Annotated in this window: 30 protein-coding genes and 5 pseudogenes (2 of these 35 cut by a window edge); 12 read left to right on the forward strand and 23 right to left on the reverse strand. The window is 71.7% G+C overall.

Going from position 1 to position 57671, the window contains the following annotated elements:
* From ACFY0K_RS41665 to ACFY0K_RS41685, 5 genes are all read left to right on the forward strand, one after another.
* Positions 1-352, forward strand: the 3' portion of a protein-coding gene (locus ACFY0K_RS41665) for an FAD:protein FMN transferase (RefSeq protein ID WP_390644278.1). The gene continues 593 nt to the left of window position 1, outside the view; the window shows 352 of its 945 coding nt (coding positions 594-945); its start codon lies off the left edge, out of view; the stop codon is at positions 350-352.
* A complete protein-coding gene (locus ACFY0K_RS41670) occupies positions 349-1086 on the forward strand; it encodes a ferric reductase-like transmembrane domain-containing protein (RefSeq protein ID WP_390644279.1) in 738 nt (245 codons plus the stop codon). The genes ACFY0K_RS41665 and ACFY0K_RS41670 overlap by 4 nt, the downstream gene beginning before the upstream one ends.
* Positions 1083-2438, forward strand: coding sequence for an NADH-ubiquinone oxidoreductase-F iron-sulfur binding region domain-containing protein (locus ACFY0K_RS41675; RefSeq protein WP_390644280.1), 1356 nt, complete (start codon positions 1083-1085; stop codon positions 2436-2438). Before ACFY0K_RS41670 ends, ACFY0K_RS41675 begins: the two co-directional genes overlap by 4 nt.
* A gap of 5 nt (positions 2439-2443) precedes the next feature.
* Positions 2444-2689, forward strand: coding sequence for a ferredoxin (locus ACFY0K_RS41680; RefSeq protein WP_228620829.1), 246 nt, complete (start codon positions 2444-2446; stop codon positions 2687-2689).
* A 116-nt stretch (positions 2690-2805) separates the two neighbouring features.
* A complete protein-coding gene (locus tag ACFY0K_RS41685; protein WP_390644282.1) occupies positions 2806-3444 on the forward strand; it encodes a hypothetical protein in 639 nt (212 codons plus the stop codon).
* Between the two features lie 330 nt (positions 3445-3774).
* On the opposite strand, the pseudogene ACFY0K_RS41690 reads toward ACFY0K_RS41685, so the two are convergent.
* The 6 genes and pseudogenes from ACFY0K_RS41690 to ACFY0K_RS41715 form a co-directional block, all read right to left on the reverse strand.
* Positions 3775-4351, reverse strand: a pseudogene (locus ACFY0K_RS41690) (TetR/AcrR family transcriptional regulator).
* A gap of 57 nt (positions 4352-4408) precedes the next feature.
* On the reverse strand, positions 4409-6043 hold the full coding sequence (locus ACFY0K_RS41695; RefSeq protein WP_390644283.1) for an amidohydrolase: 1635 nt from the start codon (positions 6041-6043) through the stop codon (positions 4409-4411).
* A gap of 44 nt (positions 6044-6087) precedes the next feature.
* Positions 6088-7443, reverse strand: coding sequence for an amidohydrolase family protein (locus ACFY0K_RS41700; protein ID WP_390644285.1), 1356 nt, complete (start codon positions 7441-7443; stop codon positions 6088-6090).
* 35 nt (positions 7444-7478) lie between these two features.
* Positions 7479-8450: an MBL fold metallo-hydrolase gene (locus ACFY0K_RS41705; RefSeq protein ID WP_390644286.1), complete on the reverse strand. Its 972-nt coding sequence runs from the start codon at positions 8448-8450 to the stop codon at positions 7479-7481.
* A gap of 32 nt (positions 8451-8482) precedes the next feature.
* Positions 8483-9457, reverse strand: coding sequence for a zinc-binding alcohol dehydrogenase family protein (locus tag ACFY0K_RS41710; protein WP_390644287.1), 975 nt, complete (start codon positions 9455-9457; stop codon positions 8483-8485).
* Positions 9458-9512: 55 nt separating this feature from the next.
* The gene (locus tag ACFY0K_RS41715) at positions 9513-10388 is read right to left on the reverse strand and encodes a dioxygenase (protein WP_390644288.1); all 876 of its coding nucleotides are present in this window, start codon (positions 10386-10388) and stop codon (positions 9513-9515) included.
* A gap of 111 nt (positions 10389-10499) precedes the next feature.
* On the opposite strand from ACFY0K_RS41715, the gene ACFY0K_RS41720 reads away from it, so the two are divergent.
* The 5 genes and pseudogenes from ACFY0K_RS41720 to ACFY0K_RS41740 form a co-directional block, all read left to right on the forward strand.
* A complete protein-coding gene (locus tag ACFY0K_RS41720) occupies positions 10500-11384 on the forward strand; it encodes a LysR family transcriptional regulator (RefSeq protein ID WP_351962056.1) in 885 nt (294 codons plus the stop codon).
* 701 nt (positions 11385-12085) lie between these two features.
* Positions 12086-12943: an aldo/keto reductase gene (locus tag ACFY0K_RS41725; protein ID WP_390644289.1), complete on the forward strand. Its 858-nt coding sequence runs from the start codon at positions 12086-12088 to the stop codon at positions 12941-12943.
* A gap of 295 nt (positions 12944-13238) precedes the next feature.
* Positions 13239-14342, forward strand: a complete 1104-nt coding sequence (locus tag ACFY0K_RS41730; RefSeq protein ID WP_388713534.1) for a Gfo/Idh/MocA family oxidoreductase — start codon at positions 13239-13241, stop codon at positions 14340-14342.
* 356 nt (positions 14343-14698) lie between these two features.
* Positions 14699-15004: pseudogene (locus ACFY0K_RS41735) on the forward strand (MFS transporter); the annotation flags it as partial.
* A 333-nt stretch (positions 15005-15337) separates the two neighbouring features.
* A pseudogene (locus tag ACFY0K_RS41740) lies at positions 15338-15559 on the forward strand (TetR-like C-terminal domain-containing protein); the annotation flags it as partial.
* Positions 15560-15730: 171 nt separating this feature from the next.
* On the opposite strand, the gene ACFY0K_RS41745 reads toward ACFY0K_RS41740, so the two are convergent.
* The 5 genes from ACFY0K_RS41745 to ACFY0K_RS41765 form a co-directional block, all read right to left on the reverse strand.
* Positions 15731-16492, reverse strand: coding sequence for an SDR family NAD(P)-dependent oxidoreductase (locus ACFY0K_RS41745; RefSeq protein WP_390644290.1), 762 nt, complete (start codon positions 16490-16492; stop codon positions 15731-15733).
* A complete protein-coding gene (locus tag ACFY0K_RS41750) occupies positions 16489-16911 on the reverse strand; it encodes a VOC family protein (RefSeq protein WP_390644291.1) in 423 nt (140 codons plus the stop codon). The genes ACFY0K_RS41745 and ACFY0K_RS41750 overlap by 4 nt, the downstream gene beginning before the upstream one ends.
* Before the next feature lie 172 nt (positions 16912-17083).
* Positions 17084-17995, reverse strand: a complete 912-nt coding sequence (locus tag ACFY0K_RS41755) for an SDR family NAD(P)-dependent oxidoreductase (protein ID WP_390644292.1) — start codon at positions 17993-17995, stop codon at positions 17084-17086.
* Positions 17996-18056: 61 nt separating this feature from the next.
* The gene (locus ACFY0K_RS41760; RefSeq protein ID WP_390644293.1) at positions 18057-19061 is read right to left on the reverse strand and encodes an aldo/keto reductase family protein; all 1005 of its coding nucleotides are present in this window, start codon (positions 19059-19061) and stop codon (positions 18057-18059) included.
* A gap of 400 nt (positions 19062-19461) precedes the next feature.
* Entirely contained in the window at positions 19462-19788 is a 327-nt protein-coding gene (locus tag ACFY0K_RS41765; RefSeq protein ID WP_390644294.1) for a putative quinol monooxygenase, read from the reverse strand.
* A gap of 316 nt (positions 19789-20104) precedes the next feature.
* On the opposite strand from ACFY0K_RS41765, the gene ACFY0K_RS41770 reads away from it, so the two are divergent.
* The gene (locus tag ACFY0K_RS41770; protein ID WP_390644295.1) at positions 20105-20350 is read left to right on the forward strand and encodes a recombinase family protein; all 246 of its coding nucleotides are present in this window, start codon (positions 20105-20107) and stop codon (positions 20348-20350) included.
* Here ACFY0K_RS41770 and ACFY0K_RS41775 read toward each other — a convergent pair.
* The 9 genes and pseudogenes from ACFY0K_RS41775 to ACFY0K_RS41815 form a co-directional block, all read right to left on the reverse strand.
* Positions 20265-20861, reverse strand: a pseudogene (locus ACFY0K_RS41775) (catalase); the annotation flags it as partial. The gene ACFY0K_RS41770 and the pseudogene ACFY0K_RS41775 overlap by 86 nt on opposite strands.
* A gap of 155 nt (positions 20862-21016) precedes the next feature.
* Positions 21017-22117: a PP2C family protein-serine/threonine phosphatase gene (locus ACFY0K_RS41780; protein WP_390644296.1), complete on the reverse strand. Its 1101-nt coding sequence runs from the start codon at positions 22115-22117 to the stop codon at positions 21017-21019.
* Positions 22118-22222: 105 nt separating this feature from the next.
* Complete coding sequence (locus ACFY0K_RS41785) at positions 22223-24064, reverse strand: SpoIIE family protein phosphatase (protein ID WP_390644297.1); 1842 nt, start codon at positions 24062-24064, stop codon at positions 22223-22225.
* 427 nt (positions 24065-24491) lie between these two features.
* Positions 24492-24914, reverse strand: coding sequence for a Fur family transcriptional regulator (locus ACFY0K_RS41790; protein ID WP_390644298.1), 423 nt, complete (start codon positions 24912-24914; stop codon positions 24492-24494).
* A 299-nt stretch (positions 24915-25213) separates the two neighbouring features.
* Positions 25214-25312 (reverse strand): annotated as a pseudogene (locus tag ACFY0K_RS41795) (diguanylate cyclase); the annotation flags it as partial.
* A 518-nt stretch (positions 25313-25830) separates the two neighbouring features.
* Entirely contained in the window at positions 25831-26265 is a 435-nt protein-coding gene (locus ACFY0K_RS41800; RefSeq protein ID WP_390644299.1) for a hypothetical protein, read from the reverse strand.
* 308 nt (positions 26266-26573) lie between these two features.
* Positions 26574-27752: an acyl-CoA dehydrogenase family protein gene (locus ACFY0K_RS41805; protein WP_390644300.1), complete on the reverse strand. Its 1179-nt coding sequence runs from the start codon at positions 27750-27752 to the stop codon at positions 26574-26576.
* Positions 27753-27856: 104 nt separating this feature from the next.
* The gene (locus ACFY0K_RS41810; RefSeq protein ID WP_390644301.1) at positions 27857-28381 is read right to left on the reverse strand and encodes a cupin domain-containing protein; all 525 of its coding nucleotides are present in this window, start codon (positions 28379-28381) and stop codon (positions 27857-27859) included.
* 974 nt (positions 28382-29355) lie between these two features.
* Positions 29356-32208, reverse strand: a complete 2853-nt coding sequence (locus tag ACFY0K_RS41815) for an ATP-binding protein (RefSeq protein WP_390644302.1) — start codon at positions 32206-32208, stop codon at positions 29356-29358.
* Between the two features lie 206 nt (positions 32209-32414).
* Between ACFY0K_RS41815 and ACFY0K_RS41820 the strand changes: the two genes are divergently transcribed.
* On the forward strand, positions 32415-33083 hold the full coding sequence (locus tag ACFY0K_RS41820; protein WP_351962038.1) for a sigma-70 family RNA polymerase sigma factor: 669 nt from the start codon (positions 32415-32417) through the stop codon (positions 33081-33083).
* A 1165-nt stretch (positions 33084-34248) separates the two neighbouring features.
* Here ACFY0K_RS41820 and eccCa read toward each other — a convergent pair.
* The 3 genes from eccCa to ACFY0K_RS41835 form a co-directional block, all read right to left on the reverse strand.
* Positions 34249-38262 carry a type VII secretion protein EccCa gene (gene eccCa / locus ACFY0K_RS41825; RefSeq protein ID WP_390644303.1) on the reverse strand — a complete coding sequence of 1338 codons (4014 nt, stop codon included), beginning with the start codon at positions 38260-38262 and terminating at the stop codon, positions 34249-34251.
* Positions 38263-38290: 28 nt separating this feature from the next.
* Entirely contained in the window at positions 38291-38695 is a 405-nt protein-coding gene (locus ACFY0K_RS41830) for a YbaB/EbfC family nucleoid-associated protein (protein WP_351962036.1), read from the reverse strand.
* A 124-nt stretch (positions 38696-38819) separates the two neighbouring features.
* On the reverse strand, positions 38820-57671 hold the 3' portion of the coding sequence (locus tag ACFY0K_RS41835; protein ID WP_390644304.1) for a lonely Cys domain-containing protein. 3828 nt of this gene lie beyond the right edge of the window; only the last 18852 of its 22680 coding nucleotides appear in the window; the start codon falls outside the window, past its right edge — the gene reads right to left on this strand; the stop codon is at positions 38820-38822.

A 57671-nucleotide genomic window follows, 5' to 3' on the forward strand; every position in this document is an offset into this window, starting at 1 on the left:
CGACGATCACGCGGCGCCCGGCACCGGAGGCCGGCCCACGGTGAGCGTCACCGGGGGCGGACTCGCCACCTCCGGCACCACGGTGCGAACCTGGCGCCGAGGGGGTCGCCGGCTGCATCACATCGTCGATCCCACCACTGGCGACGTACCCGCCCCGGTCTGGCGGACCGTCAGCGTTGCCGCCGTCAGTTGCGTGGCCGCCAACATCGCCAGCACCGAGGCGGTCGTCCTCGGTGAACGCGCCTTGGGCCGGCTGCGCCGGGTGGGGCTGCCCGCGCGGCTGGTACGCGTGGACGGGACCGTCGAGCGAGTCTGCGGCTGGCCCGAGGACACTGCGGGAGGCGCCCGATGACCGGAATCGTCCCACTCGCCGCCGGCCCCAGCCCGCTGTGGTCCGCGACCCGGGCAGGCGGCACCGTCGCCCTGGTGCTGCTCACCGCGACCGTCGCGCTCGGTATCGCCGTGGGCGGCCGGTACACACCGCGGCGGCTCGCCCGCTTCGAGGTGAGCGCGCTGCACCGCAACCTGGCGGTGCTGACCCTGGCCTTCCTGGCCGTGCACATCGTCACCGCGATCCTCGACACCTTCGTCCACCTGGGCTGGCTGGTGACGGTGGTGCCGTTCACCGCCTCCTACCGGCCGCTCTGGCTGGGACTGGGCACGGTCGCGTTCGACCTGCTGCTCGCGGTCGCGGCCACCAGTGCGATACGGCTGCGCATGGGGCAGCGGCGGTGGAAGACCGTGCACTGGCTGGCCTACGCGGCCTGGCCGGTCGCGCTCTTCCACGCCGCGGGGACCGGCACCGACACCCAGCTGACGCTGCAACTCGCCTTGTACGCCGCATGCGTCGCCCTCGTGGTCGCCGCCGTCTGGTGGCGGCTGTACCGGGCGGGCCCGGGCCGGGTCGCGATGCGGCTCTGGACGGGGGTCACCGCAGCGGCGGTTCCCGTGGTGCTGACCGCGTTCCTGAGTTCCGGGCCGCTGCAGCCGGGTTGGGCGCACCGCGCGAGCGGCCCCGCGCCGGCAGCCACGGGCGCGGTACACCCGGCGCCCGCGCCGACCGATGACGCCGGAGGGTCCGAATGACAGACGCAATGACGGACGGACAGCCACCCCTGCTGACCGGCGACGGGCGTGACGGCATGATGGGCCCGTACGGCTCCAGGCTGCTGCACGGCTGGTACGCCACCGGTGGCGCGGCCGACCTGAACGAGCACCTCGGCCGGTACGGTCCACCACCGTCTCCCCGCTCCGCCGACGCGGTCGACCGACTGGTGCGCGCAGTGGAGGACGCGGGACTGACCGGCAGGGGCGGCGCGGCCTTCCCCACCGGCCGCAAACTGCGCACGGTCGCCGGCGGCAGGGGCACCGCCGTGGTGGTCGCCAACGGCATGGAGAGCGAACCGGCCAGCCGGAAGGACGAGATGCTGCTGGACCTCGCCCCGCACCTGGTGCTGGACGGCGCCGCACTGGCCGCCGCCGCGGTGGGCGCCGACGTGGCGCACCTGTGCCTACCGCGCACCAGACAGGACCAGGCACGGGCTCTGCGCGAAGCAGTCGAGGAACGCCAGAGGCGGGGCCTCGACACGGTGCCGGTGATGGTGCACGAACTGCCCCACCACTACGTCTCCAGCGAGGAGACGTCACTGGTGCGCTGGCTGAACGGCGGCGACGCCCGCCCGCTGGCGACCCCGCCGCGCCCCTTCGAGAAGGGCGTCGGCCGGCGCCCCACACTGATCGACAACGTCGAGACCCTCGCCCACCTCGCACTGATCGCACGCTACGGTCACGGCTGGTTCCGGAGTGCCGGGCGCCCCGACGCCGCGGGCACCACGCTCGTGACCCTCTCCGGCGCCCTGCGCACGCCGGGCGTCTACGAAGTGCCGATGGGCCGACCGATCGGTGAGGTACTGGACGTCGCGGGGGGAGCCTCGGAGCCGCTCGGATCCATCCTGCTGGGCGGCTTCTTCGGTAGTTGGTTGCCGGTGGACCAGGCCCTGCGAGTCCCGTTCGCCAAGCAGGACCTGGCGTCACTCGGTGCGGGACCCGGTGCCGGAGTGTTCGTGGCGCTTCCCGCCCGTGCCTGCGGTCTGGCCGAAGCGGCCAGGGTGCTCGGATATCTCGCGGCGCAGAGTGCACGGCAGTGCGGACCGTGCCGACTCGGACTGCCGGCCGTGGCCGCGGACTTCGCGGATCTCGCCTGGGGCAGTCCCGGCCCTCGGCTGAGGGAGCGGCTGGAGGCCCGGGTGGGACTGCTCGCCGGGCGCGGCGCCTGCCGGCACCCCGACGGCGTGTCACGCTTCGCGGCGACCGCCCTGCGCGTCTTCGCCCACGACGCACGGCACCATCTGAGCCTCGGCCCGTGCGCCGCGGCAGGCCACGAGCCCGTTCTGCCGGTCCCGGACACAGTGGTACCCGACGAGCGGGAATGGAGGTAAACGGCATGTCAGGCACACACTCCCTCGGGATCGACCGCATCGCATGCGACGGCTACGGCCTGTGCGCCGAACTCCTGCCGGAACTCGTCGAGTTGGACGAGTGGGGCTACCCGATCGTGGGATCGGCCCCCCTTACGGGTCAAGCCCTCGGGCACGCTCGGCGCGCGGTGGCCGCATGCCCGGCGCTGGCACTCCGCCTGGACCGGGCGCAGCATCGCGCACCGGACCGGCAGTCGCCCCAGCGGACGTGAACGAGTTCTTGACCCCACGTCAGACATGCTTCTGCCCGCTCCAGCGCACCGCGAGGGAGTTGCGTCAGCACTGCCATCCGGGCTGCGCGGGGCCTGATCACCAGGAGGACGGACGAGTGACCGTGAGCGACGGCAGGGCTCTGGTGGACGGCAAGCCCGAGTGGCCCGGCACGATGTCCGGGGGGCCGGCGGGAAACGAGCGGCTGACCGCAGTGACCGGGGCGGTGCTGCTGGTTCTGTTCGCCGTCGAGGGCGTCACCATCCTCTTCCTCGGGCAACTCCTCACCCTGCACTTCTTCATCGGGCTGCTGCTGACCGGCCCGGTCTGCCTGAAGATCGGCTCGACCGGCTACCGGTTCTACCGCTACTACACGGGAGCGCCCGCGTACCGCCGCCACGGGCCGCCGGCACCGCTGTTGCGCGTGCTCGGCCCCCTGGTCGTCGCCACGAGCGTCGCCGTCCTCGGCTCGGGAGTGGCACTTGCCCTGCTCGGCCCCGACACCGGTCCGCTTCCGGTGCTCCTGCTGCACAAAGCCAGCTTCATCTGCTGGATCGCCGTGCTGGGCGTGCACGTCCTCGCTTACGTCTGGCGCCTGCCGCGCCTCATCGGAGCCGACCTGCGCCGCCATCCGGCACGCCACGGGATCGCCGCCCCGCAGCGCGCCGGACGGTGGGCTCTGCTGGCGGTCGCGGTCGGCGCGGGACTGATCGTCGCACTCGCCGGAGTCCACCTGGTCTCCGCCTGGAGCAGATAGCGCCGCCGCTCCAGTGAACCAACCGCCCGGCGGCGAACAACTCGGCCGCCATCAGCCGGATGCGCTCACGAAACGCCTGCCGCTCAGGCGACAGACCCCCACCCTGCGGATACCTCACACTTGGGCATACCGCGACGATCAAGACCTGTCGGCCCGCTACGACACCGCGTCTACAACCTCAGTAATCGGGCGAAACACCCGTCACGCGTCACTCCTGGACGGTCCATTCATCTCGCCGACCCAGCGGTCAGGTGCTCGATCTGCGGCGGAGTTCACTGGCCCGGGCCACGGCTTCGTCGTGCCGTGGGAAGCCCCGCCGAACTGCGGCGCTCAGGACCGCTGGTCCGTCGCGCAGCCGTTGAGAATGAGGTCGAGGAGGCGTTCGGCCTGTTGGCGTTGTTCGGGCTTTCCCGAGGCCAGGGCGACGCCCGTGAGGGCGACGAACATGTCGGCCGCGCCGATGTCCGCCCGGATGGTGCCGGCGGCGGACCCGGCGTTCAAGAGTGAGGTAAGAGCGGTCATCATCAACTTGCGGCTGTGGCCGCAGGCGTTGAAGCCGCAGTCGACGAAGGTACGCAAGGTGTCGGCCATCCCCAGTCTGGCGGTGGCGTAGTCGATGAAGCGGCCCATCCAGACACGGAGTGCCTCGTGCGGAGGCAGGGTCGCCAGGAGTTCGGGGAAAGTCGCACAGCCGGCTCAGTTCGCTGCGGTAGGCGGCCTCGATGAGGACTTCCCGGGTCGGGAAGTTCCGGTAGAGGGTGCCGGTTCCCACGCCCGCTTCCTCGGCGATGCGATGAAGGCGCGCGTCCAGTCCCTGTTCTGCGAAGACGCGTATCGCGGTGGAGAGGATCTTCTCTCGATTGCGCCGTGCGTCGGCCCGAAGGGGACGCCTGGTGTCTGAGGTCATGGGACGGCTCTTTCGTCGTGCACGTGTGCCGAATGCCTAACGCCCTGATGACGGCCGTCAGGCGAGGGTTCCTGTGGTATGGACGATCTCGCCTCCCACCACGGTGAGCTCGGAGTAGAGCCCGGGGATACGGTCCTCCGGCACGGCGAAGCAGTCCTCGCTGAGAACCGCGAAGTCGGCATGCGTGCCGGGTCTCAGACGCCCGCGAGTGTTTTCCTCGTAGCTGAGCCAGGCGCTGCCCGTGGTGTAACACTCCAGGGCACGCTCCCGGGACATCCGGTGGCGAGCGGCGCGTCGCGGTATGCCGTCCGCGGAGTTTCCCGTGATCAGCCACCACAACGACAACCAGGGGTTGTGGGAGGAGGCGCGGGTGGCGTCGGTACCGGCTGCCAGGGGAATCCCGGCGGCGATCATGTCCGCGATGGGCGGTGTTGCGGTCATCGAACCCTCGCCCCAGGCCGCCTCCGAAAAGCCGGCCTTGAACACCTGGTGGTCGTCCAGCACCACACCCGCACCCAGCGCGGTGAGCCGGCGCAGGTTGCCCGCGCTGATGCGGTCGGCGTGGGACAGCGAGAACCGCAGCCCCCGCAGCGGGATCCGCTCGTTCACCGCTTCCCAGCAGGTCAGGATCCTGTCGATGGACTCGTCGAGCACCGCATGGATGTTCATCGGCCAGCCCTGTTCGGCGGCGCGGTAGGAGATCCGCTGGAGCTCCTCGGCGGCGTCGTCCGAGATCGAGAACTCCTCGAGCCCTTCGAAGTCGTGGCAGCCGTAGTGCACCACCTCACCGATGCCCGCGAAGCGCAGCATCGGGTCGCCGAACCGGGGCGGGGTGTGCCGCATCCACTCCTCGAGTTGCTTGTATTCCTGCCCGGGGTCCGCCGCGGACAGGAACAGCCGCATCCGCATCGACAGACCGCCGTCGCGCCAGAGCGCGAACAGCGGCTCGTACCGCTGCGGCGGCATGCCGAACCCGCCGGCGTCGACGATTCCGGTCAACCCGAGGGCGTGCAGGTCGGCCAGCATCGCCGCGGTGGAGCGTCGTTCCCTCTCCGGTGTGACAGGTGCAATGGCGCCCAGGACGCGGTTGAACGCGCCCATGCCGAACACCCTGCCGGTGAGCTCGCCGGTCACCGGGTCGCGCTCGAGGTGACCGCCGTCGGGGTCGGGGGTGGCGGCGTCGATGCCGGCCGCGTGGAGCGCCGCCGAGTTGAGCACCGCCACCTCGTACAACGCCTGCACATACACCGGGTGGTCCGGAGCGAGTGCGTCCAACTCGGCACGCGTGGGCTCGCGCAATTCGGCGAACTGGCAGGGGTGCCACCCGCCGACGACCCGGATCCATTCCCCGGGGCGCGCCGTCTCGACTGCGGCGCGAAGCCTGGCGAGCGCCGTGGGCAGGTCGGGTACGTCCGTCCAGCGCAGTTCGCTCGCCCAGGTCGCGCCGCCGCGCACCGCGTGCATGTGGCCGTCGACCAGGCCGGGAATCACGCGGCGGCCACGCAGGTCGACCGTGGCCGACCGGCTGCCGGACAAGGCGCGGATCTCCGCGTCACTGCCGTACGCCACCACCCTGCCGTCGCGCACGGCCAGTGCGGTCGGTTCGGGTCCCACCTGTCGGGCACCGCCCGGCCAGACCAGCCCGTTGAGGAAGATCTGATCGGCGGGAGCGGTGTCGGGTGATGTGTCCATGAAACAACCTCGTCGTTGTCGATCGCGCGTCGCCGGGGTAGGGGTCAGGCGCGGGGCTGGGCCGCCGATGCGGCCGTGGAGCGGGGGCCGGACCAGGACTCCAGAAGGCGGTCCCGGGAACTGTGTGCGCGTCCTCGTACAGCCCGCAGGTCGTGCCCGCATATCCGTCCGCCCTGCTTGACCACCCGGCCTGCGATCAGCACGGTGTCGACGTTCTCGTTGTCGGCGAGGGTGATGGCCGCGGACACGCTGTTCACGGGCGACAGGTTCGGCCGGTCGGTGTCGAGCAGGATGATGTCGGCCTGCTTGCCGGGGGTCAGCGACCCGATCCTGCTTTCCAGCCCGAGGGTGCGCGCGCCTTCGATCGTGGCCATGCGGACCACGTCCCGGGTGCTGATCGTCAGCTCCGACAGCGTCTCGTCGCGGGAGAGCGCGGCATGGTGCTGCCAGCCGCGCTCGGCTTCGAGCGTGCCGCGCATTTCGGCGAAGAGGCTGCCCCCCACTCCGGAGACCACGTCGATGCTCAGGCTCGGCACCACCCCCGCCGCGCACAGCCGCCCGGTCGCCGGATAACCGTGACCCATCTGCATCTCCACGCGTGGCGAGATCGAGGCGTGTCCCCCGGTGTCGGCGATCAGCCGCAGTTCGGCGTCGGTGCAGGTGTTGCAGTGGACGTAAATCAGATCGGGGCCCAGCAGACCGCGTCGGTGCAGTTCCGTGATCGACCGCTGCTTGCCCAGTGCGCCGACGCCCACGTGCATCGAGGCGCGGATGCCCAGTTCGCGGGCCAGTGTGAGATCGGACAGCGTGTCCTCGACCGGCCCGAACTCCGGACCCATGCTGGCCAGCGCGAACGTGACCAGTCCGGCCTCGGAGGAGAAGTAGCGCTCCGCCACCCTTGTCACGTCACGGGCGTACCAGTCGGCGGGCGGCCCTCCGGGGTTGCCGTAACCGAACACCGCCCGGATGCCGGAGTCGACGAGTCCGCGTACGGCCTCGTCGGCGTGATCCGGGCTGCGCATGATGTGGGCCCAGTCCATGACGGTGGTGACACCGGCATCGATGGCCTCCATCGCGCCGAGCAGTTCGGCCACGTACACGTCGTCCGGGGAGAACCTCGGCCCCAGTTCCAGCAGCATGTGGTCGATGTACTGGCCGAGGGTCCAGTCCGCCGCGAGCTGCCGCAGCGCGGCCTGCCACAGATGCCGGTGGGTGTCGATCAGCCCCGGCAGGACGATCCGGTCGGTGGCGTCGATGATGTGCGCATCCGTCGCCGGGATGTGCTCGGCCACGGCCGTGATCGTGTCGTCTTCCACCAGCACGTCACCGCGGGGCAGTTCCCCGATGTCGGGATCGACGCTGTAGATCGTGCCACCCTTGATGAGCGTTCTATGAGTCATCGTTGACCTTTTTCGTTACTCGGACGGCCGTGTCGTCAGCGCCAGATACGGGTGTCGGGCGGCACGTCACCGATGGTGAGCACCGTGCCGGCGGTGACGATTTCGAAGGCGTCTGGGACGAGGTCGGCGACGGCCTTCTTGAGCGGGAATCCGCTGCAGTGCATGGGAGCGACCAGCCGCGGCTCGTAGGCGGCTAGGGCCTTGGCGGTGTTGTCGATCCGGTTGGCGCTGATGCCGGGGTGTCCGGTGTGGAATCCGCCGAGGACGCCGTAGAGCGTGTCGGTGCCGGTGAGGGCTCGCATGTGTTCGATCGAGCTGACGACCCCGCGGTGTCCGCACGGGTCGATGACGATCAGCCCGTGACCCTCGACGTCGATGCCGAGGACCTGGTGGTCGTTGATGTTGTCCGCCTCGACGCGGCCGTCGGCGTGGACGCACAGCCGTCCGGCGGGGGCTTCGAACTCGAAGTCTGCGGTGGTCTGCATCTCGCCCGAGGTGAGCAGGCCAGGGCCGAGCGGGATGGAGTTCCGTGCCTCCATCAGGTGGCCGCCCGATGTCCGGATTCCCTCCCGTGTCAGCCCGATGTTGATCATCGGCAGGGTGGTGTGCGGTTTGACGATCATCCGCGGGTCGAACGCGTCGGGATGTGCGATCACCGGGGTCGGATGGCCGATCGCCTCGAGTACTCCGTTGATGCCGCCGAAGTGGTCGGGATGGCCGTGACTTAGCACCACCGCCTCCACCTCGTGCAGGTCCACGCCGAGGCGGTGCGCGTTGTGCAGCACGACGTCGGCGGTCAGCCCGGCGTCGAAGAGGATCGTCGTGGAGCTGCCCTCGGTGAACGTCTCCACGAGGAAGCACAACCCGTTCTCGGCGAGCAGTTCGCCGTACCGGGAATTGAAGTGCTGATCCATGTTGTAGCGGCGTACGCGGAGGGTCGACGGCAGAAGGATGTCGATGAAGTTCTCGTCGAGAACGGTGATACGGGCGCCGGCGCAGCGCGTCATGGCGTCGCCTTTCTCAGTGGTCGTGGGCGGCCTCAGGGAACGATGACGACGCGGCCGGAAACCTGTTCCGCCACCGCCGTGTAAGCCTCGTGTCCCTCATCGAGGCCGAACTGGTGCGCGACCGGCAGTGGCCGGAACTCGCCGCGCTCGAAGTAGGGGGTGAGAACGGCCAGACGCTCGGCCGACTCCGTGACGTCGAGCTTGCGGCTGTCCGCACCCAGCATCCGGGCCTCGCGGTGGTAGAAGTCCGGCAGGTTGATCTCCACCGTGGGTGTTCCGACCGCGCTGATGACCACCAGTCTGCCCCGCTGGGCCAGCGAGGCGAGGGCCGCGGCGGTGGTGACGCCGCCGACTGCGTCGTAGACGACCTCGGCTCCCCGGCCGCCAGTGTGCGTGAGCAGGGTGTCGGCCACGGCGTCCGCGTCGGGAGCGAAGGGAACGAACGCGTCGATGATCTCCGCTGCCGGAGTGCCGTCGGCGGGGGGAACCCGGTCGACGCCGAGCACCCGGGCCCCGCGCGTCCGCGCGATCTGGGCGACGGCGCCGCCCACCCCGCCGGAAATGCCGAAGACGACGACGGTCTCACCCCGGCTCAGGTGCGCGATCTCGACGGCACCGAGCCAGCCGATCACGAAGTTGACGCCGACCGCCGAGGCCTCCTCGAAGCTCAGTGCTGCCGGCTTGCGGGCGAGTGCGGTGACCGGCACACGGATGTACTCCGCGTGCGAGCCGTCCAGGGTGAAGCCAACGTCGCCGCCGGTGCCCCACACCTCCACGCCGCGCCACTGCGGTGGACCGTCGACGACGATGCCGGCGAAGTCGCGGCCGGGCACGCGGGGCAGCACCGTGCCCTCCATGATGCCGGCGACATTCTTCAGGTCGGAGGGGTTGACCGAGGCTGCCCGGACGGCGACCACGGCCGTGCCGTCGGTGGCCAGGGGATCAGGCAGTTCGGCGACCCGCAGGACGTCGGGGCCTCCGAACTGGTCGAAGCGTAGCGCGCGCACGCAGGTGTCCTTTCTGGGCTGATGATCAGCGGGTGGTACGTCCGGTGCGGTGTGGTCACCCTCGAGCCGGGGCGAGGGTGAAGGTCCACTCGACGGTCTGGAAGGGCTCGGACATCACGGTGCCGTGCGGCGCGGTCTCGCCGGCCTCGTGCTGGACGAAGTCGGCGACCAGCGAGCGCTTGGCGCCGAAGACAGCGTCCCGCTCCAGATACGGGTCGTCGCCGCGGAACAGCATGGTGACCAGCGGTTCGTAGCCTTCGGCGTGGAGCCAGAAATGGATGTGCTCCGGCCGCATCGGCGAGCGCCCGGCGGCGCGGAGGATCTCGCCGCAGGGTCCGTCGGTCGGGACCGGGTAGTACCGCGGCACGATCGAGCGGTACCGGAAACGTCCGTCGTCGTCCGTGTCCAGTAGCGCCCGCATGGCGGGCTCGCCGTGCAGCTTGTCCGCCTGCTGCACGTCGTAGAAACCTTCACTGTCGCTGTGCCAGGTGTCCACGTCCGCGCCGACCACCGGCCGCCCGTCCGGGTCCACCACCGTGCCGCTGAAGAACAACGGCATGCCTGCGACACCGCCGGAGATGTCGGCGCCGTTCTCCGCGCGTGGCCGGCCTTCCACATAGAAGGGGCCGAGCAGGGTGGAGTCGGTGGCAGAGCCGTTGCCGTGGTTGATCTGGTCGACCAGGACGCTGAGCCCCAGGATGTCCGAGAGCAGCACGAACTCCTGCCGCGTCGGACTGGAGATGCGACCGACCCGCTCCAGGAAGTCGACCGCGGTGAACCATTCCTCACTGGTGAGTCGGACCTCGCGGGCGAAGTCGTGCAGATGCTGGACGAGCGTCACGAAGACCTCGCGCATGCGCTCGTTCGTGCACCCCGCAAAGGTCTGCTGAACGGCGTCTGTGATCGTTTCCTCGGTCAGATCGATGGACATCGCTCGACTCCTTTCTGTCCGCGTCCTTGCCGAAAAGCATCAGACGGGAGGCTTCATCTCGTCTAGCGAAACCTTTAGATGGTCAACATCTCGATGTGAGATATTGAGAGAATGGAGCTACGTCAGCTGGAGTACTTTGTCGCCGTCGCCGAGGAACGCAGCTTCTCTCGGGGTGCCGAGCGGGCCCATGTCGTGCAGTCGGCAGTGTCGACGGCCATCGCCAAGCTTGAACGCGAGCTCGATATGCAGCTTCTCGACCGGGCCGGGCACCGGATCACGCTGACCCCCGCCGGTGCCGCGTTCCTCGCCGAGGCCCGCAGCACCCTGGCCGCAGCCCGGCGCGCGAGGAATTCGGTCGCCCCGTACCGGGAGCAGCTCGGCGGCAGCGTCGACCTCGGGATCCTGATGTCCTCCGGGCCCCTCGACCTGCCCGCTGCGCTGGGCCGCTTCCACACCCGCTACCCTCTGGTGGCGATTCGGCTGCACCAGGGCGTCACCGGCACAGCCGCGCACCTCGCCGCCGTCGTGGACGGTTCACTCGACCTCGCCCTGGTCGCGGCCACCACGGCATCGAGGCAGGTCACCCTTCGACCGGTCGCCCGCGACCCCATGGTCCTGCTCTGCCGACCCGACCACCGGCTCGGCGCCCGCAGCCAGATCCACGTGGCGGACCTCGCCGAGGAAACGGTCGTGCGCTTCGCCGCAGGCTGGGGTATCCGCCTAGAGACCGACGATGCCTTCGCCGCCGCAGGCATCGCCCCGGACGCCCCCTACGAGGTGGCCGACTACGACACCGCCGCCGGTCTCGTCCGCAATGGGCTCGGCATCAGCCTGATGCCCGCCACGCCGGCCGGCCACTACACGGACCTCCGCGCCGTTCCGATCAGTCCCACCATCACGTGGACGCTGTCACTGGCCACCACGGCGCAACTCCCCATATCTCCCGCGGCGGTGGCGATGGCCGACACCCTGCTCGAGGCCTGCCCGCCTTCCTGATGGCCGAGGGGCCGTTCCGTGAGGGTGTTGCCGTCACCGGCATACGGGGGTGAGGCCTCGCAGCGCTGCATGTCCGGCGGCCGGCCAGGTCGGGCGGGAATTCTTCGGCGACCGGTGACCGGTGCCGTCGCTCGTCGCCCGGCGCGGCCTGGATCTCACCGAGCGCGGTCCCACCGCGTTCGGCGGCGCCGCCGGCACCAAAAGCGTCCGCCTGGCCCCGTCGACTCATCGCCGCGCGCCGTGGCCGACTGCCCCTCCTGGCCGGCACTTTCCTCGGCAGGTCCGGTGCGCTGGTGGGCGCCTCGCGGAACAGCAGCCGAACCGGGATCGCCAGCAGCCAGCAGCACTTGGCGAGGTCGGCGAGAAGAACGCCATCGGGAGCGAGCCGACGAAAACCAGGGCCATCAGGAGGCTGCGGCGGATCGCCTCCCTCAGCCGCGCGGGCGCAGCATGCGACGCCGCCCGCGCGGGCCTGGCCAGGAGGCGCAGATACATCTCACAGAGGAGGGCGCGCTGCAATCGGTGAGCGTTGTGAAGGTCACCCCATTCAGAGAATTTGCTGCTGAATGCGTTCGCCTTCTTCTATTGGACCCCTGGCTGCTGCTCATCGACGCTGGGTTGTGCCGACATCGCCGCAGTCCCGTGGCTCAGGCATTGGCCGGCATCAGTTCCGCCTGAAAGTCGAAAGAGGTCTCGAGCACGTGCACACTCGCCGAATCGGTGACATCGAGGTCAGCGCGATCGGCCTGGGCGGCATGCCCATGTCGATCGAGGGCCGCCCGGAGGAGGCACGCTCCCTCGCCACTGTTCACGCCGCGCTCGACGCCGGTGTGACGCTGATCGACACCGCCGACGCCTATCACCGGGACGCCGATGAAGTCGGTCACAACGAAACCCTGATCGCCAAGGCTCTCGCCCGCCACGCGCTGGGTGCGCAGATCCTCGTCGCCACGAAGGGCGGCCACCTGCGCCCCGGAGACGGCAGCTGGACGCTGGACGGCTCCCCCAAGCACATCAAGGAGGCCTGTGAAGCCTCCCTGCGCCGCCTTGGCGTGGAGGCCATCGGGCTCTACCAGTTCCACCGTCCGGACCCCAGGATTCCCTACGCGGAGTCGGTCGGTGCGGTGCGGGAGCTCCTCGACGAGGGCAAGATCCGCATGGCCGGTGTCTCCAACGCCAACCCGGAGCAGATCCGGCAGGCCAACGAGATCCTCGGCGGCCGCCTGGTCTCCGTCCAGAACCAGTTCTCGCCTGCCTTCCGCTCCAGCGAGCCGGAGCTTCGGCTGTGTGAGGAGCTCGGCATCGCGTTCTTGCCGTGGAGTCCTCTGGGCGGCATCTCCCGCGCGCGCGAACTCGGTTCGGCTTACGCACCGTTCGCGCGGGTTGCCGAGGCTCACCGGGTCAGCCCACAGCAGGTCTGTCTGGCCTGGATGCTCGCCAAGTCGCCGGCCGTCGTTCCGATCCCCGGCGCGAGCCGACCGGAGACCATCCGCGACTCGGCAGCGTCTGCGGACCTGAAGCTGACGGACGAGGAAATCGCCGAGCTGGACAGCGTGTGACACGGTGCAGCTTGCGCTTGACGCCGGCTCGGCCACCGAGTCCGCGTCGCACGAGGGCTCCAAGGAATGCGCACGTACCCGTCGGGTCACGACGCGGAGTGGGCCATGGCGGCCCGCGGGACCACTGCCTCGGCCGCATGGTCGTTGCCGCGCGCGATCTCGTCGACGCCACGGCGCCCCTGGCGCAAGCGGAACTGATCGCCGAGTTCCACGGGGCGGCGGAGCCGACAGCAGCGATCACCTCACGTCGGCACGCAGTTGGACTCCCCGGCCCCATGCATGAAGGAGCGGACACGTGAGCGCGGCACCCGTACGTTTCGGCATCGTGGGCAGTGGCTGGCGCGCTGCGTTCCTCGCACGGCTGGCGCGGGCGCTGCCGGAACGGCTGACAGTGGCCGGCGTGGTGACGCGCTCGGCCGCACGGGCCGCGCAGGTTGAGGCCGCGTGGGGGGTGCCCGCCTTCGGCACGGTCGGCGAACTGTGCGGCATCGGGCCGGAGTTCGTGGTCGCGTCGGTGCCCTGGGACGTCACGCCCGAGGTCGTGAGAGAACTCGTCGAGCGCGAGGTACCGGTGCTCGCCGAAACGCCGCCGGCACCCGACGTTGCCGGGCTGCGGGAGTTGTGGGGCGCCGTCGGGGGCGCGACACGCGTCGGCGGCGGTGCACTCGTCCAAGTTGCTGAGCAGTACCCGCTCATGCCGGGCCACGCCGCTCGTATCGCGCTCGTGAGGCAGGGCCTGATCGGCGAGGTCACGTCGGTCCAGGTGTCCTCGACACACATGTACCACGCGATCTCGCTGATCCGGCACACGCTGGACGTCGGTTCCAGGCCCGCGACGGTGACGGCCCGGGCCTTCACCGCCCCGCTCGCCGACCCGCTGTCCCCCCGCGGCTGGTCGGACGACCTGATGCCCAAGGACGCCGTCACCACCCTCGCTTTCCTCGACTTCGGCGCGGCCCGCACGGGCCTGTACGACTTCACGGACAACCAGTGGTGGAATCCGCTGCGAGCCCGCCGCGTCGTGGTGCGCGGCTCACTCGGCGAGATCGTGGACGACACCGTGGTGCGGATGGCCGGTCCACGTAGCCCCGTGGAGTCCCCTCTGATGCGGCGCCGCACCGGCACGGATCTCAACCTGGAAGGCGCCGAGGTGCACCACATCTCCTTCGACGGACGGGTGGTGTGGCGCAACGACTATCTGGGCGCGAGCCTGTCCGAGGACGATCTCGCGGTAGTGGACCTGCTGTGCCGCACGGGCGCATGGGTGCGGGACGCCGGCCCGGAACCGTATCCGCTGGCCGAGGGCTGCCAGGACCATCTGCTGGCGATGGCGGTCGAGGAGTCGGCTCGGACGGGGGCGCCGGTGACGACAGCCGTGGAAGCATGGGCGGCCCGCTGACACCGCCGGCCCGCTGGGCGCTGCAGGGCCCGCCCCGGCCCTCGCCGCGACGCTCCCTCGACGGCCTCGGCACACACCGTCGGACTCACCGGCCTCCGCCCGCCGTACGCATGCGCGCCACCACCGGCTCAGCCTGCTCCCCAACGAGCCGCCGTCCCCCGATGTCACACGTCCCGTCGCTGCCGCCACTGCGCGGGTGCGCGTTCAGACATACCTCCTCGTGCCCCGTCACCCGCAAAGACGGCGTGACAGAGGTCAACGACATGTGCTGATCAATCCTGGAATGCGAGGCCTTGTCCCGCTGCTGCCCTCAGGGGGCTTGCCTCGTTCTGGGGTTGCGCAGGGCTGGTCACGGGGCTCCGACGATGGCGGCGGCGTCCAACCACTCCGCCTTCAATCTTGCCAACGCGGGCGGCGCCTGGCTCGGCGGCCTGGTCATCTCGGCGGGCTGGGGCTGGGCCTCGCCCAACCTGATCGGCGCGGCTCTCGCCATGGCCGGTCTCGGCCTCGCCTTCACGGGCGGCCTCATGGACCGGGGCAGTCGTCGCTCCGAGGTGGTCGCTTCGTCCGACGCGGAGGCCGGACAAGTCATGGCAGCCCAACGCATGGGCGCACCTACTCCCTCCCCCCAGCCTCCGGCAGCCCCCGGGGATCGGGGGTAGCGCCCCGGGTCCCGGTGGCCTGCTGGGGCCGGCCCTACCTGAAGTGCTCGTGGATGTCTTGGCCGAACAGCCGCACCGGCAGAGCCCGGTGCGCGAGCGGCCGGCCGCGCCGGAGGTCGTTTCGACGCCTGCACGGATCCACCTTCTGACCGACGTCACCCAACAAGGGCATCGATCCGGCCCGGAGAAACTCCCCCACGCTGGAGCCTGAGGTGCCCAGACGGCCTCCAGGATGGTGAAGCCGTCCCGGCCGACCTGCTCGGCGGCCCACTCCTGGCGGACGTTGTCGCCCTTGGGGAAGGGGTAGGAGTCGATCCAGGTGCCGTAGCGTGGCTGGCCACCGCGGGGCAGCGCCTGCTCGACGCGTTCACGGCGGTCCTGCGCGGCTACGAGACCGCAGAGTCCGACTGGAGCCACGCCCTGCGCATGCTCCGCAGCCTCTGCCACGACTTCGCCACGTTGCAGGCGGCAGGCGGCTTCCAGTGGAGCGCCGACATCGACGAGAGCTTCGAGTGGCTGATCACCTTCGCTGACCGTGGCCTGCGCGCGCTTTGAGAATGCTGTGGCCGTCGACCGCTTCGACATCAGCGGCGCCCTGGTCGGCCTCGTCGGCATGGCCGTGATCATGTGCGCTACAGGGCACTGACCAGCGGACGCGGGAGCATTCCGCAACGTGCGCGATGGTCAGGATGACGCGCGAACCAGTGCCGATGTGTCCGCGAGTCCTCAAGTCCGAAGGTAGGAGGCGCCATTGAGATCGAGTACCGTTCCGGACGACCAGGCGGCTTCCGGTGAGGCCAGGTAGAGCACCGCGGCCGCGACCTCCTCGGACGTCCCAACCCGTCCGAACGGGCTCTGGCCGCGCAAGGTCTCGCCGCCTCGGCCCGCCATCTTCGGGGCCTGCCGTTCGGTCGCGATGAAGCCTGGCGCCACAGACGTCACCGCGATGCCGTGGGGTGCCAGCGCGATGGCCATCGACTGCCCGAAGGCGTGCAGTGCAGCCTTGCTCGCACCATACGCGGGAAAGTCGGGTTCGCCCCGGAAAGCACCGCGCGAACCGATATTGACGATGCTGCCTGTACCGGCGCGGCCGATGAGGTGCCGGGCGGCGCAGTAGGTCACATTCGCCGCGGCGAGCAGATTGACGTCGACCATGCGGTGCCAGACAAGCTGCCAGTCCTCATAGGACACGTCGGCCACGGAGTGCCGGGTGCTGTCGGACGGTGCGGCGGCGGCGTTGTTGACCAGCACGTCGACCCCGCCCAGCCTCTCCACGGCACCGTCGACGATCTCCCGCGCCGCTTGCGGATCGCCAAGATCGCCCGCGAGTAGGGCGTGACCGGAACCGGGCAGTCGCCGCAGCGTTTCCTCGGCGTCCGCGCGGTTGGTCGCGTAGTGCATTCCCACGCGGTCCCCGCGCTCAGCGAACGCAAGGGCCACCGCCCGGCCGATCCCGCGCGACGCCCCTGTGACCAGCACCCGCCTCATCGCGTGAAGACCTGGGACTCGTCGCGGAACGCCTTGAACTCCCACGCGTTGCCGGCCGGATCGTGGAGGAACATCGTCCACTGCTCCGCCGGCTCGCCGGAAAATCGGAGGTAAGGCTCGATGACGAACGCGGTACCCGCCGCACGGAGTCGCTCGGCGAGCGCATGGAAGTCCTCGGTCGACAGCAACAGCCCGAAGTGTGGGACGGGCACCGCATGCCCATCGACCTCACTGTTCCCAGCGGGCACAGGGCCACCGGGGACCACATGAGTCACCACCTGGTGGCCATGCAGGTTCCAGTCGATCCAGTGGCCAGTGGACCGTCCTACGCTCAGCCCGAGGACATCTCCGTAGAACTGACGTGCAGCGTCAAGGTCATCGACCGGTATGGCCAGATGGAAGGCGGGGCGCATAGGCATGTGAACACTCCTTCGGCTCGGTGCGCTCCGACCTCGCAACAGCCGAATGTCGAATCACCGGCAACAACAAGGGGCCCGGGGGGCTTCGCGGTGGTCGGACTGAGATCCCGAAGATTCAGGGGTGGGTCAGCACCAGGGCAAGGGCGACAGGAGGATGCCTGGCCCCTCGGCTTCACGAAGCGGGCCAGGTCTCCGGGAGATGGTGACCGCCGTCCGCCACCAGGACCGTGCCGGTGACGAAGGAAGCCGATTCATGCGCCAAGAACAGCACGCACGCCGCGATCTCCTCCGCCGTGCCGCTGCGTCCAAACGGCCCCGCCGCGGCGGCCGCGGCCTCGAACTCCAGCTGTGAACCGGTCGCCACATATCCGGGAGCCACGATGTTCACCGTCACGCCATCCCTGACGACCTCAAGGGCGAGCGCCTGGGACAGCCCCACCAGGCCGGCCTTCGCCGCTGTGTAGGTGGCCTGACCTGGCATCGCCGTGACCGTTCCCGTGGTGGAGCCGACCGAGACGATCCGGCCGTATCCAGCCGCCCTCATGGCGGGCACCACGGCACGGCACATCAAGAAGGCCGTCGTGAGATTGCGGGCCAGGGCCGCGTTCCAGTCCGCCAGTGACAGGGCGGCGACGTCCCCGTCAGCGTCCCAGCCCGAGGTCACCGAGGTCATGCCCGCATTGTTCACCAGCACATCGACCCGACCCCATCGCTCGAATGCGGCGTGCAGCACGGCATCCGCGCTTCCTTCGAGTGTCAGGTCGGCGACCACACCCACAGCAGCCTCGCCCAATTCCGCGGCACGCTCGTGGATCCGCTCGGAGGTCGCGCACAACACGACCCGGCCGCCCTCCGCGACAAGTCCCCGCGCCACCGCGGCACCGATCCCGTCCGGAGCTCCTGCGCCCGTGACGATTGCCACCCGGTCCTGAAAACGAGTCATGCGATCCAGCCACTGTGTGTGATTCGGATGTACGGAGGGAGCGGACCGTCCGTCGAAAGGGGCGCCGTTGTGGAGTGCTGCTCCCCCGGCCACCTCATTCGGCTGTGAGGAGGCAGGGGGCGTGCTGTTGTGACGCTTCACGGAGACCGGCTTGGAGGCCCGATAGGTCGCGGCTGTCGATCACCGCAATGGCGTCGACGGCTCAGGGGCGGCGCTGTGGCACATTGTCGTGGACCCGCTTGGGGTCGGTGACCGCAACCGGCTCCAAGACCTCCTCGATGCGGGCCGTGAGGTCAGCCTCCAGCACGACACCGGACGCCTTGGCGTTCTCCTCGACCTGCTCCGGACGCGAGGCCCCGATGATGGCGGCCGAGACGTTGGCGTTCTGCAGCACCCAGGCCACGGCCAGTTGCGCGAGCGACAGCCCGGCCTCGGCGGCCAGCGGCTTGAGCCGCTGAACGGCCTCCAGCACCTCGTCGCGCATCCACCGCGCGATCATGTCGGCCCCGCCCTTGTCATCGGTGGCCCGCGAGCCCTGCGGGGGCCGGCGACCGGGCTCGTACTTGCCCGTCAGCACGCCCTGCGCGATCGGAGAAAACACCACCTGACCCATGCCCAGTTCCTCGCATGTGGGCACGACCTCTCCCTCGATCACTCGCCACAGGGCGTTGTACTGGGGCTGGTTGGACACCAGAGTGATGTGCAGTTCCCGCGCCAGCGCGTGAGCTCGCCGGATCTGCTCCGCGGGCCACTCGGAAACACCGATGTAGAGGGCCTTGCCGGAGTGGACGATGTCGGCGAACGCCTCCATCGTCTCCTCCAGAGGCGTGGCCACGTCGTACCGGTGCGCCTGGTACAGGTCCACGTAGTCGGTCCGCAGGCGTCGCAGCGATCCTTCGATCGACTCCATGATGTGCTTGCGGGAGAGCCCCCGATCGTTGCGACCCGGTCCGGTCGGCCAGTACACCTTGGTGAAGATCTCCAGCCCCTCGCGGCGCTCGCCCTTCAGCGCATCGCCCAGCACCGACTCGGCACGCGTTGCCGCATAGACATCGGCCGTGTCAAACGTGGTGATGCCGAGGTCCAGCGCCGCGCGCACGCACGCGGTCGCCGCGTCCGCCTCCACCTGCGAGCCATGGGTCAGCCAGTTCCCGTAGGCGATCTCGCTGATGACCAGACCACTGCGGCCAAGATGACGGTATTCCATAGGGGCAGTCCTTTGTTGTCATGCGCGAGGCAGTCGACACGGCCCGGTGCAGGCGCACCATGGTCTGCCGCAGGCTCGGCACCCGGGCGGTTACCGGAGCGACGCTTGGCAGGGACTTTCATCAGATCATTTCGTGGGCCCCCGGCAACAGCAACTTGCCTACTGCTGCTGAACGTACCCCGGACAGGGTTACCCAGCCGCCGGCCGGCCTCGTGCCCCGGCGACCCGGGTGTCTTGGCCAGAGGTGGGCCGAGACACCCCGGATGGCGACCTGGATCCACTGCCTTCCGGCGAGGCGGTGGGCGAGGCCCTGGCACCGCACGCACATGGTGGCGGTGAGTGACATGTCCCGGCGCGGGAGAACGCGGCAGTCGTGTTTCCCTGCCCCTCCGCGACTCCGTCAGCCCTTGACTGCCATTTCCCCGAGCAGGGACCAGTCATCCTGCTCCAGGGCCGCGTTGACGATTCTCGGCGTCTCGACCAGGTGGGGTGGCAGGGTCTGCTGTGCCGACTTGAAGTGGTCGGACTGGACATGCGCGGCACCGGCGTCACCGTCCCGGAACGCCTCGACGAGCACATACTCGGTCGGATCGTCGAGGCTGCGCGACCAGTCGAACCACAGACAGCCGGGCTCACTGCGAGTGGCCTCCGTGAACTCACGGGAGATCTCGGGCCACCTCTCCGCGTACTCCGGCTTGATCCGGAACTTGGCCGTGATGAAGATCATTTCCGGCTCCCTTCGCATGTGATCTTCACCCATCGTAGGACGACGGGCGACCACCGCGCGGTAGCGTGAGGAGCCTGGCCCCATCGAGATCCTCCTCTCCGTCAACCAGATCGCCATGGCGTGAGCCGGGCCATGAGCTCCCAGGCCCAGCTCCAAGGCCGCTATCTCGGCGGGCGGCCACCCTACGGCTACCGGATCGCCCACGCAGGCCCCCAACCCGTCCAAGGCCGCCTCCGGCCAGCGCATCCACTAGCTCGAGCCCGACCCAGCCGCCGGGCCCGTCGTGCTGCGGTTCTTCCGTCTGTACGTGGAGGGCATGAGATACAGCGCCATCGCCGCCCAGCTCACCCGGGAAGGCATCCCCTGCCCCTCCGCCCACGACGCCACCCGCAATCCCCACCGCAAGAAGACCGCATGGCAGCAAGGCGCCGTACGCGCCATCCTCCTCAACCCCCGCTACACCGGCCACGAGGTCTGGAGTTCCACTGGTAGGTGTGCGAGCTGTAGCCGTTCATGTGGCGGTACGAGGCGGGGATGCCGCGGTCACCGAAGAGCCAGGTGACCTGATGGGTGGACTCCGGGCTCAGGCCCCAGAAGTCCCATACGTTGTCCGGCTCTTGTGAGCCGGTGTGGGGGTCGCGCTTCTGGGTGTGGATGAAGTCCGGGAACTTGCTCGGGTCCTTGATGAAGAAGATCGGGGTGTTGTTGCCGATGAGGTCGTAATTGCCCTCCTCGGTGTAGAACTTGATCGCGAAGCCGCGCGGGTCCCGGACCGCGTCCGCCGAGCCGAGGCTGCCCGCCACCGTCGAGAAGCGGACGAACACCTCGGTCTGCTTGCCGATCTCCGAGAGGAACGCAGCCCGGGTGTACGTCGTCACGTCGGCGGTGACGGTGAATGTGCCGTACGCACCGGCGCCGCGCGCGTGCACGATCCGCTCCGGGATGCGCTCACGGTTGAAGCGCGCCAGCTTCTCGAACAGTTGCTGATCCTGGACGAGCAGCGGCCCGCCGCGGCCGGCCGTCTCGGAGTTCTGATTGTCCGCAACAGGTGCACCCGTCTCGGTGGTGAGCAGGGGACGCCCTCCGTCTTGTGTTGTCACCTTGTGCCTCCGCTGGCATGGATCGTTGAGGAAACCGGCATCGGACATGACTGCCCTCTGCCTGCGGCTTCGTCTGCGTTGTCGGTGTATCTGCCTGGTTTCGCGGCCGCCGGGCCCGTGCGGACGGGTCAGACGTGGCGAAGATGTCGCCGTTCGCCCGGTGTGACGCGGTGAGCGACGAGCGCGGCGACGTCGTCGTCGCGGGTGCCGGGAACGTAGGCGTTGATGTCGTGGTGGAGGTGGTGCAGGAGTTGGCGGGGTGGGGCCGAGGCCCATCGGCGGATGCGTTGGGCGAGGGGGTAGAAGGTGCCGGTCAGGTCGCGGCTTTCGCTGATGCCGTCCGTGTAGAGCAGCAGGCGGTCGCCCAGGCCGAAGGGGATGGTGTCGAGCTGGTAGTGGTCGCCCAGAAGGGCAGCCATGTTGATGGGCGGCGAGGGTGCACTGGGCTCCACCTCGCGCGCCTGTCCGTTGTGGAGCAGCAGCGGCGGAGGATGTCCGCAGTTGACGAGGCGGGCGATGGGCTCGTCTGCGGGGATCTCGGCGAGCAGGATGGTGACGAAGCGCTCGAGCGCGTCCTCGGGCAGGGCTTCTTCGACGTGTTCGTGCATGCTTGTTTCCAACATGTGTGCCAGAGAGGGAAGATCGGGCGCGTCCCGCACGTGAGCCCGGAAGGAGTTGAGCATCGTGGATGCGGCTTCGACGGCGGGAAGTCCCTTGCCGCGCACATCGCCGATGATCAGCCGTACGCCGTGCGGGGTCCGGCGCGCCTCGTAGAAGTCGCCGCCGATGCGGGCATGCGCGGCAGCGGCCTGGTAGATGGTCTCGATGTCGACGTGCCCGAGGTGGCGTGCGATCGGGGGCCGCAGTGCGTGCTGTGCGGTTTCCGCCACGCTGCGGACCGCAGCGAGGGTGCGCTCCCGGTGCTGCCGTACCCGACTGGCGTATGCAGCGGCCAGCGTGACGGCCGTGATGGCCACGACGGTGAACACACTGGGTGTCTGACCGAGATCGTGGTGGGCGGCGGCGAGGGCGATGCCGGCTATCAGGGCCAGCAGTCCGATGACCAGCGTGCCGGCCACGGGCCACATGGCGGCGGCCAGCGCCGGCGCCACGCCGAGCAACCGGTTGAACTGCAGGTTGGGTGTGAGCAGATCCGCGGTCGTGGCCAGCGCGATCACCAGCAGAGGGGCGACGAGCATGGACTCGCAGGCGCCGCTCCTCTCCCGCATTCGTTCAGGCAGTCGTTTCGGGATGATCACCCGTGCGAGCGATGGGAGTTTGTTCCAGCGGGACGGGATGGGCCTTTCGGTCTGTACACCCATGTCTTCAGCTCCTCACGTCGAGTGGGACTGTTGGGTCCACACGGTCTTGCCGCGAGCGGTGAGGCGCGTCCCTTGGTGCTGTGTGAGCTCGGAGACGATGGACAGGCCGCGGCCGCCCTCGTCGCTCGGGCGGGCCTTGTGCAGATGGGGAACGGCACCGTTGGTGTCGGAGACTTCGCAGATGAGTGTGTGACCGTCATTGATCAGGCGCAGTTCTGTCGGCCCGGTCGCGTAGCGGAGGGCATTGGTCACGAGTTCACTGACGATCAAGGCGGTGGTGGAAGCGAGTTCGTCGAGCATCCATGTCGCCAACTGCCGACGGGTCCAGGCACGGGCAGCGGCGACGGCCGCGGGGTCGGACGGTACGGCCAGACTTGCGACGTTCTTCGCGTCCAAGGCCTGTGCACGGGCCACGAGCAGGGCCGGTTCATGGCCCGGGTCCACATCGCGACGGGCGCTCTCGATGATCTTCCGCACGTCGAGGCCGGACCGGTTCACCACCTCATGGAGGTGTTCCGCGGCTGCGTCGCCGTCGGGGTGGGCATCGTCGATGCCACCGCTCTTGAGGAGCAGGACGGTACCTGGGGGTACGTCGACCTCGGCGCTCTCGTAAGGATGCCCATGGGTACCCAGAGCCGGATGGGAGGGCAAGCCCGGCGCGCCGACAACACCGTCGGGGTGGATGATCACCAACTGCGAACCGCCGGCCCGGGACGAGGTGCAGCGCCCGGTGACAGGGTCGTACACCACCAAGAGGCAGCTGGCGCCCGCATACTTCACGTCGGACAGGAGGCCCGACATCAGGCGCTCCCCCCGGCGGGTCGCCATGTCGTCCAGGCGCGCGAGTATCTCGTCCGGCGCCCGGTCCTCCATGGCCAGCGTGATGATCATCGCTCTCAACTGGCTCATGCCGACCGCGGCATCGACGCCCCAACCTCGTGCGGCTCCCACCACCAGGGCCGCGCGTGCACCAGACAGCGGGATGATGTCGAACCACTCGCCTCCTGAGCCCTCCACCGGAAGCTCCCCTTCGGCAGCCTCGATCGCTCCGAGGGACGGAAGCGCCTCAGGAAGCAGCTTTCGCTGCAGGAGCCGGGCATGGACACCTCCCTGGATCCGGTCACGGACCGCGTCCAGACACTGCGCGGCCCGGTCCGCGAACCTGACGGCCGCCTGCAGGTCGTCCACGTCGAAGGGAGCGGACTCCGCCCGCCGATACAGGCCCACCAAGCCGAGAACGGCGTCCCCGACGACCAGGGGGATCACCATGGCGGAGTGGGCCTGCGCCTCCCGGATGCAGTGTGCGCGTGCAGGATCATGCACCGGCCACCGCCCGTCGCGGACCAGGTGGGCGATGAGGCGAGGGCGCAGATCGACGAGGGCCTGCCGGTAGGGGGTCGCACGCGGGATCCGGGACACGTCACCCACCGCGTACGCGGGCCTGACGTCGGTTCCCCGCTTGGACTGGAAGGCAGCACGTCGAAACGGTGTGCCGCTGCACAGAGGGCGGGGTATGGACACGTCGCCGTGCAGTATCGGCTCCGACACCTCGATGGCGACGAAGTCGGCCAGTTCGGCCACCGCGGCATGAGCGAGCCTGTCTGCGGTCTGGAAGACGTCTGTGCTGGTGCCGAGGGCGGGACTCTCCGGCCCTCGGCAAATGCAGGTAACCACGATGATCGTCCTGTGTTGGATGGACACCGGTTCGCGAGGCGCCGAGCGCGAATCCACATCATGGACGCCGTCGATGCGCCGCTGGTGGATGTGCGACCGCGCAGTGGTGCTGCTGGGGTCCGTTCCTCCTCTACCGCTGAACTCTGCGGTGCTGGGGTCCCGGATCTTCTTGAGCTCCACTCTACTTTGTGGAGTGACTCCAGACAATGGAAAGAGGCCAGAACTTGACAAGGTGCTGGAACAGCCCTCGGGGCGCAGCATGAAGACGACGTGCCGCGATGCAACGCCGCGCACGAAACCAGCTGACCGGTGCCAAAAGCGCGCGGCTCCAGACCTACGCTCTGGCGGAGCGACGTTTGGACGTCACTCCGCCATGGGGAGTCGGGCATGGGGCGTAGGTATCGATGCAAGTCCGCGCCGGGAAGCGACGAGGTCCGGCAGTCGCGCGGGGCGGCGTGGGACAGCGGGAGCCGCAGCCGACGAGGCGGGATCCGGTCGACCGTCGACGTTCAGGATTCGCCGCCCGCAAGCGCGGCTTGGAGAGGAGGCCCAGGCGTCGCCGCATCTCGTGGGCATGCGACGCCTGGGTCATGTGTCGGCGAGGCGATCAGCTCCGCTGGGCGGCGCAGCGCTCGCAGGTACCCCAGAAGGTGACTGCAGCTTCGTCGACCCGGTAGGAAGCGGGCAGGTTGCCCTCAAGGCAGGGTGCCGCACCGACCACGCATTCCACATCGATGATGTCGCCGCAGAGGCGGCACACGAAGTGGTGGTGATTGTCGTTGCGTTCGGGTTCGTACCGTGCCGGCAGGCCCGCGATCTGGGTGCAGCGGATCATGCCCGCCTCCGTCAGCACACGAAGGACGTTGTACGTGGCTTGCAGCGACAGTTGACCCGTCACCTGCTGCGCCCGGGCCCGAATGGCTTCGACCTCGGGATGCCCGGGCAGCTCCTCGACAGCGGCGAGTACGGCCATGCGCTGCGCAGTCACCCGAAGCTGCGCGTCGCGCAGACGCGTGGCAGCTCGGGCCATCGGCTCCTGTTCTGCTCGATCCCCGTCTGCTGTCGGGGCATGACGGGCGCCTCGCCTCGTGCCAGTCGGCATCGATCGATTCCTGGCCATCGCTGCCTCCAGAGTGCGCAGACTCGCCGTCGGTGTCGTTTGCGCGCTTCATCCAGAATCTTTTATGTACCTAATCCTAGTTCTGGAGCGACTCAAGTCAATAGAGTCCTATGCAATACTGGCACGTGGCAGACGGCGGTCGTCGGCGACTGGCGCTGGTGACCGGTCGTGCCAACCGACCGATTGCATCCCCGAAATCGGTATGGCCGGAAGCCGGGAATGTAGTGAGCCAGAACGTCCGCCTTGATATTCCCGCAGGTGGCCTCCGGACGGTCCTCGATGCCCTCGGTGAACGCGGCAAGGATCCGAACCCCGGCGACCAGGGCCGATGGGACCGTCGTCGAGCCTGTCGCGCTGGCAACTCGGACCGCCGCAGGGCTGGCCCAGAACAACATCCAGGTCCGCAGCCAGTAAGCGGCGAAGGCCCGGGCCGACCGCGGCCGACCCGCACGACCGCAAGCGGCATCCACCACGATGATCCCCCCCTGCCAAGCGTCCCGCGCACGACATCCCGATCGGGTCATCAACGCCGCACCTCCCAGACGCTGGCCAACTTCCCCATCCGTCACCCGCTGCGGCTACATCACCGAGCACCGTGCCCAGCGATGAGGACGCTGCTCACTGGCGGCACCGCGGTCAGCACGGGTCCGGCTGACAGCGATCTAGACCGAGGCGACGTAACGGGTCCGAAGCGCATCGTCTGCCGCGTTGCCATGCCCCATTGGGTCAAATCCCTCGCCCTGTTGGCGCTTCCAGCGCGACATGGCTATAGGCCAGCCGGGCCCCGGCGAACGTGGAGGATTCGGCAGCTCGGGCACCGTATGCGTCACATCTCCGGCTCCGACCAGAAATCGGGCGGGACGATACCGACGGAGCGGCCGTGGGGGTCCAGGAGGCGCCCCATCAGCTTGTCCTGGCGGAGGGCGATGACGCGGTCGACGATGTCGAGGCTCGGGTGGGCGGTGGCGAGCTGGGTCTCCAGGCGCAGGACGTCGCTGACGGAGTGCAGGCTGGCCGGAAGGACTAGGTTGTGGGGGCCGCTGACGGCGGCGCAGTTGCGGGTCGCGGGCAGACGGACGAGGGCGTGCCCGATCTCGGGGAGATCGGCGGGTGGGACTCTGGCCCAGAGGGTGGCCGCGACAGGCCGGCCGCCGAGGGGGCGGGCGAAGTCGCAGCGGAACCGCAGCAGACCGCGCCGGGTGAGCTGTTCGGTGCGGCGTTTTCGCCGTCGGCGAGGCCGTGACCCACTTCCTTCTCGCATCCGCGGGCCTGCACGAGAACGACGAGGATCTCGGATCAGTCGTCCACCGCCCTCGAACTCGCGAACGACATCTCCAAGATCCCCGCCAGAACGCCCGCTGCCGCTGGTGTACGTCCACGGGGAACCTCGGACGCGGCGCCGACGGAGAACTTGCGGCCCGGCAGGCGGCAACCACTCGAGCGTGAATTAGGGCCACCCTTGCCGTGCCAACTGCCGTGTCACGGCTCGGCCGCCCGGTCTCGATCCCAGCCAATTCCGGTGCCGACTATCCCTCTTTTGTGCCAACTAAAAATCCTCGTCACAAGAGGCTAGCGCCGTACCCGTGGCATCCCCAGTCCGATCCAGGAGATGATCTCCCGCTGGATCTCGTTGTTGCCGCCGCCGAAGGTGAAGATGACCGCCGAGCGGTAGCCGCGTTCCAGGTCGCCGTGGAGGACCGCGCCCGCCGAGCCCTCCTTGAGCGGCCCGGCCGCGCCGGCCACCTCCATCAGCCAGGCGTAGGCGTCGCGCCGGGCCTCGGAGCCGTAGACCTTGACGGCGGAGGCGTCCTGCGGGGTGAGGGTGCCGTCCTGGACGGCGCTCACCATCTGCCAGTTGAGGAGCTTCATGGCGTCCAGGCGGGTGTGGGTGCGGGCGAGGTTGCGCCGTACCCAGGGCAGGTCGACGACCCGGCGGCCGTCGGCGAGCTTGGTCTCCATGGCCCAGCGCTGGACGTCGTGCAGGGCGCGGATGGCCATGGTGCCGTGGGCGGCGAGGGTGACGCGCTCGTGGTTGAGCTGGTTGGTGATCAGCCGCCAGCCGCGGTTCTCCTCACCGACCCGGCGGGAGACGGGGACGCGGATGTTCTCGTAGTAGCTGGCCGTGGTGTCGTGCGAGGCGAGCGTGTTGATGACGGTGCAGGAGTAGCCGGGGTCGGTGGTCGGTACCAGCAGCATGGTGATGCCCTTGTGCGGCGGGGCCCCCGGGTCGGTGCGGGTGGCCAGCCAGACCCAGTCGGCGGTGTCGCCGTTGGTCGTCCAGATCTTCTGCCCGTTGACGACGTACTCGTCGCCGTCGCGGACGGCCCGGGTCTTCAGGGCGGCCAGGTCGGTGCCGGCGTCGGGTTCGCTGTAGCCGATGGCGAAGTCGATCTCGCCGGAGAGGATGCGGGGCAGGAAGTACGACTTCTGCTCGTCGGTGCCGTACTGCATGATCGTCGGGCCGACGGTGTTCAGCGCCATCAGCGGGAGCGGTACGCCGGCCTGGGCGGCCTCGTCGAAGAAGATGAACTGTTCCATCGCGGTCAGGCCGCGGCCGCCGTACTCCTTCGGCCAGCCCACGCCGAGCCAGCCGTCGGTGCCCAGGCGGCGGACGGTCTCCCGGTAGAAGCGTTTCTGCGCGGCCGGGTCGGCGTAGCGGGCGTACGCGTTCTCCGGCACCAGGCCGGCGAAGTAGGCGCGCAGTTCGGTGCGCAGCCGCTGCTGCTCGGGCGTGTGGTCGAGGTGCACGGCGCCTCCAGGCTCCCCAAGGGCGGTCCTGACGGCGCACACCGTAGAACGTGTTACAGAAATTGGGAATGGCGGCGGCCCACGGCGACCTGTCGGGACCGGGGTCAGGACTGGCCGGGCGCCAGCGGGCTGCCGTGCAGGGAGCCGAGCACCCCGGGGCCCAGGACCTTCAGCAGCGGCTCGGTGAAGACGCCGTCCACGAGGACGAACGCCACCCGGGCCGCGGTGTCCGTGCGGTTCTCCCAGCGGTGGTCGGTGCCGCGCTGGATCACCACGTCCCCGGCGCGCAGCACCCGCTCGGAGTCGTCGAGGACGAGGACGACCTCGCCGGCCAGGACGATGCCGTAGTCCACGGTCTGCGTCCGGTGGACAGGGGAGACGCAGCCCGGCGGGAACTCGTTGACGCGGATCTTGGTGCCGCCTGGGGCCGGCGGCACGGTCAGGTCGCGCTCGGTGGGCTCGGGCTCGTCGGCCGCCACGGGTGCCGGTACGGAGTCGGTGTTCCACATCTCGTAGAAGGCGGCGCCGTCGGGCGCGGTGCGGATGACGGGCGGCTCGCCGTCGGAGAGGAACACGGAGGTGCCCGTCTCGTCGTGACCGGTGACGATCCGGCGGGGCGGCTGGCTCATGACGGTGCTCCTCTTGTGGCACACGGGAGGCTGGGGACCAGGGCGCTGCTCAGGTCACGCTAGGCAGCCGGGCGGTGCGGCGGAAACGCGTATCGGCGATGCCTGCCATCGGGTCGGCGGGTCCGTGGTCATGGCAGTGTCGGCGGCCCGGGAACGCCGCGCGCTCGGCGTGCTCGCCCCGCTCAGGTTCGAGGGGGAGGTCGTGCGCCCTCCGTCCGGCGGGGTGACCTCGTGGCGGCAGGGGCCCGTCGAGACGATCGTGCGGTGGCCGGTGCGGGTGACGACGGTCACCAGGTGCTGGAGGAGCCGGGTGTCGAGCGAGCCGAGGGAGCCGAGGGAGGCGGCGGGTCGCCCGCGATGTGGGCCAACTCCGCGCCGTACAGGGCTGGTTCGCTGGCGGGCACGGTCACCGTGCCGCGGTCGAAGCCGTGCTGTGCGAGCGCATCGGCCGACTCTCGGTCCGGGATCCGCGCCCGGAAGCGTGCCGCGGCCCCGGCTGATGCCGCTCGACACCGTACGGCCGCACCGCGAGGACGGGCACAGATCCCCGAACGGGGACCTGTCGGCCGGCCGGGCCCTGTTCCTACCGTGTGCGGAGTGCGCACACCCTGTCCTGAGACCGGCCGACGCGACACGCACCGCGGCGCCGAACCGAGGCCACCGAGGTGCTGAACAGGCGGGAGGCACCCTGCGCCGGCGGTCCCGCCCCTGCGCCTCGCCGTCCCGCGCGACGCGCCGGCCTTCCGCCACGACAAGATGATCTACGGCGTCCACGAACTCCAGCCGGTTCGCCCGGCACCGCGCCCTGCCCCACGGGGTCGGCCCCGGCCGGGCGCCTGGCTCCGGTGCCGCGGGCGCTCTACGAAGCGCCGGCCGGCGGCGGAGCGGGCGGCCCCGCGTCCCTCTTCGCCGTCTGCCCCCTGCCGTTCCGTGACGCGACCGTGAGCCCGGCCGCCGTGAGGACGCCCGGCCCCTCAGCCGCGCCCGTCCGGTCCGCCGCGGCCGGAGTCCGCGGCGGCGCCCACCTCGCGCCGGGAACGCACCTGCAACTTGGTGAGGATGTGCGAGACATGGGTCTCCACGGTGCGCCGGGAGAGCAGCAGCCGGGCCGCGATGTCGGGGTTGGACAGGCCCTCGGCGACCAGGTCGGCGACGCGCCGTTCGGTCGCGGTCAGCGCCTCCCGGCCGAACGACGGCCGCACGTGCGGCGCGCGGCTGCCGGCGCGCACGCCCCACGGGCGCAGCCGCGCGGCGGCGCGGCGGGCGTCCCAGTCTGCGCCGAGCTCGGCGCAGACCGCGAGGGCCTCGCCGAACGAGGCGCGGGCCGCGTCGAGGTCTCCGGAAGCGGCCTGGACCACGGCGAGGTCCTCCAGGGCGTTGCCCAGATCGGGCTGCCGCCCGGCGCCCCGGTGGTAGCCGACGGCGACCAGCAGCCGGGCCGGGTCCAGGTCGAGCAGCCCGGAACACCAGTCGGCGGCGGCGAGAGTCCGCGGCCGCGGCCGGCGGTCGGCGGCCTGCCGGGCGGCGATCCCGGCGGCGCTCGCGGCCTGCCGGTCCTCGGCGGCGAGCGCCAGCCGGACCAGGGCGGGCAGCCACTCCGGGTGGTTCCCGAGGTCGTGCGCGTACGTCTCGGCCATCAGGCCCGTGAACACCTCGACGGCCTCGGGGAGCCGGCCCGCCCGTTCGGCGACGAGGCCGCGGGCCAGCAGCAGGTGTCCCGCGGCGACGGGGCCCTGTCCGGGAGCCCGACCGCCGGCCGGCGCGTCCAGGAGGCCGGCCGCCTCCTCCCACTGCCCGCGGCGGGCACTGATCAGCGCCTTCAGGCCCCGGCGGGCCAGCCGCCACAGCGGCGGGAGGTCGGTGACCTCGTCCAGCACCGCCAGCGCGTCGTCCCAGCGGCCGTGCTCGTAGTACCGCTCGGCCCCCTGGACGAGGGTCATCGACAGCCGTGTCGCGCCGACGCGTTCGGCGAGGGTCCGGGCCTGGGTGAGCGCCTCCTCCGCCTCCTGGAGGCGGTCGACGCCGTCCAGGTCGGTGGCCCGTTTGCCGAGCAGGATGAGCCGCAGGTCGACGAGGTCCGGGTCGTTGCCGACCTCCGCCAGCGCCTCGTCGTTCAGGGCCAGCGCGCCGGCCTGGTCGCCGTGCCAGCTGCGGATGACGGAGGCGGCGTGCAGGGCGTATCCGACGGTCGTCGGGTCGCCCAGTCTCCGGCCCTCGTCCAGCGCCTCGGCCATGGCCAGCCGGGCCCGGCCGATCTGCCCGAGGAGGTGCCGGGCCAGCGCAACCAGGGCCAGCAGCCGGGCCCGCCAGACGGGTCCGATCCGGGGGTCGTTGGTGGCGGCGCGCCAGTTCTCGACGACGGCCTCGTAGCGGCCGGTGCGCATCCCGACGGTGCTGAGCAGCCATCTGACCCGGCCGAGCAGTTCGGGGTCGGCGGTCTGCCGCAGGACGGCGCGGGCCAGTTCCTCGGCACGGTCCAGCGGGCCCATGCGGAAGTAGAGCGCGGCCAGCCGGCCGGTGAGCACGGGCAACCGGGGATCGTCCGGGGCCGCCTGCCGCACGGCGTGTTCGAGGAGTTCCGCGGCGGCGATCGGGGCCCGTACGACCAGTCGCCCGGCGTTGTCCGCGAGCCACTCCCACTCACGGTCCTCGGCCGTGTCCAGGACCGGGAGGACCAGCTCGGCCACCCGCTCCGCGGGGGCCCCGGAGGTCATCAGCTCCTGTGCCGCGCGCCGCAGGAACGCCGTGCGCAGGGCGGGCGGCATGGCCTCGTACAGGACCTCCCGCAGCAGGCCGTGACGGAAGCGGAGGCGGGACCCCGCGGACTCCAGCACGGCGGCGCCGAGCGCCTCCTCCACCACCGTCAGCAGGGAGCCGGTGCCGCGGCCCACCGCCGCGGCCAGGTCCCGCACCGAGAACTCAGGACCGAGCAGCGACGCGGCGCGCAGCGCCTCCTGGGTGTCGGCGGAGAGGCCGGCCAGCCGGTCCGCGATCACGTCCCGCAGTTCGGTGAGCTTCTCCACGTCCCGGCCGGCCGAGGTCAGCTCCACCCGGCCGTCCGTGGTCCGCAGGGCGCCGACCCGGGCCAGGGCGTCCAGCAACTCCCGTACGTAGAGCGGGTTCCCGGCGGCCGAGCGGAGCCGTTCGGCGAGCACCGGGCCGGGTTCGCCGTGCGCCAGCAGCCCGGTCAGCCGGGCGACCTCGGCCTCGGGCAGCCGGTCGAGCGAGATCAAGTGTCCGCCCGTGGACCGCAGGTCGCGGCGCAGCGGCTCCAACTCGGCGTTCCCCGGCACCGGTCGGCAGGTACCGATGACCAGTAACGGCAGCTGGACGGAGGCCCGGCACAGCCGGCGCCACATCAGCAGGCTCGCCTCGTCGGCCCAGTGCAGGTCCTCCACCGCCAGCACCAGCGGGCCGGTCGTACACAACCGGTCGACCAGTACGAGGAGTTGTTCGGTCGCCGCCACCACCGGGTCCCCGGCGAGCAGCCGCATCGTCCAGCCCCCCGCCTGCTGCGGCTGTTCCAGGGCGAGCGCCGCCTCCGCGCGGCGGGGGTCGGACGAGCCGGTGTCGATCTCCAGGAGCCGGGTCATGACGGACAGCGGCAGCCGCCGGCCCAGCTCGTCGCACTGCCCGGCCGAGACCTCGCAGCCTGCCGCACGAGCCTTGGCCAGGGCGTGCGCAAGCAAAGTCGACTTACCGATGCCCGGCTCGCCCTCGATCAGCAGGCTCCCGCCCCGACCTGCGGCGACATCCGAGACCAGCCGGTCCAAAGTGGCTCGCTCCGCTTCCCGGCCGATCACCGGATGCAGCTGTTGCCCGAGCATGCTCATGACTCTAAAGCCTCTCTGTTAGGTCCCACTCCGTTTCAGATGACACCCGGGGAAACTGCGGCCGCGGTCACACGGCCGCCCCCGGCTCACTGAGTCGGCCGGTCCCTGGAGCCTCCGGGATCTCAGTGAGGCTCACGGATGTCTCCGTATCGGCGCTGCCGCAGGCTCGTTCCATCGGTCGGCAACAGATGGGGCAGCTCATGACGACGGCACTCGCACCCGAGGCACGGACTTCCGCACCGCAGGCGTTCCACGCCCCCGGGTCCGCGGAGCAGAAGATGCGGATGATCTACGACGTCAACAAGAACTCCCTGATGCGCAGCCTGCTCGGCTGGACCCAGGGCGACCGGCAGACGGCGGAGGACCTCGTCCAGGAGGCCATGCTGCGCGCCTGGCGCAATCTGGACATCCTGCCCGACGACCCGCGGGCGGTACGGCCCTGGCTGCTGACGGTGTCGCGACGGCTGGCCATCGACATGCTGCGGGCCCGCTCGGCGCGCCCCACCGAGGTGGAGGACGATCCGCTGGAGTCGATTCCGGTGACGGGGGAGCCGCTGGAGCAGGTCCTCGACCGCCAGGTGCTGCGCACCGCGCTCGCCGGGCTGTCCGCCACGCATCGCGCGGTGCTGGCCCAGGTCTACTTCCTGCACCAGCCGGTCCGGCACGCGGCCGAGGTGCTCAACGTCCCCGAGGGCACCGTCAAGTCCCGCACCCACAACGCCCTGCGGGCTTTGCGCGAGGCACTGGGCGACCGCAACGGGGGGACCCTGCGCGCCCGGCACGGCCTGCCGGCCCAGGCGCAGGGGCATCCTGGGCGACGCTCCGCCGCCGTACGCTCTGCCGCCACCGGGTCCGTCACCGCGCACTGAGCCACGGCACCGGGACCGCGTCCACAGCGCCCGCGCCCGGCACCGCACTCCCCCGCCACGCCCGTCGCCCCGGCTCGCCCGCGGCGGGAGCCGGCCTCCGAGGCGCCGAGCGTGCGCACGGAACTTGTCCCCACCGTGCGCCCGGGCCAGGGCAGTCGACCGGCGATGCGGGGATCGGCCCGGGCCCGTCCGCACCGCCCGGCTTGGCACCCACCCGATCTGCCGTGTTTGCCGGCCACCGGCCACGCCCACCAGAGCGGCCGGACTCGGGGTCGCGGTACGGCCCCACCGGCGCACTGCAACGTTGTCAGCCGCCCCGGCCGACCCCGTGGGCGCCTCCGTGCCACCCCGACTTGTCTGCGGCATGTGCGGCGCGTCGTACGGAGTACGCCCTGGCGGCCGCTGCCGGAGACACTGCCTTGTGCCGTCGTTGCCGACGCCCCCGTCCTCCACGCCGACGGGGGCGTCCGGGCGCCTCGGCGCCGCCGTGCCGTCCGTGACCTGGAGATCCGCCCCCGGCAGAGCCGACGCACGGGCCGGGGCCGAGCCTGTCTCCCGCCGCCCGGCGACCGTCTGCGCCACCGGTTCCCCGGTGTCCGGCGCGGTGCCGGACACCGGCGGCGCGGCCCGCCGGGCCGCCGCGCGGGGCGGCCGCACCGCCCCGCGCGGGTCCTCGACGATGAGCACGCCCAGCCCTTCGGCATCCGGCCTTCCCGTCACATCGCCGGGTCGAGCGATCCGCACATCGCCGGGGCGAGCGATCCGCGCGGTTCGCGGGAACGGGCTCCCCGGAATCCGCGCCAGGAGTGACAGCCGCCGGACCGCCTCGTCCGGGCCGGCGTGCGGCCCCCGGAATCCGGGTGGCCGCACGCACCGTGCCGCGCTCCGGTCGGCCGGCCAGGCACGGTGAGCGAGGCCGGTCCGATCCGGACGACGGACCCTGCCCGAGTTCGGCTCCGCGGCCTCGACGAGCGACTGCGTCCGCCCGCGCCTTGCGGCCGGTTCTGCCGGCCGGCCGGCAGGCAGGGCGGGTTCGGTCTGTCGGCCGACGGCCGGAGCCGTCACGTGCGCTGCCATGCGGCGGAGCGTAGCGATCACCCGGGAGGCGGAGGTTTTGCGGAGATGAACGTTTGCCGCTTCCCCTCCGTCCCGCCGGGGCCGCTCCTCACTCGTCCAGGGCGACCTGGATCAGGGTCGGCGGCGTCTGCCGGCCGACGAGGACGCCACGGCCGGGCGGGCGCTGAGCCGCGCGCTCGCTGCCGAGCACCGCGCCCTCGCGCGGATCGCCGGACAGGACGAGACCTGCCGTACCCAGCTCCTTGATGCGCGTGAGCAGTTGCTCGGACATCGAGCCGCGGGCGCTGCCGGCGACCCGCCGGGCCACCATCAGGTGCAGCCCGATCTCACGGGCCTGCGGCAGGAAGTCCAGCAGCGGATTGAGCGGGGACGTACGGCCGCCCGCGACCAGGTCGTAGTCGTCGACCACCACGTAGAACTCCGGGCCCGTCCACCAGTCGCGCCTGCGCAGTCGCTCCATCGTCACGTCGCGTGGGGGCAGCCGCTCGGTGAGCTTGGCGACGACCTGTTCGACGTAGACCTGGGCGGCGTTGGCGTCGCCGATGTAGGCGCCGATGTACTCCTGGTCGACCGCGCCCATCAGGGCCCGCCGGTAGTCGACGACGATGAACCGCGCCTCGACGGCGGAGCGCCGGGCCGCCAGGCCCTTCATCCAGCCGCGCAGGAACGTGGACTTGCCGCAGCCCGCGTCACCGAAGACCAGGAAGTGCGGGTCCGCGTCGGTGAGGTCCACCCGCACCGGGGCGAGGTCGGCCTCCGCGATGCCGACCGGCACGCCCGGTGTGACGTCGTCCTCGCGGATCCGGCCGGCCAGGTCCGCGCCGGTGAGCCGCTCGGGCAGCATCCGGATCGGCGGGGCCACCGCACCCGACCAGGAGGCCGCGAGCTTGCCGATCGCCTCCTCCTGCGCGTCCGCGAGTCCGTCGGTGGTGTCCCTGCCGTCGAGCCGGGGCAGGGCGACCTGGAACTGGATTCCGGGCGGGGCCATGCCGCGGCCGGGTGCAAAGAGCCCGAAGGCGCGGGCCGCGCGGCGGTTGATCTCCGAGTCGCCCGGGTCGTTGAGGCGCAGTTCGAGGCGGGCCGAGATGGCGTCGCGCAGCGCGGTACGGATGTCCGCCCAGCGGCCGGCGGTCAGCACCAGGTGGACGGCGACGCCGAGGCCGCGCCCCGCGATGTCCAACAAAGTCGCGTCGATGCCCTCCATCTCGCCGCGTACCGCGCCCCAGTTGTCGATCACCAGGAAGACGTCGGCCGTGCGGATGCCCTTGGGCAGCCGGTCGGCGTTGCGCAGCCGCCGGAACTCGTCGGCCGAGTCGACGCCGAGGTGCCGGAAGAGCCGCTCCCGCTCGGCGATCAGCTGCAGGACCTCGGCCAGCGCGCGCCGGGCCCGGTCCGGGTCGTGCCGGCCCGCCACCCCGCTGACGTGCGGGGCCCGTTCGAAGGGCTGGAGGGATCCGCCGCCGTAGTCCAGGCAGAGGAACTGCGCCTCGGCGGGGGTGTGGGTGAGCATCGTGGAGAGCAGCAGGGTGCGCAGGAAGGTGCTCTTGCCGGACTGCGGGGCGCCCACCACCGCGAGGTGACCGGCCTTCGCGAAGTCGGGCACCAGCGGCTGCTGGAGCTGCTGGAGCGGTACGTCGAGGACGCCGACCGGGGTGCGCAGGGCGCCCTTGTGCGACCACCAGTCGGCGGTCATTCCGCGCTCCGGGCGGACCACGACCGGCCCGGTGAGGTCGTCCAGGGCCAGCGCGCCCGGCAGCGGCGGCAGCCACACCTGGTGGGCCGACTGACCAGCGGTACCGAGCCGTTCGACGATGACCTGCATCTCGCTCGGGCCCTCCAGCATGGGCCGGACCCGCTCGCGCTCCTCCTCCGGCTGCGCGTCGGGGTCGGGCGGCAGCCGCAGCGCGTAGTGGACGGGGTCGGTGGGCGGCGGGCCGGCGGCGAGGGCGCGCTGTTCGTCCGACAGGTGGGTGCCGGAGACGTGCGCGACGCGGAAGCGTTCCAGGACCGTCTCGGCGACCTTGAGGTAGGCGGAGCCGGGGATCGGCGGCAGCCGGTAGGCGTCCGGGGTGCCGATGACGACCCGGGACTCGGCCGCGGAGAAGGTGCGCAGGCAGATCCGGTAGGAGAGGTTGGCCTCCAGGCCGCGCAGCCGCCCCTCCTCCAGCCGCTGGGTGGCGAGCAGCAGATGGATGCCCAGGGAGCGGCCGACCCGGCCGATCTGGACGAACAGCTCGATGAAATCCGGGCGGTTGGCGAGCAGTTCGCCGAACTCGTCGACGATGACCAGCAGGTACGGCAGCGGTTCCAGCGGGCGCCCGTCGGGGCCGGTGGCGCCCGCCGCCCGGCGCAGCTGGTACTCGCGGACGTTGTCGATGTTGCCGGCGTCGCGGAGCATCTTCTGCCGCCGCTGCTGTTCGCCGACCAGGGCGTCCTTGACCCGGTCGACGAGGGCGACCTCGTCCACCAGGTTGGTGATCAGGCCTGCCACGTGCGGGAGGTCGGTGACGCCCGCGAAGGTCGCGCCGCCCTTGAAGTCGACCAGGACCAGGCTGAGCAGTTCCGGCGAATGGGTCATGGTCAGGCCGGTGACCAGGGTGCGCAGCAGTTCGCTCTTGCCGGAGCCGGTGGCGCCGACGACCAGGCCGTGCGGGCCCATGCCGCCCTGTGCGGACTCCTTGAGGTCCAGGACGAGTTGCCGGCCGCCGCTGTCGAACCCGATCGGCATGCGCAGCACCTCCTCGTCCTGCGCGTCGACCCAGAGCGACTCGGGGCTGAAGTTCTCCAGGTCGGAGATGCCCAGCATGCTGGGCAGCGACATGGTCCGGGCGAGGATCTCCTCGCCCTCCGCGGAGAGCCTGAGCGGGGCGAGCGCGCGGGCGACGGCCTCGCACAAGGGCAGTTCCGCGCGGGCTGCGACGGCCGACTCGACCGCGGTGCGGGCGTCGGCCCGGCGGCCCTCCACGGTGACGGCGCCGTGTGCGTCGAGACGTACCCGGACATCGGCGCGGGTGGGCTCGTCGTTCTCGTGCTCCACCAGGCAGATGACGGTGAGGGCGCTCTGCGGGCCGGCCGCTGCGAGGAGTTCGGCGGCGAGCGGCGAACGGGCCCAGGCCGCCCGCGGCAGGTAGCGGTCGAGGACGACGACCAGGCGGCGCCGGGTGTCGGGGCCGTCCCGGCCGGTCAGGGACAGTCGGCGAGACGGCTGCTGGGCGGCCGCCTCCAGCGCCTGCTGGAGATGGTCGGCGATGCCCTCGAAGTCCTCGGCCACCAGCGGCACCACGCCTGCCTCTCCGGTGGCGTCGGGTTCGTGGGTGTGCGGCAGCCACTTGGCCCAGTTCCAGTCCTCGCCGCCGGTCGCGACGGCGATGCCGACGTCGTCCGGGGCGTGCAGCACGGCGATCTGGCAGAGCAGGGCGCGCACGACCGCGCGAGCCACCTTGGGCGGCCCGAGCACGCTGACCACACCGGCCTTCGCCAGGTCGAGTACGGCAGGCTGGTCGCCGACCACGGACATCGAGTCGACGAGCCGGTCGGCGGCGGTCTTGGCGCGCGGGTCGTACTCCACCGTCGGGTCGTTGCGGGTGGACATCCGGATCGGCGTCGACAGCGGCGCGTTGCCCGTCCCGACGGACACCTTGAGGAAGTCGGCGTCGGTCACCCGCCGTTCCCACACCCGGCGGCGCTGGGCGGCGATCGCCCACAGCCGGCGCGGCGAGGGGAACTGCCAGGCGGCGACGGTGCGCTGGCTCTCCGCCACCTGCCGGGCGGTCCGCCGCACCTCGACCAGATGGTCCAGGTAGCGGTCGCGGGCGCGCAGCTTCTGCTTGCGGGCCTGCCCGCGCATCTGCATGCGCACGCCGACGGTGACGCCGATGGACATCACGACGAACGCGATGCCGAGCAGGACCAGCATCCGCCGGCCGCCGGACATCAGATAGGCGGCCATGCTGATGCTGGACAGCAACGGCATCAGCAGCATCAGCCAGCTGCCGTTGCTGTCCTTGCCGACCGGCTGCGGCGGCGCGGAGAGCACCACCGGGTCGGTGGGCAGCGGGGGCGGTACGACCCTGGCGGGGCGGTGGAAGATGACCCGGGACATCGGTTCTCCTCGTCGGTCGGGCTCGCGGTCAGGGCCGTCGGCGGGGGCGGCGCTCGGGGAAGCGCGGTACGACGGGGGACTTCTCCTGCTCGTCCTGCTCGCCGTTCAGCCCGGCCAGGATGTCCTGCAGGCCGCCGGTGATCCCCGACATGACCTCGGCGCGCTGTTCCGTGGCGGTGCCGTGTGCGCCGTCGACGGCCTCGATGACGAGCCGGACGAGTCGCTCCGGGTTGTCGGGGTCGATCACCGACGGGTCGATCCGCAGGTCCACGACCCGGCTGTCGGCCGAGACGGTCGCGCTGACCATGCCGTCCGAACTGTGGCCCGTGGCCTCGATGTTCCGCAGGTCCAGCTGCGCCTCGGCCACCGTGCCCCGCATCCGCCGGGCACGGTGGGCGAGCGCGGAGAAGTCGACGTGCTCATACTCGGGCATGCGGGCATCTGCCTTCCTGGGGGCCGTTGTTCACTCGGGGGTTCCGCTGAAGGGGCCCCGCTCAGGGGGTCCACTGGGAGATACGGATCCGAGGTCCGAACGGGTCTGTGGCAATTCCTCGACGTCAGTTCCCCGACGGGCAGATGTCGACGGGGGTGCGCAGGGCGCCGACGGTGAGCATGGCCCGGCGACGCAGTTCGTTGGCGACGACCCGGGCCAGTGCCATGCCCGCCATGGAATGGCCCGGGTCCTCCAGGCTCACGTGCAGATCGACACGGCCGACGGCGAGACCCTGCTCGGCCAGTTCCACCTTGATGTGTGCGGTCAGCCGGGCGCCGAGCTCGCCGGCGTACCGCTCGCCCGCCCCCGCGTCCGCGCCGCCGAGCGCGTCGGCCAGGTGCAGCAGCTCGTCCGGGGACACCACGTCCTCCACTCTGAACACCCGTTTGTCCAGCACCGGTTGGACCGGCAGCCGGCGCACGGGGGCCGTGGGCGTCGCGGCGGGACTGTCCTGGAACGACCGGTGGTTCGGGTTGGGGACCCACTCGCCGAGGGTGTTCTCCCCATGGGCGCCGGTGCCGGGGACGATCCGCCAGGCGCCCCTGATGTAGGGGGACGCGACGCCGCCCGCGAAGAGGATCTCGGCCCCTTCGGGGATCTCGTGCGGGATGCCGTACGCGTCGAGCGTCGCGGCGACGTCGATGCCGCCCGGTGCGTCGGCCTCCCAGACGAAGCCCTCGTTCAGGCGTTGCGCCGCCAGCTCACGTGAGGTGCCGGCGGCCACGAACCCGAATGCCGCGCTCTCGGCCTCCCCCGCCTGGGCGTAGCTGTCGAGGTCGAGGCTGGAGCCAGGGGGCACCAGGCCGTCGGCGACGACCTCCGCGGGAATGCGGTCGTCCGCCAGGAAGACCTGCCCTCGCGCGGAGAAGACCGGTGGCGGAATGATGTCTGCCGCGTCCGCGGGGACGGCGGCGTTCGGCATCGGCCCCTTGACGATCTCGGCCGGGCCGGCGGTGGGGAGCCTGTAAGGGGCGGCCACCGGCGCCTCGGTGACAACGGGTGCCGCCGGTTTCACCGGTTTCGCCGGGGTGGGTGCGGCCAGCGGTGCGGGACGGGTGCGGGCCCAGGGGGCCGTGGAACTCGCTCCGGGGGCGGGGCCCGCCACGACGATGTGGTGCTCGTTCTTCTTCGTGTTGTGGAACAGGTCGAGGTCGACCGCGGGCCGCAGCACCTCCCTCGCGGTCGCCGCCCGGTTCGTGAGGGCTCTCGCCAGGGCTCGGCCGCCGCCGGAGTGCGGCACGAGCGGCACGACTGGCTCGCTCAGCGGGCGGGCGCTCAGCAACTGGTCGTTGGTCAGCAGTTCGGCGATCTCGTCGTGCGGTACCGAGGGGCGGGTGCCGTCGGGCAGGGACATGTCGATGTGGTCGGGACCACCGTCGGCGAGCACGAAGAAGGCGCGTGGGAGCTCGTGCGGGTCGTCTCCGGGTGCGAGCCACGGCGCGGTGCGGGGCGAGGCGCCCGCCGGGTCGGTGCCGTTGACCGAGAGGAGGTACTGGTCCGTGACCAGCCGGCCGGTCAGCGGCCGGCCGGTCCAGTTGCGGCCCGTCGCACTGGTGGGCAGGCCGAGCAGCGTGTCCGCCGACAGGGCACCGGCGCGTTCGAGGTGGAACGCGGCGAGCGCCGTCGGTTTGTGGACGTCACGGCCTGCCGCGGCCGCCCCGGCCATGGTCCACAGGAGTTCGGCACGCCGTGCGTCGTCGACAGGACCGGCGGAGGAGTCCAGGTGCAGGACCTTGACGGCCAGGGCGTCCACGTCGGCCGCGGCCGCCAGGCCCTCGACGGCCTTCACCGTCGCCCACAGCAGTCGCTGCCGGTGGACGTCCGTGACCGGGCCGGACCCCAGGTCCAGCACCTCGGTGGCCCGTTGGTCGGGATCTCCCTTCCCCACCAGCGACAGGGCCTCTCCCAGCGACGGCAGCCAGACGAAGCCGGTGAGTGTCTTCCGGTCCGGCTGGGTCCGTGCCGCTTCCAGGACCGCCCGGACGTCGGCCGGGTCCAAGGCTGTGCCAGGGGCTGGGACGGTCCCCGCGGACCGTCCGAGATACGAACGCGCGACCCTGTCCAGCAGATCCATGCTGAACGGCCCGACATCCCCCATCAGCGGATCGTCGCGGCGCATCCTCGCCAGGGCGCCGATGCCGGCCAGCAGCCGCCGGTACTCCCCGTGGGCATCGTCCCTGTCGTCCTCGACGGAGGCCCCGAACACCAGCCGCAGCGCCCGGACCAGCCGCAGGGCCGTGACCCTGTCCTGCTCCGACGCCGGGCCCGCACCCGTGTGCAGGCCCGCCGTACGGGCCAGTTCGTCGAGCGCCGCCCCGGTCGGCTCGGGCCGCAACTCCAGCCACTTGCGCCGTTCCCCCAGGGAGTCCGTGAGGATCCCCTGCCAGGACTTCTCGCCCTCGCTGCGGACGTAGTGGACCCGGTCGATCGCGAACACGGTACGGTCGGCCCGGTTGGCGACCTGCTGGGCCTCGGAGACGGTGGCCAGCGGGTCGGCGACGAAGGGGGTGCGGCCGGCCCTGTTGCGCACGGCGAGAGTGTCGGCGGGCGCGCCGGCCCAGCACGACATGAGCACCACGACGTCGTCGGCGGCGAGTTCCCGGAAACTCGGGCGCCGCCGCAGGAACCCGGCGACCTGGTCGCCGCGCGCGTCCCCGCCCGTCCCGTCCGCCCTCACGAGCTTGAACGCACCCGGTTGCCCGTGCAGGTAGAAGTAGTACGCCGTCCGGCCGGCCCAGGGCACCTTCTCCTTGTCGCCGTGCGTATACGCGCGGACGGGGTCGAGGTACTCGTACTCGTTCGCTTCCGGCAGCGCGTTGACGTGCTCCTCCCGTTCGGCCATGTCGCGCTCGGCCAGGACGGCGCGGCCGTAGGGGCGTCCGTCGGCGGTGAGGGTGTGACTCAGGATCTCCTCGTCCGGGACCAGCGTCCCGTCGGTCATGCGCACGAACCGCTGCTCGGCCCCGGACATCGGGTTCTCCGGCTCCGGCCGGCCCGGCCTGCTGGCGAACCAGCTTCCCAGCGGGTGCCCCAGGGACCGGCGGTCGACCTCCACGATCCGGGCCCGCCCCGTCACCGGGTCGGCGTGCAGCTTGACCTGGCCGCCGTGCGCCCACACGGTCCTGCCGGTCCGGGTGGCGGCGGTACGCGGCAGACGGGGACTCCGGGCACCTGCGTGCGGGACGACGAGGAGGACGGGGATCCGGGCGTCGAGTGCCGCCAGGTCCGGGTCCATGGCCAGCAGTTCGGCGAACTCCTCGGCCGGCACACGCGGCAGGGATCCGTCGGTCAGCCTGACCCGGACACGTTCGTGATCGCCTCCGGCCGAGATGACATAGGGGCGGTGGTCACCGGGCCCCTGATGCCGCCACAGCACCGTGGGGGCGTCCCCGGTGCTGCTGCCGCGCATCTGCACGTAGGATTCCGTGTCCAGGTCGACGACCGCGCCGGGCGTCCAACTGCGGCCCAGGGCCCGGCCGTCCGGAGCGGTGATCCGGGTCGCGTCGGACAGCGCTCCGCGCCGCCGGAGGTCGTACGCCCCCAGCGCCGCCAGGCTCGTCGCCCGGCCGGCCGCGGTCGCCTCGTCCACCAGCGTGTACAGTGCGCGGCGGTGGACGTCCCGTACGGGCCCGCCGAGGTGCAGGATCCGGCGGGCCAGCTGATCCGGGTCGAAGGGGGCCTCGCGCAGTGCCGGGTCGGGGTCGGCCAGCCGCAGGGCGTTGAGCTTCTCGATGGCCGGCGAGCGCGGCGCCAGGTCGATCTCGATGGCGGCCCGCCGCCGCAGGACCCGCCCGGCGGCGCCACCGGACGCCCCGTGGCCGGCGACGTCCCGCCCCCCGCTGGCGCTCTCGATCCTGAAGGCATCGGCGGTGACCCGGCTCGCGGTGGACGCGTCGCCGTCCTGGAGGAGGCGCAGGGCGTCGCCGATCTCGGTCCGGAGGACGCCGGCGACGGCGTCCGCGCGTTCCGCGCCCGTGCTGTCGGCGCCCAGGCCGCCCAGCCATGAGCCGTTTCCGTAGCCGGTGATCGTGATCCAGGGGGCTTGCAGTCCCTCCCGGACGTCACGCAGGCCCGCCTCCGCCACCTTGCGTGCCAGAGCGGCGAGGCGGTCGCGCTGGGCCGGGGCGACCTCCTTGGAGCCCTCTTCGAAGGTGACCACGTCCGTGGTCCGGGAGAGCGGTTCGGGGGCGGAGGTCACCGACGTCGCGGTGGTGACGGCTGCCGCCGGTGCGAGTGGGTCCAGAGCCGGAGGGTCCTTGCGGACCCAGCCGGCCGTGGCGCCCGAGTGGGCGGGCTCCGCCACGACGATGTCGTACTCGTTCCTCCTGGCGCTGTGGAACAGTACGGCGTTCTCCGCGGGCATGAACACGGTCCTCCCGGTCGCCGACCGGTCCGTGAGGGCCCTCATCAGCGGGGCGCTCCGCGGAGTGTGCGGCATGATCGGCACGAGCGGGTCGTGCGCCGGACGGGCTGTCAGCACCGGGTCGTTGGCGAGCAGTTCGGCGATCTCGTCGGGGGGAACCGGGCGATGGGAGCCGTCGGGCCAGGGCATGTCGACGTGGTCGCGGCCACCGTCGGCCACCACGAAATAGGCGTTCCCGCCTGTACCGGCGCCGCGAACGCGCCACGGCACGTTGCGGGCCGCGGTGCTGCTCGGGCCGAGGTCAGGGTCCACGGCGAGGTACTGCTCCCCGGCCACTGGGTCGGTCATCGGCCTGCCGGTCCAGTTCCGGCCCACCCCGCGGCCGCTGGGGGACAGCAGCAGCGTGCCGCGGGACAGGGCACCGGCGCGTTCGAGGTGGAACGCGGCGAGCGCCGTCGGGCTGTGGACGTCCCGACCGGCCGCCGCCGCCCCGGCCGCCGTCCAGAGGAGTTCCGCACGCCGTGCGTCGTCCACGGGACCGGCGGACGCGTCCAGGTGCAGGACCTTCACCGCCAGGGCGTTCACGTCGGCGGCGGCCGACAGGCCCTCGACGGCCTTCACCGTCGCCCACAGCAGTCGCTGCCGGTGGGCCGCCGTGACCGGGTCGCTCCCCAGGTCGAGGACCTGCACGGCCCGCTGCTCGGCATCGTCCGTCGCCAGTCGCGCGAGGGCCTCGTCCACCGACGGAAGCGGCACGAAGTCGCGCAGCGCCACCCCCGGCGGCCGGGTCCGCGCCGCCTCCAGCGCGGCCAGGACGTCGGCCGGCTCCAGGGCCGTGCCCGGGGACGCGGCGAGTCCCGCGGACCGCCCGGCATGCGACCGGGCGACCCGGTCCAGCAGGTCCATGGTGAAAGGGCCGTCGTCCCGCAGCGCCGGATCGTCGCGGCGCATCGTCTCCAGTGCGCCGATACCGCTCAGCAGCCGCTGGTACTCCCCGTCGACGACGTCCTTGTCGTCCTCGACCGAGGCACCGAACACCAGCCGCAGGGCCCGTACCAGCCGCAGGACCGAGGACCTCTCCTCCTGCGAAGCCGGGCCCGCGCCCGAGTACAGGCCCGCGGTGCGGGCCAGTTCGTCGAGCGCCGTCCCGGTCGGCTCCGGCCGGAACTCCTGCCACCCGCTCCGCTCCCCCTCGGCGGTCGTGGCGACGCCCTGCCTGGTCTGCCCACCGCTGTGCCGGACGTAGTGAACCCGATCGACCGCGAACACGGTGCGGTCGGCCCGGTTGGCCACCTGCTGGGCCTCGGAGAGGGTCGCCAACCGGTCGGTGACCAGGGAGGCGCGGGCGGCGTCGCCGGGGCGGGAGACAGCGTCGACGGCCGCGCCGGCCCAGCACGACATGAGCACGACCACGCCGTCGGCGGCGAGCCGCCGCAGACTCGGGCGCCGCCGCAGGTATTTGCCGATCTGGTCGCCGGGCGCGGTCCTGACGGTCCCGTCCGCCCTCACGATCTGGAACGCGCCGGGGTTCCCGTGCAGGTAGAAGAAGTACGCGTCCCGGCCGGCCCAGGGCACCTGCTCCGGGTCACCGTGGGGATTCTGCGAGACCGGATCGAGGTGTACGTACGTGTTCGCCTTCGGCAGGGTGCCGAACTGCCGCTCCCGTTCGATCACATCGCCCTTGGTGAAGACGGCGCGGCCGTACGGGCGCCCGTCGGAGGCCAGGGTGTGGCTCATGATCTCGTCGTCCGGGACCAGTGTCCCGTCGGCCGCGCGCAGGAACCGCTCCTCGATCCCGGACACCAGGTCCACGGGTCCCGGACGGTCCGGCTCACTGGCGAACCAGCTTCCCAGCGGCTCTCCCGCCGGCCGTCGGTCGACCACCGCGATCCGGGTCCGGCGCGTCAGCGGGTCCTCGTGCAACCTCACCTCGCCGCCGTGCGACCACACGGTCCTGCCGGTCCTGGCGGCGGCAGTGCGCGGCAGGCGCGGACTCCGGGCGCCCGCGTGCGGGACGGCGAGGACGACGGGCAGCTGGTCGTCGAGCGCGGCCAGGTCCGGGTCCATGGCCAGCAACTCGGCGAACTCCTCCAGCGGCACGCGCGCCAGGGACCCGCCCGTCAGACGGACCCGGACGTGGTCGTGCGCGCCCTTGGCCACGACGACGTACGGGCGGTCGTCATCGGGTCCCTGCCACAAGGCCGTCGGGTTGTCGGCGACGAGGCCCTCGCGCAGTTCGACGTAGGACTCCGTGCCGAGGTCCGTTGCGTCACTGCCCGTCCAGTTCCGGCCCAGGGACCGGCCGTCCGCGGCGGTGATCCTGCTCGCCTCGGACAGCGCCCCGCGCCGCCACAGGTCGTAGGCGCCCAGCGCCGCCAGGCTCGTCGCCCGGCCCGCCGCGATCGCCTCGTCCACCAGCGCGTACAGCGCGCGCCGGTCGGCGTCCCGCACCGTGTGCTGCGCGTCCAGGTGCAGGATCCGGCGGGCTGGCGCGTCGGGGTCGAAGACGCCCTCGCCCGGACCGGGGCCGGTGTCGGCCCGCCACAGGGCGTCGAGCCGTTCGACGGCCTGGGAGCGGGGGGCCAGTTCGATCTCGATGGTGGCCTGCCGCCGCATGGCCCGCGCGTCGGCGCCGTCGGCCGGACCGCCGGCGGCGACGGTCCGGCCCCCGCTGTCGGTGACGATCGTGAAGGCACCGGAACCGACGCGCCTGTCGGGCGCCGTGTTCTGCTGGAGCAGGTCGAGGGCCGTCCATATCTCGGTCCGCAGCACGTCGGCGACGGCGTCCGCGCGCCCCTGTCCCCTGCTCTCGGCGCCCCAGCCGGGGCTTCCCGGCTTGAGCCACGAGCCGTTGCCGTGCCCGGTGACGGTGATCCACGGTGCCTGCAGTCCCGCCCGTATGTCGCGCAGCCCCGCCTTCACCACCTTGCGGGCCAGATGGGCGAGGTAGCCGCGCTGGAGGACGTCGACGTCCTCGGAGCCCTCCTTGAAGGTGACCTTGCCCGTGGTCCACGGCTCCGACGACCCGGTTGCCTCGGTGCCGGCCGACCCGACGGCGCCCCGGCCGCCGGCAAAGGCCGCGGCGGCGACGGCGTCCGACCGCGCCGGGGTCGACAGGTCACTCTTCCCCGGTCCGGCCAGCAGCCCGGCGGACATGCCGGGGATCAGCTCGGGGCGGGCGTCGAGGTCCGGGGAACCGGTGGTGTCGGCCACCCCCGTGGGCAGGATCTCCGGCGGGGCTGCCGCCGCTTCCTCGTCCGGCACGGTGGTCGTCGTGGCCGGTTCCCGGGTGCCGGCACCGCCGGCGACGTCGGCCGCGCGAACGATCTCGAAGCGCAGCTGGAAGTTGCCGTTGCCGTCCCGGAACAGGGCTCCCCCGGTGATGAGGTGGGCGTCGTCGCCCGAGTAGCCCTTGAGCTCGTTGAAGGTCTTGACGATGTTGTCGGTCGACTTGCCGTTGACGGTCCTGAGGACCTGCTCGTACGCCTCGTCACCCGCGGTGAACTGCCTCGTGCTCGTCTCCGCGTCGAGCAGCCCGCCCAGCGCCTTCTTCGCGGCCGGACCGGAGATGTTCTGCCGGTAGATGCGGTCTGGCAGTCGCTCGGGCAGGTCGGCGGCCGACTTCGCCCGGTCCAGGTCCTTGCCGACCGCGACGGCGAGTTTCTTCGCCGGCAGTTTCTCCCCGGCGAGCAGCGGGTGCGCGGTCGACCACTGGTGGATGAAGGCGTCGGCGGCCGTGAACGCCTCACCGGGGGCACGGTAGTTCTCCCCCATCACCGCGAGGGTCGTGCCGTCGTCCGTGCGGCCGTAGGAGTTCATGAACTTGGCGCCCGACAGCGGGGCGTTGGCCTCGCCGTTCTCCTCCGTCGGTGTGTAGCCGACCGTCACGTCCTCGATCTGCACGAACCGGGGCGGAATGTCGGCGCCCGCCGCGGTGAGCGCCGTCGACCGCTTCGCCCACATGGCCTCGCGGCTGCCCGGTGTCTCGGCCGTGACGTCCTTGAGCGCGGCCACGTACCGGGCCAGCCGTTCCGGTGCGGGCAAGAGTGCCCGACGCGCTCCGGGCTGCTGCGGCACGGGGGCGGGAGCCGGGGTGCCGGTCGCGTCCTCGGCCACCGGCGCCGGTCGCGGCTCGGGTTCCGGTGCCTGCTCGACCCGTGTAGGCGGTGCCTGTTCGACCCGTGCGGGCGGTGCCTGTTCGACCCGTGCGGGCGGGGACGGTTCGGTCACGGGGGCCGTGGGGGCGTCGAGGGTCTGTGCGGGGGCCTTGTGTCCCGCGGCCGCCGCGGCGCGCCGAGCCGCCGCCTGCTGCTTCTTCGCCCGGCGCTGCACCAGCTTCTGCTCCGCCATTGCCGCCCGCTCCTGCTCGGTCGGCGGCGCCGTGACGGGCTTCGCGGCCTTGGCGGAGTTGGGCAGCAGGCGCCCGATTTCGTTCAGTACCGACCACTGGGACTCGGTGAAGCGGGCCTCCCCGGCCCCGCGCAGTTCGCCCAGCGCCTGCACGAACCTGGCGGGCCTCTGATCCGCCCACTTCGGCGGCGCCGGAAGCGTCCCCTCCGAGAGACCGGCCATCGTCTCGCTCAGCGAACGTTCCTCCGCGAGCCGGCCGGCCAGGGCGAGGACGTCCGCGGCGTCGCGAAGCCGCTTGTCCACCAGCCACTCCGCGCCCTTCGGATCGGACGGATCCGCCTTCCGCCCCTCGAACGCAATGATCTTGTCGGCGAAGAGCCGTGCGGTGTCCACCACTCGGAGGTCGACGGTGTCCGGGCCGTCCACCACCTTGAGCGCACGCGTCGTGGCGGGCACCGGCGCGAGGGTGACGCTCGCCTCGACATCGCCGAACTGCCCGCGCACCGTCGTCCCGGAGGACTGCCGGCCGTCGACGAGCACGTCGTCCTGGATGTACCGCATGACGGCCGCGCGCTGCTCGGCCCCGGCCCCCTCGGGCAGGGCGAGGCGCAGGTCCAGATCCTGGACCGAGCGCACCGGCCGGACCGCCGCCACACCGCCGCCACCGCCCAGGCCGACCACCGCCTCCAGACCGAAGCGGTCGCGCAGGGCTGCCGTCACCAACTCCCCGAGCAGCGCGGCCGTGCCCAGGCGGAACTGCGATTCGGGGTCGTCGTCCTGCCGATAGCCCGCCTCTTCCGGCCGGACCTCCCGCGCCGGTGCGGGTGACGGCACCGGGGGCGCCGGCTCGGGGCGGATCGGCGTCGCGAGCTCCTGCGGACGGCCCGGCGTCACGAGCTCCTGCGCCGGGCGGGAGGTCCTCGCGGACAACGACGAAGTACGCGCCGGGACCGGGGGCGCCGATGACGGACGGGCCTCCGTCGCGAGCTCCGGTGCCGGGCGGAAGGTCTTCGCCGACAAGGACGACGTACGCGCCGGCACAGGAGGCGCCGGAGCCGGACGGGTCGGCATCGGCGGCGCCGGCTCGGGACGGGCCGGGACCGGCGGGGCCGGGGCCGGACGGGTCGGCATCGGGGGTGCCGGGAGCGGCGGGGGTGCCAGGAAGCCGTGCCGCCAGTCCTCGAGGCCGTCCGCGAGCCGGCCGGTGGCCTTGTCGATCGGGAGCATGCCGAACAGGCCGTTCGGGACCTTGACCCGGACCGTGCCGTGCGGGCCCTTGACGACCGCCGTGACGTCGAACCGGTAGAGCCGGTAGTTCCGCTGCCCCTCCTTGTTCCGCTCGTCGGTGTCGCCGATGGCGGTGGTCCGCTTGCGGCCGTTCATCCAGTTCCTGATGGTGATCGGCAGCCGGTCGAACATCTTGTGGTCGCCCAGCGAACCGCCCATCTCGGGCCCGAGCGTGAACTGCCAGCCGCTCTCCTTCTCCACCTCGTGCCTGGGTTCCTCGTCGGTCTGCGTGTACGTCCGCTGCTTGATCAGGGTGCCCTCGGGCGGCCCGAGGATCTCCGCACCGTCCAGCTCCAGTCCTACGACCGCCTTCTCGTCACCCACCGGGACCTTGTAGGTCTGGTTCAGCAGCTCCCTGAGGTGGGGCCGCAGCATGTTGCCACTGGTGTAGTGCTGGTAGCGCAGCCCGGCCCGGGTGGTGAAGTTCAGGCCCGAGACGTGCGGGGGTGCCGAGACGTCGAGAGCGGGCGGGGTGCGGTGGCGCACGGCGGTGACGGCGGCCCAGCGCCCGACGGCGGCGGCAGCGGGCACGGACCACGGGTGCAGGTTCTCCAGCAGCGCGTCCGGCAACCCGGGGACCTGGTCTGCCTTCTTCGCCGGGGCGCGCTCGTGCGCCGGGACGGAGCGCGGCTCGGCCGTCTGACGCGGATCGCGCCCCTTCAGCGGGTTCGGTTTCGGCCCGGGGGCCCAGCTGACCTCGGTCTCGCGGGCCCCGGTGAGGTCGATGGCGCGGGGCCATGCCTCGACCGACGCCGTGAGGTGGCGGGGCACGAGCAGACGGACGCTGCCACCCTCCACCAGCGGGGCGTTCCCCGGGGTGCCGTCTCCCGCGTCGTACCAGGTGAACACCCCCTTGTCGTGGCTCGGTGCGCCGGTGAACAGCCGGGTGATCCGGCCGACGCCGCGGGCGGGCAGGGTGAGCGCCTCGGGCAGTTCGGTGGTGGTGCCCATCTCGACCCGGAAGGTGAGGTCGTGGTTGAACTCCTCCGAGGCGTCCTTGGGGTTGGCCCGGTAGATCTTGACCGTCTTCTCGGCCTCCTCGTCCGCCTCACCGCGGGACGTGGAGTACTCGGCGCCGCCTTCCAGACCGCCGTGCAACGCCCCGGCCCCGATCCGGCCGCGCAGGTCCAGGCCGCCGCTGAACTCCGAACCGGAGGCCGCGCTCTTCGAGTCCTCGTCCACCGACTCGCCCCGCAGGGTGAGCTTGATGTCGTCACGGGGCCGCTGCCCGGCCGCCGCGCCGAGCCTGGTCGCGGTGACCTTCACCCACAGGTAGCGGGTGCTGCCGAAGGGACCCGGCACCGGGAACCAGCGGCTCACCCCCTGGTTGGTGGTCAGGGCGTACCACTCGCTGCGCAGCGCGTCCGAGGAGAACGACGAACTCAGCGACCTCATCAGCAGGTTCGGCCGCGGACCGGCCCCCTGGGCGCTCTCCGTGGTCATGACACCACGCCCGCGCAGCCGGTCGGTGATCGCGTCCAGGACTCCGTCGGCGCGCATCACCTCCGGGTGCCCGATGCCGGAGATCAGGCCCTGGTGCAGGTAGGCACGGGTCCTGGGCGGCGGCGCGGCGGATTGCTGCCGGGCGGACGGCGAGAGACGGGCGGGATCCGGTACGGAAGCGGTGGCTGCCGCGGCCGTAGCGGGGTCGGTGGTGTGCTCCTCGGCGTCGGGCGGAGTGACGACGATCGTCGGGAGGGCGGCGGGGGCCGAGGCCGTGGTGGCGTCGGCCACCGGGGCCTGGGCGACGGCCGACTCCTCGCACCCGGGGGCGGTGATGACGCCCCCGGGAGCGGTGCTGACGCCCTCGGGAGAGGTGATGACGACCGTAGGAACGGCGGCCGGGGCCGCTGCCTCGCTCGTGCCGGCCGCCGGAGTCCCGGCCCGGTCGGTCGCCCCGGTCCCGGTCGCGTCGACGGCCGGGACCCCCGCGGGCATGATGTCGGAGAGCCGGCGTTCGGGGGTGAGCACGTCCAGGGCCTCGTCGGCGGTCAGGAACTCCGTGGTCTCGGTGAGTTCCTTGCCTCGCCAGCGGACGTAGGTCACCTCGAAGACCGGTGTCGTACGCACCGTGTGGACGTCTCCGCTGTACGTCGCGCGGGTGATGTCGATCCGCCCGGCCGTCTTCCCGGAGCCGTCGCCCCACTTCTTGGCGGCCTCACCGTATCCCAGCACGGTCAGCCGGCCGCCGAGGTCGCCGTGGTGCCCCTCCTCGTCGTTGGCGTCGGCGCCGAACCGGAACTGCGGTCCGACCGAGCCGGCCAGACCGAGGGCCCATTCGCCTTCCCTCTCGGCCGCGTGGCTCGCCGCGGCCTGGGCGTAGTGCTCGACCTCGACGTCCGGGCTGCGTCCGAGATCGCTCGGGGCATGGGTGTGCAGCCGTACCCGGAACGCCTGCTTGTGCCTGCCGTCCTTCGGGAGCTCCGACTGGTGCCCGAGGGAACCGGTCATGGCGCCGAACCGGGCGGTCAGGATCCCGGGGTGGGCGAGGTCCCGGATCTCCTCCGGCCACTCGGCCGGGTTGCGCAGCCAGCTGTCGGGCAGCTGGTGCTGCCTCGCGTACATGCGGGCGCCGAGCTGGGCCAGCTCCGGCATCAGGTGGAAGACCGGGTAGAGGCCGTGGGTGCCGCTGCTGAAGTCCAACGGCCGCTGGGTCGCCGGGCGTTCGCCGGTGATCTCGGTCCGGCCCGCCGCCTGCGCCTGCCTCAGGGAGACGGGCTCGGCCGGTACGTGCTCGTGCGGGACGACGATGCGCGCGGTCGCGGGGTTGCTCCCGCTGAGGAAGGACGGCTTCTTCGCCTCCGGTGTGACCGTCCACTGCAGGGTCATCCCGTAGCGGTGCTCGTCGACCTTCTTCGCCGTCTCCGTGCGCCGGTACTCCTTGGCCATTCCGGAGAACTTGTCGCTCTTGCCCCAGGACCGGCTCAGCAGCCCGCGGAAGGCGCCCACGGCGAGCCGGAACGGCGGGGTCTTCAGGTGCAGGGACCCGATGTTGAACTCGTGCTCCGGAATGGCCAGCCGGGCGCCGCCGCCGAACGCGAACCGGGCCTTGCTGCCCTTGCCGCGCTCCCCGGCGACCGTCGCGCCGTTGACGACACGGGCGTTGACCTTCATCGTGTACGTCTCGCCCAGCGGGTTGGCCTCGTTCACCGGACCCGTGAGCGGGTTGGCTCCGGTGACCCGGTCGCCCCAGCTCATCTTCGCCGACACCTTGTAGCGGTGCCCGCCGACCTCGACGGTCCGGTGGATACCGAGCAGTGCCTGGTTCGGATCGGCCTCCAGGGCGGACCGGCCGTAGAACATCGCGAGGTCCCGGTCGGCGTTCGCCCAGTCGCTCTTCGCGGCCTTCTTGGCTCCGACCGCCTTGACGTGGTGCCGTTCGACGGCGTCGCGGAGGTCCTGCTGGAGGGTCTCGGAACCGGGCAGGGCGATGGGCATGCCGAAGCCGAGGCCCCGGCGTGCGGCCAGCGGCAGCGGCTCGCGGGGATGCGGCGGCAGCAGGCCCGGGCCGGACACGTCCATGCCGAAGCGGAACGGCGGGCGCACGGTCGGCAGCTTCTTGACCTGCCGGCGGGCGGGCAGCGCGAAGACCCGGTGGCGGCGGGCGTTGTCGCCGCCCAGCGCCGGGCGCAGGTCGGCGGTCCAGCCCGGACCGACCGTGCCCTCCACGAACTGGGCCGCCTCGCGCTGCGGCACGCTCTGCTCGGATTCGGTGGTGACGACGACCGGGGCGATGGTGTGGGTGCTGGACTCCATGGTCGCGGTCAGCCGCAGCCCGGCCCGGTACCGGCTCTGGTCGCCGAAGACGTTCAGCACCGTGTGGCTCATGTGTGCGGTGTCCAGGGAGTAACCGGCACCGCGGTCGCCGCTCACGGACGCGCCGACGGCGGGTGCGACGCCCTTCACCTCGACCGACGCGTGCTCCGGGGCCACCTGCCCGGGGAGGGTCTCGGGGTCGGTGCCCGCCGCCGACGCGTCGGAGCCGCCGGAACCGATACCGGCCGTGTTGTAGCCGCCGCCGAGGCCGGCCACCGACGCCCCCTTGGTGGACGCGGTACGGCTGAACCCGGCGCCGATGTCGTCACGGGTGGCGACGTCGGTGTCGCCCAGGTACTGCAGGCTGTCGATGGCGGCCTGGATGCGCAGATGCCCCTGGAACCTCCTGCCGAGCGGCCCGGAGACCTCGACGCTGTTGGAGACGTCCCCGCCGGCCCACCAGGCGTAGCGATTGCGTGCGGTCGGCTCGCTGAGGAAGCCCTGGGACTTGTCCATCCCCAGCCCGGTCATGATCTTCTTCACGTGCGGGGCGGGAAGGCCGGCGGCGAGGAGATTGCGGTGCAGTCCCGCGATGACGGGCGTGAGGTTGACCGCGTTGAGCAGCTCCCTGGCCTGGGACGGGCCGGTCCTGCGGGGCTTGACGGGGCGGGGCGGCTCGGGGGCGCTGAGGTCCGGCCGGTGCTGGCCCTCCTCGGAGTAGGGCGCGGGGAGGTCGACCTGGACCCGGTCGGGAACGGTGACCAGACGGTCCGCCCGCGTGGCCTCCTCTCCGCCGACGAAGACGTGCATCTCCAGTCCGGCCGTGAACCGGTTGAACTTGTTGATGAAGGGCTTGCGGCCGGACAGGATCGTCTGCCCCCACGAGTCGGTCTTCTCCCTGGAGGAACCGACGAGGACCTGCGGGACGGCGAGGGCGGCGATCGAGGCGGCGACACTCGTGCCCAGATTGAGAGCGGTGAACAGGACGGAGTCGGCACCCTGGACCGTCTCGCGGCTCGTCTCACCGCCGGTCTGGGTCACGGCGAACCCGACCGGGTACTCGCTCACGTCGCCCGTCTTCGGAGGCACCGGCGTCAGAGTGCGCAGCACCGGCCGGAGCCACACCAGACGGCCGTCGACGACCGACGTACGGCCCACCGCGAGCACGTCGTCCCACTGGTCGGCCCTCTTGGTCTGCAGCAGTTTCCCGATCTCCTCACCGATCCCCGCCCGCAGCGCGTCGTGCGACCCGGGGCCGGGCAGGACGAGGGACCGGCTGATCCGGTCCGCCCAGAGCGCGGCCTGCCGGTCGGCGAACTCGATCTGCTCGACCGAGTCCGGCACGACGGCCTGGCCCATCGCGTCGAAGGACAGGTACCAGGGCTCTCGCTCGCTGCCGGGCGGCGTGACGACGATCTCGGGAACGGGGAGCCGGTCCGGTGCCCCGGGCGGGGCCGAGGTTCCGGCCTGCGGTTCACGCGCCGGGTCCGTGGTGACCGGATCCGACGTGACCGAACCGGAGGTGGCCGGATCCGAGGTGACCGAATTCGTGGCGGTCGGCGCCGTGACCGAGGCACCCGGGCCGGCCAGTCGGTCCGGGTCCAGCGCGATCCGGACCGCGGTGGTGCCCGTGGTCCCGGACGGCCCGGCCGGGACCAGGTAGAGGTACGACGCGTCCGCCACGAGCGTGTGCCGCGCGGTGCCGGGCGGCGGGAAGCCAGGGCGTTCCAGCAGCTCCTCCCGGTCGTGCACCAGCCCGATCCAGCCGGTGTCCCCGAACAGCACGGCGCCGGACGCGGGATGGACGAAGTCACCGCCGAACCGCACCCAGCCGTCCGGAGCAAGCACGTCGCCCGAGGGCATCCGGACACTGCCCGTGTCGCTGACGTGGTACTCGATCGGGACCGAGCCGTCGGTGCTCGGGCGCCGATGGGTGAACCACTGCTCCCTGGCCTTTCCCTTGCCCGCGCCCGTGGGCGAGGGCACGGCGGGCGCGGGCACCTGGGTGAGGTTCACGGCGCTACGCGGCCGTTCGAGGGCCACCGGGCTGCCGATCGGCAAGCCGTGCGTGCCGTCCGCACCCAGCGTCCGGTCCGCGGCCACCTCCCTGAGATCGGGGATGCGGGCCGACTCGGCGAGGTCCTGGAGCAACTCGCCGGAGGAGGTGTAACCGGCTTCGACGGCCGGCGCTCCGCCGGGTGCCATGCCGCGCCCCATGCCCATGGCGTTGCGAGCGATCTTCTCCGCGGTCGAATGCACGTCCTTCTTCCAGTGCGGATCCAGGACGGCGTACGCCTGCGCCACATCGGCGGTGTCCGCGGCGCCGTACGGCCACTTCGCCTCCTGCAACCGCTTGTTCACGGCAGCCGTGAGGTCGGAGAGCTTCGAGGCCGGCAGGCCGTCCGCGGCCGGCTCCGGCGCGAACGACCGCTGCTCCTGCTCCTGCGCCACCGGCGCTGTCGCGTTCCAGTACCTCTCCTCGAACGCGCGGACGTGCTCTTCACGGATGCGTCCGACCTCCTGGCGGGCCCAGTCGGCGACCGCCTCCGAGGTCACGGTCACGGGCTCGATCCGAACGCCGGCCAGTGCGTGGGCCAGGTCCTGGTGGGCGAGGTGACGGACGCGGGCCGCCTCCCGCAACGCGTCGAGTGCGAAGGCGAGTTCCGTCGTGGCCGGGATGCGGGCGTCCGGCTGGTGGGGGCCCGCCACGTACGTGACGAAGTCGTCGACGAGTGCCGCCTGCCGCGTTCTGTGCCAGAAGGCCAGTTCCTCGGACCATTCGGAGTCCGCGCTCCGGGCCCGGGTCAGCTCGGCGGCCTCCTGGAGCACGTCGCCCATGGACTCGGCCCGGGTCAGGAGTCGCGCCGCGATGCGCCGGACAGCCGCGTTCAAGTGGTACGCGCTCTCCGCGGAGGGCCGTTCCTGGCCGGCGGCGAGCCGTGCCGCGGTGTACTGGTCGCGCAGCTCCCGGAGGCGGCTGCCGTACCAGGCCTGCTGCTCCCGGGCCCACGTCGGGCGCCCGCGCGTGAGGTCGAGCCCGTCGGGGAGGGAGAGCGCCTGCCGGAACTGCTCGCGCGAGACCTCCTCGGCCCACCAGTCCCTGGATGCCTGCCGGTACCGCTGCCGGAACTGCTCCACCAGCTCCGGGGCGGGGTCCTCCTTGCCGCCGGCCGTCGCCGCGGCCGTGGCCCGCCGGAAGTCCTCCCGGATCGACCGGGCCACGGGTGAGGTGCCGAAGTGCGTGTCCGCCAGGCGCAGCCTCCCCGTCGACAGGGCGACCTCGCGGTCGAAGACCTGGTATGCCCGTGCCGTGGCCTGCGCCCTGCTGTACTCCTGCGCGAGCCTCGCATCCAGCTCGGCGCGCAGCGTGTCATGGTCGGCGTCGGCCTGCTGGGCCGCCTGCGTCCAGCGGTCGGCGTACCACTCCCGGGCCTGCACCTGCTCCGGGGAGGGGATGGTCGACCGGAACGCCGGGTTGTCGGCGAGGCGCTGCTCGAACTCCTGGTACACCTGTGCGCGGAGTTCCAGCCCGGCACCGAGGTCCGCGAGCGCCCTGCCCGGTCCGTCCGTCGGCAGCGGTACGCGCTGCGTCCGCGCGTCGGCCGACCCGGCGCCCCGGACGGACGTCGCGCCGGCCTGCTCGCCGGCCTGCTCGTCCCGTCGGCCGGATTCCTTGAACGGGGTCCGCTCGACCGTCAGCCGCGAGAGGTCGACCTTCCACTCGGGGGTCTGCCGCCACTGCCGGTATGCGCCGTCGAGTCTCGCGGCGTCGTCGTAGAGGGTCTGGATCCTCTCCTGCGCGGTGCGCACCGCCGTGCCGCGGTCGTGCGCCGTCCGGGCCCCCGCCATGTCCTGCCTGAAGGAGTCGAGGACCTGCCCGCTGTCCTCCCGGAAGGTCCGGCGGGCGGCCTGGGAGCTGATCGCCGACGCATGCGTCTCGACCTGCTCGCGCACGGCGGACTCCGCCTCCAGCGAGGAGAAGAACTGCCGCAGTTGCGTCCGCCACGCGTCCTGCTCGGCGCGCTGGCGAGGCATCTCCACCTCGTGCACGAGGTCGCGCCGCGCCTGGCCGCGTGCCGTGCCGAAGGCGTCGCCGGCCGCCCGCTCCGTATCGAGCGCGGCTTCGACGTCGCGGCCGTTCGGGCCGTAGATCTCCTGGTGGGCCCGGCCTGCATCGCTGCGGAAGTCGTCGGCGACCTTGCCCAGGTCGTACCCGTTCAGCGCGTAGCGCCCGGAGACCGTTCCGGCCGCCTCGTCGGCCTTGCTGGTCAGCTCGTCGAACCGGCGGCCGCCGTCGGCCAGCGCGTCGTCGAAGGCGCCCTCGTAGGCGAGGCGGTCGCTCAGGGACCGTAGGTACGGATCGAGGACCTCGTCGCCGAAGGCCGTTTCCCGTGCGTTCAGTTCATCGGCGGACCACCGGCCCTCCTCGGGCATCCCGACCCGTTCGCGGTAGGCGTCGGTGAGCGTCCTGTGCATGTCGTCCTGGACCCGCTTGGCCTGTGAACCGAGTTCGCCCCCCTTGCGGACGCCCGCCGCAGCGTGCAGCCAGTCGTCCGCCTGGGTCAGCGCCTTCTCCAGGCCGGCGTGCAGGTCGTGCCGGGCGGGCACCTGCTGCATCAGCCGGAGGTGCGCTTCGCTCAGGTCGGTCGTGTACGTCGTCCAGTCCTCGGCGGACAGCTCCTCCGGCCTGCGGGAGCCGAGCATTGCGGCCAGTTCGTCGTCGAAGGCCTTGCCGTGGTCGGCGAGTACCCTGCCGGCGACGTCACGGGAGGCGGCGTACCGGTTGTCGCGCAGCTCGTCGGCCTGCTCGCGCAGGGCGCGCTCGGCGGCCTTGGCGTCCAGGCGGGCCGCCCAGCGGTCCCCCAGTTCGCCGATGGCCCGGTTGAACTGGTGGGCCGCGTCCGCGTATTCGGCGCCGGTGAGCTCGCGCACCGGACGCCCGTCCGAGAGTTCGCCGGTGGACTGGGCGTACTCGTCGAGGAAGTCCTTGCGCACCGCCGCGATGCCGTCGGAGGTCCGGTCCAGGCCCCTGGCGGCCGCCATGGCGTCGAAGGTGCGCGTGGCGTCCTCCGCCAGCGTCAGCCGGGTCTCCAGGCCGCGCACCATGGCGTCGAGCCGCGGCCGGGCCGCGCTCATGAAGTCCCGGTGGACCAGGTTCCC

It is taken from the genome of Streptomyces sp. NPDC001507 (assembly GCF_042894765.1).
Lineage (GTDB): Bacteria > Actinomycetota > Actinomycetes > Streptomycetales > Streptomycetaceae > Streptomyces.

What these genes read in the sequence shown, in the direction of transcription:
- ACFY0K_RS41670 (WP_390644279.1), top strand. Translation starts at nt 349, where the DNA reads ATGACCGGAATCGTCCCACTCGCCGCCGGCCCCAGCCCGCTGTGGTCC.
- ACFY0K_RS41675 (WP_390644280.1), top strand. Translation starts at nt 1,083, where the DNA reads ATGACAGACGCAATGACGGACGGACAGCCACCCCTGCTGACCGGCGAC.
- ACFY0K_RS41680 (WP_228620829.1), top strand. Translation starts at nt 2,444, where the DNA reads ATGTCAGGCACACACTCCCTCGGGATCGACCGCATCGCATGCGACGGC.
- ACFY0K_RS41695 (WP_390644283.1), bottom strand. Translation starts at nt 6,043, where the DNA reads ATGGACACATCACCCGACACCGCTCCCGCCGATCAGATCTTCCTCAAC.
- ACFY0K_RS41700 (WP_390644285.1), bottom strand. Translation starts at nt 7,443, where the DNA reads ATGACTCATAGAACGCTCATCAAGGGTGGCACGATCTACAGCGTCGAT.
- ACFY0K_RS41705 (WP_390644286.1), bottom strand. Translation starts at nt 8,450, where the DNA reads ATGACGCGCTGCGCCGGCGCCCGTATCACCGTTCTCGACGAGAACTTC.
- ACFY0K_RS41715 (WP_390644288.1), bottom strand. Translation starts at nt 10,388, where the DNA reads ATGTCCATCGATCTGACCGAGGAAACGATCACAGACGCCGTTCAGCAG.
- ACFY0K_RS41720 (WP_351962056.1), top strand. Translation starts at nt 10,500, where the DNA reads ATGGAGCTACGTCAGCTGGAGTACTTTGTCGCCGTCGCCGAGGAACGC.
- ACFY0K_RS41745 (WP_390644290.1), bottom strand. Translation starts at nt 16,492, where the DNA reads ATGAGGCGGGTGCTGGTCACAGGGGCGTCGCGCGGGATCGGCCGGGCG.
- ACFY0K_RS41750 (WP_390644291.1), bottom strand. Translation starts at nt 16,911, where the DNA reads ATGCCTATGCGCCCCGCCTTCCATCTGGCCATACCGGTCGATGACCTT.
- ACFY0K_RS41760 (WP_390644293.1), bottom strand. Translation starts at nt 19,061, where the DNA reads ATGGAATACCGTCATCTTGGCCGCAGTGGTCTGGTCATCAGCGAGATC.
- ACFY0K_RS41765 (WP_390644294.1), bottom strand. Translation starts at nt 19,788, where the DNA reads ATGATCTTCATCACGGCCAAGTTCCGGATCAAGCCGGAGTACGCGGAG.
- ACFY0K_RS41770 (WP_390644295.1), top strand. Translation starts at nt 20,105, where the DNA reads ATGAGATACAGCGCCATCGCCGCCCAGCTCACCCGGGAAGGCATCCCC.
- ACFY0K_RS41780 (WP_390644296.1), bottom strand. Translation starts at nt 22,117, where the DNA reads ATGCGGGAGAGGAGCGGCGCCTGCGAGTCCATGCTCGTCGCCCCTCTG.
- ACFY0K_RS41790 (WP_390644298.1), bottom strand. Translation starts at nt 24,914, where the DNA reads ATGGCCCGAGCTGCCACGCGTCTGCGCGACGCGCAGCTTCGGGTGACT.
- ACFY0K_RS41800 (WP_390644299.1), bottom strand. Translation starts at nt 26,265, where the DNA reads ATGCGAGAAGGAAGTGGGTCACGGCCTCGCCGACGGCGAAAACGCCGC.
- ACFY0K_RS41810 (WP_390644301.1), bottom strand. Translation starts at nt 28,381, where the DNA reads ATGAGCCAGCCGCCCCGCCGGATCGTCACCGGTCACGACGAGACGGGC.
- ACFY0K_RS41815 (WP_390644302.1), bottom strand. Translation starts at nt 32,208, where the DNA reads ATGCTCGGGCAACAGCTGCATCCGGTGATCGGCCGGGAAGCGGAGCGA.
- ACFY0K_RS41820 (WP_351962038.1), top strand. Translation starts at nt 32,415, where the DNA reads ATGACGACGGCACTCGCACCCGAGGCACGGACTTCCGCACCGCAGGCG.
- eccCa (WP_390644303.1), bottom strand. Translation starts at nt 38,262, where the DNA reads ATGTCCCGGGTCATCTTCCACCGCCCCGCCAGGGTCGTACCGCCCCCG.
- ACFY0K_RS41830 (WP_351962036.1), bottom strand. Translation starts at nt 38,695, where the DNA reads ATGCCCGAGTATGAGCACGTCGACTTCTCCGCGCTCGCCCACCGTGCC.